The 57461-nt window shown below is 60.8% G+C and carries 52 protein-coding genes and 1 pseudogene (1 of these 53 cut by a window edge); 18 read left to right on the forward strand and 35 right to left on the reverse strand.

Annotated features, from left to right (window positions below; genetic code table 11):
- Positions 1–285 carry the 3' end of an SOS response-associated peptidase gene (locus IP76_RS19010; RefSeq protein ID WP_054159810.1) on the forward strand. Its footprint begins 477 nt before the window's first position, so the window shows 285 of its 762 coding nt (coding positions 478–762); its start codon lies off the left edge, out of view; the stop codon is at positions 283–285.
- 19 nt (positions 286–304) lie between these two features.
- Here the strand turns inward: IP76_RS19010 and IP76_RS23375 are convergent, their stop codons facing one another.
- From IP76_RS23375 to IP76_RS19030, 5 genes and pseudogenes are all read right to left on the reverse strand, one after another.
- Positions 305–463, reverse strand: coding sequence for a hypothetical protein (locus tag IP76_RS23375; RefSeq protein WP_197278387.1), 159 nt, complete (start codon positions 461–463; stop codon positions 305–307).
- Between the two features lie 174 nt (positions 464–637).
- The gene (gene pssA, locus IP76_RS19015) at positions 638–1498 is read right to left on the reverse strand and encodes a CDP-diacylglycerol--serine O-phosphatidyltransferase (protein WP_054159811.1); all 861 of its coding nucleotides are present in this window, start codon (positions 1496–1498) and stop codon (positions 638–640) included.
- Between the two features lie 14 nt (positions 1499–1512).
- Positions 1513–2214, reverse strand: a pseudogene (locus IP76_RS19020) (phosphatidylserine decarboxylase); the annotation flags it as partial.
- Positions 2215–2405: 191 nt separating this feature from the next.
- Positions 2406–4295, reverse strand: coding sequence for an ABC transporter ATP-binding protein/permease (locus IP76_RS19025; RefSeq protein WP_054159813.1), 1890 nt, complete (start codon positions 4293–4295; stop codon positions 2406–2408).
- Between the two features lie 107 nt (positions 4296–4402).
- Positions 4403–6454: a LysM peptidoglycan-binding domain-containing protein gene (locus IP76_RS19030; RefSeq protein WP_054159814.1), complete on the reverse strand. Its 2052-nt coding sequence runs from the start codon at positions 6452–6454 to the stop codon at positions 4403–4405.
- 159 nt (positions 6455–6613) lie between these two features.
- Between IP76_RS19030 and IP76_RS19035 the strand changes: the two genes are divergently transcribed.
- A complete protein-coding gene (locus IP76_RS19035) occupies positions 6614–7234 on the forward strand; it encodes a TIGR00730 family Rossman fold protein (protein ID WP_054159815.1) in 621 nt (206 codons plus the stop codon).
- Positions 7235–7249: 15 nt separating this feature from the next.
- Here IP76_RS19035 and rarD read toward each other — a convergent pair whose 3' ends face one another.
- The 7 genes from rarD to cysS all read right to left on the reverse strand — a co-directional run bounded on the left by rarD (position 7250) and on the right by cysS (position 14353).
- A complete protein-coding gene (gene rarD / locus IP76_RS19040; protein WP_054159816.1) occupies positions 7250–8146 on the reverse strand; it encodes an EamA family transporter RarD in 897 nt (298 codons plus the stop codon).
- Between the two features lie 116 nt (positions 8147–8262).
- Complete coding sequence (gene cimA, locus IP76_RS19045; RefSeq protein ID WP_054159817.1) at positions 8263–9879, reverse strand: citramalate synthase; 1617 nt, start codon at positions 9877–9879, stop codon at positions 8263–8265.
- Between the two features lie 82 nt (positions 9880–9961).
- Positions 9962–10921: a prolyl aminopeptidase gene (gene pip / locus IP76_RS19050; RefSeq protein ID WP_054159818.1), complete on the reverse strand. Its 960-nt coding sequence runs from the start codon at positions 10919–10921 to the stop codon at positions 9962–9964.
- 1 nt (position 10922) lies between these two features.
- Positions 10923–11411, reverse strand: a complete 489-nt coding sequence (locus tag IP76_RS19055; protein WP_054159819.1) for a GFA family protein — start codon at positions 11409–11411, stop codon at positions 10923–10925.
- Positions 11408–11875 (reverse strand): GFA family protein, encoded by a 468-nt coding sequence (locus IP76_RS19060; RefSeq protein ID WP_054159820.1) that lies wholly within the window; start codon positions 11873–11875, stop codon positions 11408–11410. Before IP76_RS19060 ends, IP76_RS19055 begins: the two co-directional genes overlap by 4 nt.
- 347 nt (positions 11876–12222) lie before the next feature.
- A complete protein-coding gene (locus IP76_RS19070; RefSeq protein WP_054159902.1) occupies positions 12223–12591 on the reverse strand; it encodes an endonuclease domain-containing protein in 369 nt (122 codons plus the stop codon).
- 277 nt (positions 12592–12868) lie between these two features.
- A complete protein-coding gene (gene cysS / locus IP76_RS19075) occupies positions 12869–14353 on the reverse strand; it encodes a cysteine--tRNA ligase (protein WP_054159822.1) in 1485 nt (494 codons plus the stop codon).
- Between the two features lie 300 nt (positions 14354–14653).
- On the opposite strand from cysS, the gene IP76_RS19080 reads away from it, so the two are divergent.
- Positions 14654–15907 carry a diguanylate cyclase gene (locus tag IP76_RS19080; protein ID WP_197278384.1) on the forward strand — a complete coding sequence of 418 codons (1254 nt, stop codon included), beginning with the start codon at positions 14654–14656 and terminating at the stop codon, positions 15905–15907.
- Here the strand turns inward: IP76_RS19080 and IP76_RS19085 are convergent, their stop codons facing one another.
- The 9 genes from IP76_RS19085 to IP76_RS19120 all read right to left on the reverse strand — a co-directional run bounded on the left by IP76_RS19085 (position 15908) and on the right by IP76_RS19120 (position 24774).
- A complete protein-coding gene (locus IP76_RS19085) occupies positions 15908–16786 on the reverse strand; it encodes a DMT family transporter (protein WP_054159824.1) in 879 nt (292 codons plus the stop codon). It lies immediately after the preceding gene.
- A 63-nt stretch (positions 16787–16849) separates the two neighbouring features.
- Positions 16850–17590, reverse strand: coding sequence for an SDR family NAD(P)-dependent oxidoreductase (locus IP76_RS19090; protein ID WP_054159825.1), 741 nt, complete (start codon positions 17588–17590; stop codon positions 16850–16852).
- Positions 17591–17611: 21 nt separating this feature from the next.
- Positions 17612–19102, reverse strand: coding sequence for an amidophosphoribosyltransferase (gene purF, locus IP76_RS19095; RefSeq protein ID WP_054159826.1), 1491 nt, complete (start codon positions 19100–19102; stop codon positions 17612–17614).
- Positions 19103–19227: 125 nt separating this feature from the next.
- Positions 19228–19806, reverse strand: a complete 579-nt coding sequence (locus tag IP76_RS19100) for a CvpA family protein (RefSeq protein WP_054159827.1) — start codon at positions 19804–19806, stop codon at positions 19228–19230.
- 89 nt (positions 19807–19895) lie between these two features.
- A complete protein-coding gene (gene radA, locus IP76_RS19105) occupies positions 19896–21299 on the reverse strand; it encodes a DNA repair protein RadA (RefSeq protein ID WP_054159828.1) in 1404 nt (467 codons plus the stop codon).
- Between the two features lie 3 nt (positions 21300–21302).
- A complete protein-coding gene (locus IP76_RS22915) occupies positions 21303–21611 on the reverse strand; it encodes a type II toxin-antitoxin system RelE/ParE family toxin (RefSeq protein WP_245281511.1) in 309 nt (102 codons plus the stop codon).
- Positions 21550–21864, reverse strand: coding sequence for a type II toxin-antitoxin system ParD family antitoxin (locus IP76_RS22920; protein ID WP_082352620.1), 315 nt, complete (start codon positions 21862–21864; stop codon positions 21550–21552). Before IP76_RS22920 ends, IP76_RS22915 begins: the two co-directional genes overlap by 62 nt.
- A gap of 65 nt (positions 21865–21929) precedes the next feature.
- The gene (gene alr / locus IP76_RS19115; RefSeq protein ID WP_054159903.1) at positions 21930–23096 is read right to left on the reverse strand and encodes an alanine racemase; all 1167 of its coding nucleotides are present in this window, start codon (positions 23094–23096) and stop codon (positions 21930–21932) included.
- 181 nt (positions 23097–23277) lie between these two features.
- On the reverse strand, positions 23278–24774 hold the full coding sequence (locus IP76_RS19120; RefSeq protein ID WP_054159830.1) for a replicative DNA helicase: 1497 nt from the start codon (positions 24772–24774) through the stop codon (positions 23278–23280).
- Between the two features lie 275 nt (positions 24775–25049).
- Between IP76_RS19120 and IP76_RS19125 the strand changes: the two genes are divergently transcribed.
- The 3 genes from IP76_RS19125 to IP76_RS19135 all read left to right on the forward strand — a co-directional run bounded on the left by IP76_RS19125 (position 25050) and on the right by IP76_RS19135 (position 28245).
- Complete coding sequence (locus IP76_RS19125; protein ID WP_054159831.1) at positions 25050–25505, forward strand: MarR family winged helix-turn-helix transcriptional regulator; 456 nt, start codon at positions 25050–25052, stop codon at positions 25503–25505.
- A 62-nt stretch (positions 25506–25567) separates the two neighbouring features.
- Positions 25568–27178, forward strand: a complete 1611-nt coding sequence (locus IP76_RS19130) for an MFS transporter (RefSeq protein WP_082352627.1) — start codon at positions 25568–25570, stop codon at positions 27176–27178.
- Between the two features lie 20 nt (positions 27179–27198).
- Complete coding sequence (locus IP76_RS19135; RefSeq protein ID WP_054159833.1) at positions 27199–28245, forward strand: HlyD family secretion protein; 1047 nt, start codon at positions 27199–27201, stop codon at positions 28243–28245.
- Positions 28246–28316: 71 nt separating this feature from the next.
- Here IP76_RS19135 and rplI read toward each other — a convergent pair whose 3' ends face one another.
- The 5 genes from rplI to IP76_RS19160 form a co-directional block, all read right to left on the reverse strand.
- On the reverse strand, positions 28317–28892 hold the full coding sequence (gene rplI, locus IP76_RS19140) for a 50S ribosomal protein L9 (protein WP_054159834.1): 576 nt from the start codon (positions 28890–28892) through the stop codon (positions 28317–28319).
- A gap of 20 nt (positions 28893–28912) precedes the next feature.
- Positions 28913–29890: a DUF2232 domain-containing protein gene (locus IP76_RS19145; protein WP_054159835.1), complete on the reverse strand. Its 978-nt coding sequence runs from the start codon at positions 29888–29890 to the stop codon at positions 28913–28915.
- A gap of 179 nt (positions 29891–30069) precedes the next feature.
- A complete protein-coding gene (rpsR, locus tag IP76_RS19150; protein ID WP_003502063.1) occupies positions 30070–30318 on the reverse strand; it encodes a 30S ribosomal protein S18 in 249 nt (82 codons plus the stop codon).
- A 23-nt stretch (positions 30319–30341) separates the two neighbouring features.
- Positions 30342–30797, reverse strand: coding sequence for a 30S ribosomal protein S6 (gene rpsF, locus IP76_RS19155; RefSeq protein ID WP_054159836.1), 456 nt, complete (start codon positions 30795–30797; stop codon positions 30342–30344).
- A gap of 317 nt (positions 30798–31114) precedes the next feature.
- Positions 31115–32158 (reverse strand): aldo/keto reductase, encoded by a 1044-nt coding sequence (locus IP76_RS19160; RefSeq protein WP_054159837.1) that lies wholly within the window; start codon positions 32156–32158, stop codon positions 31115–31117.
- Between the two features lie 212 nt (positions 32159–32370).
- On the opposite strand from IP76_RS19160, the gene IP76_RS19165 reads away from it, so the two are divergent.
- The 9 genes from IP76_RS19165 (at position 32371) to IP76_RS19205 (ending at position 41873) form a co-directional block, all read left to right on the forward strand.
- Positions 32371–32883: a DUF3592 domain-containing protein gene (locus IP76_RS19165; RefSeq protein ID WP_197278385.1), complete on the forward strand. Its 513-nt coding sequence runs from the start codon at positions 32371–32373 to the stop codon at positions 32881–32883.
- Positions 32884–33006: 123 nt separating this feature from the next.
- Positions 33007–33951 carry an ACP S-malonyltransferase gene (gene fabD / locus IP76_RS19170; protein WP_054159839.1) on the forward strand — a complete coding sequence of 315 codons (945 nt, stop codon included), beginning with the start codon at positions 33007–33009 and terminating at the stop codon, positions 33949–33951.
- A gap of 31 nt (positions 33952–33982) precedes the next feature.
- The gene (gene fabG / locus IP76_RS19175; protein ID WP_054159840.1) at positions 33983–34720 is read left to right on the forward strand and encodes a 3-oxoacyl-[acyl-carrier-protein] reductase; all 738 of its coding nucleotides are present in this window, start codon (positions 33983–33985) and stop codon (positions 34718–34720) included.
- 278 nt (positions 34721–34998) lie between these two features.
- Positions 34999–35235 carry an acyl carrier protein gene (locus IP76_RS19180; RefSeq protein WP_006727438.1) on the forward strand — a complete coding sequence of 79 codons (237 nt, stop codon included), beginning with the start codon at positions 34999–35001 and terminating at the stop codon, positions 35233–35235.
- Positions 35236–35367: 132 nt separating this feature from the next.
- Entirely contained in the window at positions 35368–36624 is a 1257-nt protein-coding gene (gene fabF, locus IP76_RS19185; RefSeq protein WP_054159841.1) for a beta-ketoacyl-ACP synthase II, read from the forward strand.
- 191 nt (positions 36625–36815) lie between these two features.
- The gene (gene mltG / locus IP76_RS19190) at positions 36816–38015 is read left to right on the forward strand and encodes an endolytic transglycosylase MltG (RefSeq protein ID WP_082352628.1); all 1200 of its coding nucleotides are present in this window, start codon (positions 36816–36818) and stop codon (positions 38013–38015) included.
- 23 nt (positions 38016–38038) lie between these two features.
- Positions 38039–38929 (forward strand): YicC/YloC family endoribonuclease, encoded by an 891-nt coding sequence (locus IP76_RS19195; protein ID WP_054159842.1) that lies wholly within the window; start codon positions 38039–38041, stop codon positions 38927–38929.
- Between the two features lie 3 nt (positions 38930–38932).
- Complete coding sequence (gene gmk / locus IP76_RS19200) at positions 38933–39580, forward strand: guanylate kinase (protein WP_054159843.1); 648 nt, start codon at positions 38933–38935, stop codon at positions 39578–39580.
- Positions 39581–39695: 115 nt separating this feature from the next.
- Positions 39696–41873 carry a methyl-accepting chemotaxis protein gene (locus IP76_RS19205; RefSeq protein ID WP_082352622.1) on the forward strand — a complete coding sequence of 726 codons (2178 nt, stop codon included), beginning with the start codon at positions 39696–39698 and terminating at the stop codon, positions 41871–41873.
- A 69-nt stretch (positions 41874–41942) separates the two neighbouring features.
- Here IP76_RS19205 and betC read toward each other — a convergent pair whose 3' ends face one another.
- Both betC and IP76_RS19215 read right to left on the reverse strand, forming a co-directional pair.
- The gene (gene betC / locus IP76_RS19210; protein ID WP_054159845.1) at positions 41943–43457 is read right to left on the reverse strand and encodes a choline-sulfatase; all 1515 of its coding nucleotides are present in this window, start codon (positions 43455–43457) and stop codon (positions 41943–41945) included.
- Between the two features lie 13 nt (positions 43458–43470).
- Positions 43471–44433, reverse strand: coding sequence for a choline ABC transporter substrate-binding protein (locus IP76_RS19215; protein ID WP_054159846.1), 963 nt, complete (start codon positions 44431–44433; stop codon positions 43471–43473).
- A 99-nt stretch (positions 44434–44532) separates the two neighbouring features.
- On the opposite strand from IP76_RS19215, the gene IP76_RS19220 reads away from it, so the two are divergent.
- Entirely contained in the window at positions 44533–45465 is a 933-nt protein-coding gene (locus IP76_RS19220; RefSeq protein WP_054159847.1) for a LysR family transcriptional regulator, read from the forward strand.
- On the opposite strand, the gene rsmA is transcribed toward IP76_RS19220, so the two are convergent.
- The 6 genes from rsmA to IP76_RS19250 all read right to left on the reverse strand — a co-directional run bounded on the left by rsmA (position 45458) and on the right by IP76_RS19250 (position 52935).
- Positions 45458–46285: a 16S rRNA (adenine(1518)-N(6)/adenine(1519)-N(6))-dimethyltransferase RsmA gene (gene rsmA, locus IP76_RS19225; RefSeq protein ID WP_054159848.1), complete on the reverse strand. Its 828-nt coding sequence runs from the start codon at positions 46283–46285 to the stop codon at positions 45458–45460. The two genes, IP76_RS19220 and rsmA, sit on opposite strands and share 8 nt — an antisense overlap.
- A complete protein-coding gene (pdxA, locus tag IP76_RS19230) occupies positions 46285–47301 on the reverse strand; it encodes a 4-hydroxythreonine-4-phosphate dehydrogenase PdxA (protein WP_054159849.1) in 1017 nt (338 codons plus the stop codon). Before pdxA ends, rsmA begins: the two co-directional genes overlap by 1 nt.
- Before the next feature lie 19 nt (positions 47302–47320).
- On the reverse strand, positions 47321–48268 hold the full coding sequence (locus IP76_RS19235) for a peptidylprolyl isomerase (RefSeq protein ID WP_054159850.1): 948 nt from the start codon (positions 48266–48268) through the stop codon (positions 47321–47323).
- Positions 48269–48389: 121 nt separating this feature from the next.
- Positions 48390–50690 (reverse strand): LPS-assembly protein LptD, encoded by a 2301-nt coding sequence (locus IP76_RS19240; RefSeq protein ID WP_054159851.1) that lies wholly within the window; start codon positions 50688–50690, stop codon positions 48390–48392.
- On the reverse strand, positions 50690–51772 hold the full coding sequence (gene lptG, locus IP76_RS19245; protein ID WP_054159852.1) for an LPS export ABC transporter permease LptG: 1083 nt from the start codon (positions 51770–51772) through the stop codon (positions 50690–50692). Before lptG ends, IP76_RS19240 begins: the two co-directional genes overlap by 1 nt.
- Positions 51769–52935 carry an LptF/LptG family permease gene (locus IP76_RS19250; RefSeq protein WP_054159853.1) on the reverse strand — a complete coding sequence of 389 codons (1167 nt, stop codon included), beginning with the start codon at positions 52933–52935 and terminating at the stop codon, positions 51769–51771. The genes lptG and IP76_RS19250 overlap by 4 nt, the downstream gene beginning before the upstream one ends.
- A gap of 350 nt (positions 52936–53285) precedes the next feature.
- Here IP76_RS19250 and IP76_RS19255 point away from each other — a divergent pair, with 350 nt between their 5' ends.
- Positions 53286–54782 (forward strand): leucyl aminopeptidase, encoded by a 1497-nt coding sequence (locus tag IP76_RS19255; RefSeq protein WP_054159854.1) that lies wholly within the window; start codon positions 53286–53288, stop codon positions 54780–54782.
- A 20-nt stretch (positions 54783–54802) separates the two neighbouring features.
- Complete coding sequence (locus IP76_RS19260; protein ID WP_054159855.1) at positions 54803–55252, forward strand: DNA polymerase III subunit chi; 450 nt, start codon at positions 54803–54805, stop codon at positions 55250–55252.
- Between the two features lie 54 nt (positions 55253–55306).
- Here the strand turns inward: IP76_RS19260 and IP76_RS19265 are convergent, their stop codons facing one another.
- Positions 55307–57265: a methyl-accepting chemotaxis protein gene (locus tag IP76_RS19265; RefSeq protein ID WP_082352623.1), complete on the reverse strand. Its 1959-nt coding sequence runs from the start codon at positions 57263–57265 to the stop codon at positions 55307–55309.
- Positions 57266–57461 lie beyond the last annotated feature (196 nt).

Raw genomic sequence — 57461 nt, forward strand, 5'->3', positions numbered from 1 at the left:
ACAGTCGCAGCGAATGAGACTGTCGGCGCCGTGCATGACCGCATGCCGGTTGTCATCGCTCCGGAAGATTTTACCCGCTGGCTGGACTGCCGCGCAGGCGAACCTCGCGATGTCGCGGATCTGCTGCGTCCGGCTCAGGAAGACCTATTCGAGGTGATTCCCGTCTCCGACCTCGTCAACAAGGTCGCCAATGTCGGGCCGGAGCTGCAGACACCTGTCGTCCCGTCACGCCAGCTCAAGTCGCCCGGAAAGCCACCGGGCGACGGGCAGATGAGCCTGTTTTGAGCTCTTTGCGGCCAGGACTTCAGGCGATCTTGGCTGCTGGCTTGCGCTTCAGCATCAAGGCGGCCGCAACGACGGCCTTGAGCCCGATCGGGCGGTAGTGCGCGGCCAGGGTCTGAACTGCCGGCTGCTGCTGTTGTTGTGGCTGCTGCTCGGTCTTGATCTCGGTCGTCATCGTCATGTCCCTCGGAAGTGTCCTTACCCGTTTTATCGTTGGCGGCTCTCTCTGCGGAGATCATGACAAAAGCGTGGCGGAAACTTTTGATCAAATCAAATTAGAAGAAAATACTAACATAAAGCGAGAGCGCCGTCCCAGGGGACGGCGCTCTTGATGGTGCCCGGCAGTGACGAAAGGTCAGACGCCGCGGTCGATTTCTGAAAATCCGTGTTCGGCACTCTCTTCGCCAATCGTCAGTGTGCCATAGCGGTTATGCCAGTTCCGCGCGCCGAGCGGCAATGAGCAGAGATAAAGCACGACCGACACGATCAGAACCTGCCACGTGTAGCTCATCAGAAGAGCGACGTAGAGCACCACGCCGAGGATCATCGGGAACACGAGGTCGCGGCGAATGCGCGTGGTTTCTGACTTGCCCGACCAGACGGGGAGGCGGCTGACCAGCAATCCGGCAATCAGCATCGTATAGCCGGCGCTCACATAGGCAAAGATATCGACGGGCGCAAAGCCGATGAAACCGATATAGACCGGCAGCAGCACGAGTGCGGCGCCAGCCGGGGCCGGGACCCCGACGAAGAATTCCGACTGCCAGGGAGCCTTTGTTTCGCGCTCGGCCATGACGTTGAACCGGGCGAGGCGGAGGCCAGCGGCAATCACATAGATCAGCGCGGCGATCCAGCCGAAGGAGCGGGCCTGGTCGAGGACATAAACATAGAGGACAAGCGCTGGTGCCACGCCGAAATTGATGATGTCGGCAAGCGAATCCATCTGTGCGCCGAATTTCGACGTCGCCTTCATCATGCGGGCAACACGGCCGTCGATGCCGTCGAGGAAGGCGGCGGCCAGAACCATGGCGACCGCAAGCTCGTAGCGACCTTCGAAGGCCAGGCGGATGCCGGTAAGCCCGGCGCAGATCGCCAGCACTGTGATCAGGTTGGGAACGACCAGCCTGAGCGGAATTTCCCGAAGGCGCGGCCCTCGGGCGTTGTCGTCCTTCTGGCCGTTCGGGCGGTTATCAATGCTCAGTTTGGTCGGTTCCATCGTGTGCGTTCTCCTCAGCTGCGGCGGCTGATGACCGGCCCCTTGCTCGAGCCGAACTCTGCCAGCACGGTTTCACCCGCGATTGCGGTCTGGCCAAGCGCGACGCGCGGTTCAGCACCGGCAGGCAGGAAGACGTCGAGACGCGAGCCGAAGCGAATAAGGCCGAAGCGCTCACCGGCATCGAGCGGCTCGTTCGGATTGGTCCAGCAAACGATGCGACGGGCAACAAGCCCGGCAATCTGCACCACGCCGACGTTACCATGGCGCGATTCGATGACGAGACCATTGCGCTCGTTGTCGGTCGAAGCCTTGTCCAGCTCGGCATTGAGGAACTGGCCTTCCTTATAGGCGATGGTTGTCACGCGGCCACGCACGGGGGCGCGGTTCACATGGCAGTTGAATACGTTCATGAACACGGTGATGCGCAGCATCGGCTCCGAGCCGAGGTTGAGCTCTTCCGGCGGAACAGACATCTGCACGGACGACACGCGGCCGTCGGCCGGGCTGATCACCAGATCGTCGTCCTGCGGCGTGACGCGTTCCGGATCACGGAAGAAATAGGCGCACCACAGCGTCAGCACCATCCCGATCCAGAAGAGCGGATCCCAGATCCAGCCGAGGATAAGGGAGGCGACGAAGAAGGCCGCAATGAAGGGATAGCCTTCCTTGTGGATGGGGACGATCGTCTTGCGGATGGTTTCCAACAGATCCATCGGTACCTCTGTCTGAAGTCGTTGATTTGTCCGTGACTACCCCGAATGCGACCAAGGGGCAATGGCGGGGCGCACATGAGCCACGATGCAGGGCTTTTCAAACAGCGCGACAGACCCGAAAAGCAGGCCAATAATCGCGGCGGCTCCGCGGAAAGGCGGCAGGGCGCGAAACGCCCTGCCAAAAGGTCGCAAGGTCAGATGGCCGGCGGGCGGCGCACAACAACGCCGAGTTCGTCGTTTTCCTGAACCTGACGAAGGCGTTCTTCCGCCTGTGTCGCTTCGCGCTGGCGGTTCCACATCGACGCATAGAGACCATTCTGGTCCAGCAAGGCCGCATGGCTCCCGCGCTCCGCGATCTCGCCACCCTTCAAGACGATGATCTCATCGGCGTCGACGACGGTCGAGAGCCGGTGGGCGATGACCAGTGTCGTGCGGTTCTGCGACACGATGTCGAGAGCCGACTGGATCTCGTGTTCGGTCGTCGTATCCAGCGCGGACGTCGCTTCGTCGAGGATCAGGATCGGTGGTGCCTTGAGCACGGTGCGGGCAATCGCCACGCGCTGTTTTTCACCGCCCGAGAGCTTCAATCCGCGTTCGCCCACCTTGGTGTTGAAACCCTCAGGCAGTTCCTGGATGAAATGGCCAATCTGCGCCACCTCGGCCGCCTGCAGGATCTCGGCATCGGATGCGCCCGGGCGACCGTAGCGGATGTTGTAGGCGATGGTATCGTTGAACAGGACGGTATCCTGCGGCACCATGCCGATCGCCGAGCGCAGCGATTTTTGCGTTACGGCGCGCACATCCTGGCCATCGATTGTGATCGATCCCTGCTGCACGTCGTAGAATCGATAGAGCAGACGCGAAATGGTCGACTTGCCGGCACCCGATGGGCCGACAACCGCGACCGTCTTGCCGGCCGGGACCTCGAAGGAGACGCCCTTCAGGATGGGGCGGTCGGGGTCATAGTGGAAATGCACGTCCTTGAAGGCGATCGCGCCCTGGCCGATGACCAGTGGCACCGCGTCAGGACAGTCGACGACTTCCGCCTGGACTTCGAGAAGATCGAACATCTGTTCGATATCGGTTAGACCCTGGCGGATTTCGCGATAGACGAAACCGATGAAATTGAGCGGGATCGACAACTGCATCAGCATCGCATTGACGAAAACGAAGTCGCCGATCGTCTGCTCGCCACGCTGAACGGCCATGGCCGACATCACCATGATGATCGCGGTGCCAACACCGAAGATGACACCCTGGCCGAAGTTCAGCCAGCCGAGCGAGGTCCAGACCTGGGTCGCAGACTTTTCGTACTTCGCCATTGAAGCATCGAAGCGCTTGGCTTCCATCTCCTCATTGCCGAAATATTTGACCGTCTCGAAGTTGAGCAGCGAGTCGATCGCCTTTGTATTGGCGTCGGTGTCGCTGTCGTTCATCGCCCGGCGAATGCCGATGCGCCAGTCGGATGCGCGGATTGTGAACCAGATATAGGCCCAGACGGTAAAGGCGGTGACGCCGAGATAGGAAAAGCCGTAGGTCCACCAGAAGATCGCGGCGGTCAGCACGAATTCGATCAGCGTCGGGATGGAGTTGAGGATCGTGAAGCGCACGATCGTCTCGATGCCCTTCGTGCCGCGCTCGATGATCCGCGACAACCCGCCGGTCTTGCGCTCGAGATGGAAGCGCAAGGACAGCTGGTGCATATGCACGAAGGTTCTGTAGGCGAGTTGTCGAACGGCATGCTGGCCGACGCTGGCAAACAGCGCATCACGCAGCTGGTTGAGACCGACTTGGGCGATCCGGGTGACGTTGTAGAAGATCACCAGCGCCACGGCACCAAGCAGGAAGGTCGGCAGAAGGCCGCCCATGTCCAGCTGGCCATCCAGCGCATCGGTCGCCCATTTGAAGAAATAGGGCACAAGGATCAGGATGAATTTCGAGATGATCAGAAAGACCGATGCCCAGACGACCCGCATCTTCAGGTCCATGCGATCCGCCGGCCACATATAGGGCCAGAGGTTCACGAGTGTGCGCATCGGATTGCCGTCGTCGGCCGATACCGTTTTCTTCTTGATGTCCGCCATCCCCGGCCCCTGATCGTTCATAGAAAAAGGCGGCGATCCGTATGGACCGCCGCCCGTGTTCACTTAGGGTCTCGGTTTCGTGAATACAATGACCGAATACCGAAAGGTCAGTTCACTGCCTTGTCCTGCAAACGCTTGCGATGGATTTCCTCGGCATTCGGCAGGGCATCTTTCGGAACCGTGAAGATCTGGCCCGGCTCGATGAAGTCCGGGTTGGTGATCTCCTTCGAATTGGCGAGATAGATCGTCGTGTAGCGGACGCCCTGCCCATAGACGCGGCGGGAGATCTGCCAAAGCGTGTCGCCGCGTCGGATGATGACGCTGTTGTCGCTCTGTGCCAGCGGTGCCTGCTGGATGGTGCGTGGCTCGGTGGAGCCGGCATCGGCCGATGCACCACTTGCCGCAGCATTAGCCGCAGGGGCCTGGGACGCGGTGTCCGGGGCATCCGGCTGCATGAGATCGGCAAGCATGGAAGCAAGCTTCGGCAGTGCCTCGCCCATCGCTTTGACGTCACCGGCCGGAACGGACTGCAACAGCTTCAACGCATCCTTGGCCTTTGCAGTGTGGGTCGCTGCCGTCAGGACAAACTGGTCCGTGGCATCGGCCGGGACGCGCAATCCGGCGATGGACTGGAGCGCGATCTCGACCGAGGAACGCGCTGCCGCGACCTGATCCATGGCAGGGGATTGCCCACCGGCATAAAGGTTCTGCAGGATGGCCATCGACTTGGAGAGTGCGATCCGAAGCCGCTCGAAGCCTGCCTCTTCCGGCGTGCCTTTGCTTGCATCGGCTGCAGCTGTCCCCGGAGCAACGACGGATACCTGTTCGCCGGCCGGACGATCGAAGGGAACAGCCGCGCGCACCAGAACACGGCCATTCGCATCGAGAAGTTCGACCTCGATCAGGTGATTGCCGACAGAAAGCTCGATGTCGCCCTCGATGACGAAATTGCCCGTCGTATCGCTGCGCGTCTCGCCGATCGCGGCCTTGTCAGCATAACCCCGGACCATGGCACCGGCAGGCGCACGGCCCGCAACGAAGATCTTGCGACCCTCGATCTCGACAGCCGTCACCTGAACCTCCGCAAGGGTCGTCGGTTGGCTTGTGCTGGAGGCCTCTGCGGGCTTCGCGGCGGCCACTGTCTGGCCGTCAGTCGTGCCCGGCATGGCTGGCGGGGCAGAGGCCAGTGTGCTGGACGCGGCCGGAAGGTCCGGCATGGCGGGCATGGTGTTGGCAGCGGCCTCGGTCGTTGCTGCGGCCCCGGCGGGATTGGCAGCGGCGTCGGCCGCCGGCGCCGTCGGTGCGGCTTCCTGGCCGGGAAGTGTGATCAGCCGACTGGCTTCGCCCGGCTTGGAGACCATGGCGAGCAGCTCACCCTTGCCCTTGTCGGGAACCGAGATCGTCGCGATCTCTTCCGATGTCACGACCTTGCCGTCTGTGCCTGTCGCCCGGATCTGTAGCGAGTGGTCGCCGGGTGCGAGCGGATTATCGAGGACGGCTGCAAAATCGCCGGTGCCATCGACGGTTTGTGAGGAAATGACCTTATCGCCGCTGATGATCTCGACCTTGGCGCCAGCCGGGGCATTGCCGGCAATCACCGTCGAGCCATCGGGCTCGACCCGCAGGATATCGAAGCGTGGCGCAAACGAAACCTCTGGTGGGGCGACGGCCTCGACGGGAGCACCGAGCAAGGCGTTTTTCACGGCCACAATCATCGCTGTCGCACGGGCAGGGTCGGCGGGCAGCTGCTCGATCATGGCAAGTGCCTTTGCTGCATCGGCACGGACTTTGCGCATGGCGTCTGCGAGCTTCGCGTCAAGGTCCGTCGGAATGTCGAGAGAGGCAAGGGCTGCAACAGCGCCCTGCGCGAGGGTGCGGGCGGCCGAATAGGCCTCGATCCCAGGCGTGCGTCCCTCGTCGAAGAGGGCGGTCATCCGGTCTACCGCTGCGACAGCCTCCGTCTTAAGCCGGTCCATCTTCTGGTTCGCGGTTTCCGTGGAGGGCGTTGCTGGCGGCTGGGTTGCGGCGGGCGTCGTCTCCGCCGTCACAGTTGGCGCATCGCTGTCGGACAGATGAAGGCGCGGCATGATGACAAACACCATCAACAGGCTGACGATGGCAAGCACGAACAGGACCACCCAGAGGGCACGGTTCTTCATTTCTCAAGTCTCCCGGCAGACGATCCGCCACTGTATCTTCAAATTGCTAGCGTCTAGCTTTGGCAACGACAAGCGTCGCAGCACACTTCAAGCCGGCAAGAGACGTGTTTTCTGCCAATTTTGTTGACGTTGCCATCGGCAGCCTGTTTTTTGACCCGCATGAGCAAGCAAAATTCCCCGATTCGATCCGTCTGCGTCTATTGTGGTTCCCAGCCCGGCCGTGATCCGGCCTTCATGGAAGCCGGACGTCAGTTCGGCCGCGCCCTTGCCGAAAACAACCTCCGCCTCGTCTATGGCGGCGGCACCAAGGGTATCATGGGTGCGGTGGCGTCAGGCGTCTTGTCGGCCGGTGGCCACGTGACCGGCATCATCCCGGACTTCCTTGTCGACATGGAAGCGACCCGCCACTCGCTCGGTCAGCTCAACGAGTTGATCATCACCAAGGACATGCATGAGCGCAAGCACGCGATGTTCGAGCGCTCGGATGCCTTCGTGACACTGCCCGGTGGTATCGGCACGCTGGAGGAGATCGTCGAGATCATGACATGGGGTCAGCTCGGTCGCCACACCAAGCCGATGGTCTTTGCCAATATCAACCAGTTCTGGAAGCCGATGCTGGAACTCATTGATCACATGTCGGAATCGGGCTTCATTCACACGGCACACAAGGTCCGCCCGTTGGTCATAGACCGGATCGAGGACATTGTTCCCGCCATCGCTAGCCGTTGGGCCGAGGCAGAAATGCCGGAAGGCGACCCGGAGACGATCGCCAAGCTCTAAGGGCCATGCGGAGCGTCAGCGGCGTCGAAGCATCGGCAGTGTGTAGATCACCAGCGCCACCCAGATCAGCGGGAATGCGACGGCCTTGGCCGGGCTGAACGGTTCGTGGAACACGAAGACGGCGGTGATGAAGATCATCGACGGTGCGATATACTGCATGATCCCGATCGTCGACAGGCGCAAGAGTTTGGCACCATTGGCATAGAGGATCAGCGGCACGGCCGTCACCAGGCCTGCGGATGCAAGCAGGACCGTGTCCGTCATGTTGCCCATCAGGAAGTGCCCCTCGCCAAAGAGGTTGAGGTAGACGAGATAGCCGAGCGCAATCGGCGACAGCAGCAGGACTTCGAGGAGAAAGCCCTGGTTCGGCCCGATCGGCAGCGTCTTGCGGAAAAAGGCGTAGAAACCCCAGGAAAAGGTCAGCGCCAACGCCACGATCGGCAGGCGGCCTGCTTCAACGGTCAGGATGACCACGGCAATGACCACCAGGGCCAGTGCCGCAATCTGGGTCCGCTGCAGTCTTTCCTTCAGCATCACTGCGCCGAGCAGGATGGAGAATAGCGGATTGATGAAATAGCCGAGCGCCGTGTCGAGCGCGTGTCCTGCCCCGATCGCCCAGACATAGATGCCCCAGTTGACGCTGATCAGCGTTGCGGTGACAGCGGCCATGCCGAGCATTCTCGGATTGCGGATCGCTTTCTTGAGATCCTCAGTGCGCTTGAGCACGATCAGCAGAAGCCCTGCGACCGGGATCGACCACAGGATACGATGTGCGATCACTTCTGCTGGCGAAATATGCGACAGCGCCTTCATGTAGAGCGGCAGGAAGCCCCAGAGCAGGTAGGCCGAGAGTGCAAACAGGAAGCCGTTTAGGCTGTCCTTGTTCTCGGCGGGGGCAGAGACGTCGGCCATGGTGTTTCCTGACATTTGTTATGCTTTTGAAACGGGATTACGCCCGCAAGATTGCAGGCGCAAACGCATTTCAGTGATGGATCGTTCACGTCAGGCGATCATTGGCGCGCAATGGATCACTCAGCGGCGATCTTCCCCGCCAGTTCGCGGTTCTTCATCAGCTTGTAGATGATCGAGTCCATCAGCGCCTGGAAGGAGGCGTCGATGATGTTTTCCGACACACCGACCGTCCACCATCGGGCCCCGGTGGCGTCAGTGGATTCGATCAATACGCGGGTGATGGCTTCCGTGCCGCCGTTCAGGATGCGCACCTTGTAGTCTGCCAGTTCAAGGTCGAGGATTTCCGACTGGTACTTGCCGAGATCCTTGCGCAGCGCAATGTCGAGTGCATTGACCGGCCCATCGCCTTCGGCCACCGACATCATCATTTCGCCATCGACCTGCACCCTCACCACGGCTTCCGACACCGTTTTCAACCGGCCATGGCTGTCGAAACGGCGTTCGACCATGACGCGGAAACTGTCGACCGCAAAGAAGTCCGGCACGGTGCCGAGCGTCTTCAGCGCCAGAAGCTCGAAGCTCGCATCCGCACCCTCATAGGCATAGCCCGAGGCCTCGCGCTCCTTGACGACGGAGATCAGCGTGTCGAGCTTTGGATCATCCTTGGCAACCGTGATGCCGCGGCGCTTGAGTTCGTTGAGGAAATTCGCCTTGCCGCCTTGGTCCGAAACCATGACCTTGCGGAAATTGCCGACGCTTTCCGGTTCGACATGTTCGTAGGTCTTCGGATCCTTCAACAGCGCCGAGGCGTGGATGCCGGCTTTGGTGGCGAAAGCCGAGCCGCCGACATAAGGGCTCTGGTGATTGGGCGAGCGGTTGAGCATCTCGTCGAAGGCGCGCGACAGGCGGGTGAGGCCAACAAGCTTTTCCCGGTCGATCGACGTCTCGAAGCGCGACGCATAGGTCTCCTTCAGACAGAGCGTCGGGATGATCGTGACAAGATCGGCATTGCCGCAGCGCTCGCCGATGCCGTTCAGCGTGCCCTGGATCTGCCGAACGCCCGCCTCGACGGCCGCGAGCGAATTGGCGACCGCCTGGCCGGTGTCGTTATGCGCGTGGATGCCGAGCGAGGCGCCGGGGATGCCGGATGCGATCACGGCTGAAACGATCTCGCGGATCTCGGGCGGCTGCGTGCCGCCATTGGTGTCGCAAAGCACGACCCAACGGGCGCCGGCATCATAGGCTTCCTTCGCGCAGGCTATGGCATACTCGGGATTCGCCTTGTAGCCATCGAAGAAATGCTCGCAATCGACCATGGCAAGCTTTTGCGCGGCGACCACGGCATGCACGCTGTCTCGGATGCTTTCGAGATTTTCTGCATTGGTGCAGCCGAGCGCGACCTTGACGTGATAGTCCCAGCTCTTCGCCACCAGACAGACGGCGTCCGCTTTCGACTGGATCAGCTGGCTGAGGCCCGGATCATTGGAGGCGGAGATGCCGGCACGCTTGGTCATGCCAAAGGCGACGAAACCGGCCTTGTGCGTGCGCTTCCTGGAGAAGAATGCCGTATCGGTCGGGTTGGCACCCGGATATCCGCCCTCGACGTAATCGATGCCGAAATCGTCCAGCATGGTCGCAATCGCGATCTTGTCCTCGACCGAAAAATCAACGCCCGGCGTCTGCTGGCCGTCGCGCAGTGTCGTGTCGAACAGGGTGATCTTTTCAAGCGTCATACTGTTGTCCTCAGGCAACTTGGTGATCTCACGTCCTCTCCCCGCTTGCGGGGAGAGAGTAGGGTGAGGGGCAAAGTCTAGTTCAGCTCTTCCCCGCAAACCGATCCGTCGCGCGGATCAGCTGGTCGAGAATGCCAGGCTCAAGATAGGCGTGGCCTGCCCCCTCGATCAGGTGGAAATCCGCCTTCGGCCAGGCCTTGTGCAGCTGCCATGCATATTTGGCCGGGCAGGGCATGTCGTAGCGGCCGTGGATGATCACGCCCGGGATGTCCTTCAGCTTGTAGGCATCGCGCAACAGCTGACCCTCTTCCATCCAGCCGGCATGGACGAAGAAGTGGTTTTCGATGCGCGCAAAGGCGAGCGCAAATTCCGGGTCGTAGAAATGATCGGAATAATCAGGGTTCGGCAGAAGGGTGATCGTTTCGCCTTCCCAGGTGCTCCAGGCCACCGCGCAGCGCAGTTGCTCCTCGCGGTCGGTGCCGACCAGCCGGCGGCGATAGGCGGCCATCATCTCATGGCGTTCGTCCTCCGGGATCGGCGCGCAGAAGCGCTCGAACTTGTCCGGAAACATTTCGGAGACACCGAACTGGTAGTACCAGTCAAGCTCGGCCTTTGTCAGCGTGTAGATGCCGCGCAGCACGAGTTCGGAAACGTGCTCTGGATGGGTTTCCGCATAGGCGAGCGCAAGCGTTGAGCCCCATGAGCCACCGAAGACCAGCCATTTCTCCGCGCCGATCATTGTGCGCAAGCGCTCGATGTCGGCGACCAGATGCCAGGTGGTGTTGGCCTCAATCGAGGCATACGGGGTCGACTTGCCGCAGCCGCGCTGGTCGAACAGGATGACGTCATAGAGAGCCGGATCGAAGAGACGACGATGCGATGGGCTGGTGGCACCACCCGGGCCGCCATGCAGGAAGACTGCCGGCTTGGCGCCTTTCGTGCCAAAGCGCTCCCAATAGATCTGATGTCCGTCACCGACATCCAGCATCCCGGTCTCAAAAGGTTCGATCTCCGGATAAAAACCGCGCAATTCCGTCGTCATCTTATGTCCTCTTGGCTGGCCAGAGCACCGTGTCATGATCCGGATGCTGTCGGCTGGTGGCGGCAATGCCGGCAGCCCCCTCCGCCAGGTCTGATCGGTCCGTGGTGTTCTCAGGCAGGGAAAATAACTTTGTGAAACAGGGCAGACGGCTTTCCACACCGTCCTGTGACACGGGCTCGGCCAGTTCCGGCTTGTCGAGGCTGCCGATCGTGACGCTGATATAGGGCGAGCCCTTGGTGCGGAAGAAAAGCGGCGTTCCGCAGTCTTTGCAGAAACCGCGCCCGCATGGGTCTGATGATTGAAACCAGCTCGGTTCGCCCCGCATCAGGAGAAAATCCTCCTGCCGCGAACCGGCAAGCGCCATGAACAGATTGCCGCTGGCCTTCTGGCACATGCGGCAATGACAGATATGCGGATAGCCGAGTTCGCCGGCGACCTTGTAACGGATCGCGCCACATTGGCAGCCACCGGAATGCACTTGACGGGTCATTGATCATCCTCCGGCGGCCAGGCGGCCGTGTCATGGTCGGGATGCTGAAAACTTTCGATCGAGGCAAAGAAGGCCTCCATCTCGGGGCTGGAATAGGCGGGCTTTCCGAACAGCTGATCGATCCACGGGAGGCGCTTGTGGTGGTTGACCTGCACCTGCGGCTCGAAATCTTCGGGATGGTCGAAAGCGCCGATGGCGAGTTCCACGCCGGCCGGATGGTGATAGGAAAGCGGCGTGCCGCATTTGCTGCAAAAGCCACGCTTCACCTTGGCCGAGGAGCGATAGAGCATCGGCTGACCGCGCGTCCAGGTCAGATGCGCCTGATCGGCGGTGACGAAGGCACCGAAAAACGAGCCGAACTGCTTCTGGCACATCCGGCAATGGCAGATCGACGACCGCCCAAGCCTGGACGCCTGAAACCGGATTGCGCCACATTGGCAGCCGCCGGAATGAACTTCGCTCACGCCTCTCTCCTTATCGCAGCGTCATGAAAATCGTGACGCCGATGATGACAACGGCAATCAGAGCGCCCTTGGCGATCAGCCCGTAAAGCAGCCATTTCGGCATCTTGGTATTGGGATTGGGTTGGGTCATGGGGTGGACCGGTCGAGGGCGCGGTCGCCCCCCTCTGTCACTTCGTGACATCTCCCCCACAAGGGGGGAGAGTGGAGACGCTGGCCTCCTGCCACTATCACATTGATGCTTCGGCCAAAGAACGCGAGGGACGCGGCAATCCGCTCTCCCCCCTTGTGGGGGAGATGCCCGGCAGGGCAGAGGGGGGGAAACTGCGCCGCAGACAACACCGCAATCATCACGCCCGCTCCTTACCCGCAACGATCACTATATGCTGGCAGACATTGTCGATATCCCGCAAAACGTCGTCGTTCCAGAACCGCAGCACTGTCCAGCCGTCCTGCTCAAGCCGCCGCGTCCTCGCCGCATCATAGGCAAGGTCAACATCGTTTCCATGCTGAGACCCATCCACCTCGACGATCAGCTTGTGATCCGAGCAGGCGAAGTCAACGATGAATTCCGCGACAGGAACCTGGCGGCGAAAGCCGAGCCCCATCAAGCGGTGTGCCCGAAGGCAGCCCCAGAGCTTTCGCTCGGCATCGGTCATCTCTTTGCGCATGCGTTTCGCATTCGCGCGACGCTGCGGCGGGACGGGTGCGTGCGGCATGACGGCTTCCATCACCGGTTTTATCCGATCGGAAGACTGTCTTTGGTTGTGTGTTCTGGCAAGGGGCGTGTTTGGCGTTGTCTGTGTGGCACCCCCCTCTGTCCTGCCGGACATCTCCCCCACAAGGGGGGAGAGCGGGACCCCGCTGGCGTTGCCCATGACGTCAAACAGCTGAGAGTTTGACCGCCGCAGCGCATGCGTCCCCACTCTCCCCCCTTGTGGGGGAGATGTCACGAAGTGACAGAGGGGGGTAACCCGCGCCGCAGCCGTAACCATCCTACCGCTTGACCTCCCAGGTCGTCACCCGCTCGCCCGTCTCCTTGTCCTTGCCATCCTTGAGCTGGATGCCCTTGGCCGCAAGGTCGTCACGAATCTTGTCAGCCTCGGCGAAGTTCTTCGCCTTGAGCATTTCGAGCCGCATGTCGACGAGGGCCTGGACGGCGGCGGTGAGATCGTCGCTGACCTGGGCTTTTTTCGGCGCAACACCAAGCAGAGCAGCGGAGGCGGCGAAAAGCGGAAGCTTCGATGGATCGCCATTCGCAGCCTGGGCCAGCGCATGCAGAGCCTGAACGGCGGCAACCGTGTTCAGATCGTCTGCAAGTGCGTCGAGGACCGAGGCATCCGGTGCCACTTCGCCGGCGTCGCCTGCCGGCCACTTTGCCAGCAGCCGCTCTGCCTCCTCCAGCCGCTTGACCGAAAAGTCGATCGGCTCGCGATAATGCGTCATGAGCATTGCAAGCCGCAGCACTTCGCCCGGCCACTTCCGCCCGCCGAACTTCTCACTGTCCAGCAGCTCATTGATCGTGACGAAATTGCCCTCCGACTTCGACATCTTGCGGCCCTCGACCTGCAGGAAGCCGTTATGCATCCACACCGTCGCCATCAGGTCGTTGTCGAAGGCGCAGCAGGACTGGGCGATCTCGTTTTCGTGGTGCGGGAAGATCAGATCCAGCCCGCCGCCATGGATGTCGAACTGGTGCGGCTTCGCCTTGGCCTTCGGCGAGAGACGATCCTTGATCTCTTCCCAGAGATAGCGGTCGGACATGGCAGAGCATTCGATATGCCAGCCGGGGCGGCCGAAGATCGCATGCGCCTTGTCTTCGAAGGTAAAATGCGCCGGCCAGCCGGGCTCGGAATCGGCCGACTGCTTCCACAGGACGAAGTCTGCCGGGTTCATCTTGTGGCTTTCGACAGCGACGCGGGCACCCGCCTGCTGGTCTTCCAGCTTTCGCTTCGACAGCATGCCGTAATCCGCCATCGAGGCGGTGGAGAACAGCACTTCGTGACCTTCCGAACCGGTCGCCACATAGGCATGGCCCATGTCGAGCAGTCGCTGGATGATCGTGATCATCTGGGGAATGTTGTCGGTCGCGCGAGGCTCGACCGTTGGCTTCAGGCAGCCGAGTGCAGCCACGTCGGCGTGGAACTGGGTTTCGGTCTTGCCGGTCACGGCCCGGATCGCCTCATTGAGGCTCATCGAGCCATCGGCGATTTGGCTGCCGAAGTCGCGCAAGGCGCGTGCGTTGATCTTGTCGTCCACGTCGGTGATGTTGCGAACATAGGTGACCTTGTCGGCACCATAAGTGTGGCGCAGCAACCGGTAGAGCACGTCGAAGACGATGACGGGCCGCGCATTGCCGATATGGGCGAAGTCATAGACGGTCGGGCCGCAGACATACAGGCGCACATTGTCGGGGTCGATCGGTTCGAAGTCGACCTTGTCGCGTGTGAGCGTGTTGTAAAGCTTGAGGCCGGCGGCCATGTCAGTCTCCCAGAACGAATGTACCCGGCTGGACCGGGTCGTTTGTCATCTGGGTCTATGCAGGAGACGAAAACGGCCAGGCCAGCGAAGCGCTAGCGAATAATGGTCCCGCAAATGATGCAGAGGCTCGTTTTCATGGGCGATGTTATGGCGCGGCTTCCAGCATTGGTCAAGGGTGGTTTCCGTGCTGACGGCCCCTTTCAGTTGTCCATAAAGTCATCTCATCACCTTAAGTGTTTATCAAGATAAATACACCATTTCTGGGGTGACGCTCTTACATCCTCGGAGATGATCTTCGGCATGGACCACGCCCTGCATTTGCCCACCATCATGGTCGTCCATGCGCTGGTCACACTGATATCGACACTGCTTTTGGTCTACATGTGGTGGCGCTATCGTGGCGGGCCCGTCCTGTCGATGTTGGCGATCGCGGGGTTTTGCGCCTGCGCTTCCCTGATCCTGCATGCCTTTCGCGCCGAACTGCCCTTGCCGCTCGTGGGTGGCCTTGGGCTCTTCTTCGGAGCCTGCTCGGTCGGCTTTTATTGGCAGGCGGTGGTGGCCTTTGAGGGCGGCAAAACCTCACTGCCAGGCGCTGTTGCGGGTGGGGTCATCTGGGGCCTTCTCTGGATTTTGCCTGTATTTCGGGAGAGCGTGGACGCCAGAAGCATGGGGTTCGGCGTCCTGATTGGCGCCTATTGCTTCCTCACGGCCCGTGAGATCCTGGTCGCTGGGCACACTGAGCCGCTCCCATCGCGCATGCTGGCCGTTCTGGCCAATACGATGCGCGGTCTTATCTGGCTTTCCTTTGTGCCGCTGACACTGCTTTTCGGGGCGCCCTACGATCTTGACGGAAATGCCGCTTCCTGGTTCGGCGCAGTGACGCTCGGCAACCTCGTCCTGATCGTTTTGTCACTGGTCTCATTGTTGATCATGGCCAAGGAACGAGATGAACTTCGCTACCGTCTTGCCTCGGAACGCGATCCGCTGACGAACCTGTCAAATCGGCGAACGTTTGTGGCAGAGGCCGAGAGGCACCTTCGAAAAGAGGAGCGGGGGGCGACGCTGTTGCTCTTCGATATCGATCACTTCAAGGCGATCAACGATACTTACGGCCACGCCATGGGTGACGAGGTGCTTCTCGCATTCTCGCGCGCGATCGAGCAACGCTTGCCAAAGGAATGGCCGTTTGCCCGGATCGGCGGAGAAGAATTCGCCTGCCTCATGCCCTCGGTGAGTGCAGAGCATGGCATGGACGTGGCTGAAAGCCTGCGGGCTGCCATTGCCGATCTCCGCATCGGGGCGGCAGTCAACGCGAAGATTACCGTCAGCATCGGCGTTTCGGAAGTGTTGGAAAAGCCGATGCGGCTCGACCACTTGCTGGCCTCAGCCGATGCGGCTCTGTACCGCGCCAAGGCGGATGGCCGCAATTGCGTGCGGCTGTACCAGCCGGCCGAACTCCTGTTGATTACAGGTGAGCGCCTGGCGGGCGCTGCGGACGAGGTTGCGGAGGTTCAGCGGCATCCGACCGCCCGTTCATTCCGCGGGCGTGGGTGATCAGCGCGCCGTGCGTGGCACCCGAACAATCCCGAGAACCAGGGCGCAACCCAGCATGATCACGCCGCCGCCCAGCAACTGCAGGGGCGTCAGGGGTTCATCGAGAAGAAGCGCACCGACCAGAACGGCAACGACCGTGACTGCGAATTCGACACTGATTGCAGCCGTGGCGCCGATGCTTTTGACCAGGCCAAAATACAGCACATAGGTCAGCGCACTCATCAGGCCGGCCAAGGCGACGAGATAGAGATAGTCGATTGGCGCCGGAGTTCCCGGTACCGGTACAAACCAGAGCAGCGGGAATGTGAGTACACCGCCGGCGAGGAACGAGCCGATGGTGACTTCCCAGGAGCCCGTGCCTTCGAGATGGCGGCTGGCATAGTTGCTGCCGTAGGCGGCCGAGAAGGTCGAGCCAACCATGGCAAGACAGCCGACCAGAAAGGCGCTGGTTACGGGTACGGCCGGAAAACCGACCAGCATGACGATCCCGACCGTGCCGAGCACGAGCCCCAGCACGCGTGCCGGCGTGATGCGCTCGAGGCCCCAGAGCTGAGCGATAACCATGGAGAACAGGGGGATGGACGCGACGAAGATCGCCGCCATCGCCGTTCCGATCAGTGGGGTGGCGTAGGAAAGACCGATCAGCTGGCCTGCGACCGTCGTCGCACCGACCATGGTGAAGTGCAGCCAGCCGGCGCTGAAATCCAGTTTCCGCCTGAACACTTTCGCTAGGGCGACCAGCAGGAAACCCGCGATGAAGCAGCGAAAGGTGACGGCGCCGATCCAGCCGAAAGCGTCGACCACATGCAGCAGCAGCAGGAAGGACAGGCCCCAGGCGAAGGCGAGGTACGTGTAGACGGCGATGTCTCTGGGGCGCATGGGGAATCCGGGACGGTGGGGATCAGGCCTGGGCCGAACCCTGAGAGGAAAGAGCGTGCCCGATTACTCCGGCATGTGATAGTCGACGATCTTGTCGTCCCTCAGGACATACAGCTTGCCGGTTTCCGTCTGATCCGGGCCAAGAAGCGGCAGCAGCTTGGCGGCGATTTCTGACGGATGCGGCAGGGTTTCCGGATCTTCACCTGGCATGGCCTGGGCGCGCATGGCCGTACGCGTCGCACCCGGATCGACCGAGAGGATCCGCAGCGGCAGACGTTGCGTTTCTCCGGCCCATGTGCGGGCAAGCGCTTCGACCGCGGCCTTGGAGGCGGAGTAGGGGCCCCAGAATGGCCGGCACTTGTGGGCGGCACCTGAAGACAGGATCAGCGCGCGGCCCTGGTCGGACTTGACCAGCAACGGTTCCAGAGAGCGGATCAGGCGCCAGGTGGCGGTGACGTTGATTGTCATCACCTTGTCGAAGACCTTGGCCTCGACATGGCCAATCGGCGCGATGACACCGAGAATGCCGGCATTGAACACGGCGATGTCGAGCTTGCCCCAACGGTCGAAGATATGGCCACCGAGCTGGTCGATCATCGCCATGTCGTTGAGATCGAAAGGAACGAGCGTTGCCGTGCCGCCGACGGCCTTGATCGCGTCATCAAGCTCTTCGAGGCCGCCCACAGTGCGCGCACAGGCAATGACGTGCGCACCGGCCTTGGCCAGTTCAAGCGCGGTGAAGTAGCCGATGCCGCGAGAGGCGCCGGTGACCAGCGCGAGCCGGCCCTTGAGATCGGTGGTCATGGTCAGTCCTGTCTCTTGCGCTCAGCCGTTGGCAGCGAGCATCGATTCCTTACGGCCCGGCTTTTCGCTTTCCTTGTCGAGAAGGCGGGTCGGATAGTCACCGGTAAAATAGTGATCGGTGAACTGCGGATTGGCCGGATCACGCGGTTTGCCGCCGACTGCCTTGTAGAGGCCGTCGATCGACAGAAAGGCCAGCGAGTCTGCGCCGATATACTTCGCCATCGCCTCGATGCCGAGATACTGGTTGGCGAGCAGCTTTTCGGCATCCGGCGTGTCAATGCCATAGAAGTCGGGATGGAAGATCATCGGGCTCGCCACGCGGATATGGACTTCCTTGGCGCCGGCATCGCGGATCATCTGGACGATCTTCAGCGAGGTCGTGCCACGCACGATCGAATCGTCGACCAGCACGACGCGCTTGCCCTCGATCATCGCCCGGTTGGCCGAATGCTTGAGCTTCACGCCGAAGGCACGGATCTGCTGGGTCGGCTCAATGAAGGTGCGGCCAACGTAATGGTTGCGGATGATGCCGTATTCGAACGGAATTCCGCTCTGCTGGGCATAGCCAAGGGCTGCCGGCGTACCGCCATCGGGAACCGGCACGACTACGTCGGCTTCAAGCGGTGCTTCGAGCGCCAGGTTCATGCCGGCATTCTTGCGGGTGGTGTAGACGTTGCGGCCGGCGACGACGGAATCGGGGCGGGCGAAGTATACATATTCGAACAGGCAGACGCGTTCTGGCTGCGGACGCGCCGGCATGCGGGATTCGATCGTCACGGAGCCATCGGCCTGGGTTTCACAGATGATCACTTCGCCGTTCTTCACGTCGCGCACGAACTTCGCACCGATGATGTCAAGCGCACAGGTTTCCGAACAGAAGATCGGCTTGCCGTCGAGATCGCCCATGACGAGCGGCCGAATGCCGATCGGATCGCGGGCAGCGATCAGCTTGGTGCGGGTCAGCGCGATCATCGCATAGCCGCCCTCCATCTGGCGAATGGCGTCGATGAAGCGGTCCGTGGTCGAGGCGTGGCGCGAGCGGGCGATGAGATGGAGAACCACCTCGGTGTCCGATGTCGACTGGCAGATGGCGCCGGTGGCAATGATCTGCCGACGCAGTGTCAAGCCATTGGTGAAGTTGCCGTTATGGGCAATCGCAATACCGCCTTCTTCGAGTTCGGCAAACAGCGGCTGCACGTTGCGAAGCGCCACTTCTCCCGTTGTCGAATAGCGCGTGTGGCCGATGGCCTGCGGACCCGGAAGCTTCGCCAGCGTCACAGGGTTGGTATAGTGGTCCCCGACCAGGCCCATGTGCTTTTCAGTGTAGAACTGGCGTCCGTCGAACGAGACGATACCGGCCGCTTCCTGGCCGCGATGTTGGAGCGCATGCAGGCCGAGCGCCGTCAGCGTCGAGGCGTCCGGATGGCCGAGGATCCCGAAGACCCCGCATTCCTCGTGGAACTTGTCGTCATGACCACCGTAGACGACATGGGGATGGCTGAACTGCTTCATGGCGATTTGCCTTTGCTCCGGGGACAGATGCGGGGGTGTAGGCTTTTAACACGGAAGCCGCCGGTCTGTCCTGATCCGGCGGCGTCTTGGCTCGTTCGTTGCGTCGCGAAGTGTCCGCGTCGCTATCAGTTGTTCTCCGCCGGTGCCTGTTCCGCCGGGGCTTGCTCGGCGGGGGCCGCACCTTCTTCCTCGCGTCCGAGGATGCGTTCGCGGATCTGCGGCTCGATGTCCTGCGGCAGGACGGCTTCAAGCTTCAGCACAAGACCGTCCAGGAAGGGCTTGGTCTTGGCTTCATTGACCCAGTCTGGGCGCTGGCGCACATCGATCAGCCAGTTCCAGAAGGCAACGGCGACGACCAGCAGAAGGAGGCCGCGTGCTGCACCAAACAGGAAACCGAGCGTCCGGTCGAGGGCACCAATGCGGCTGTCGATGATGAAATCCGCGATCCGTGACGTGATGAAGGAGATCACGATCAAGGACACGAAGAAGATGATGCCGGCCGAACCAGCCAGCGCAATGCGGTCATCTGCCGTGTAGTTTTTCGCCAGCGGCAGCAGCAGCGGATAGAGATAATAGGCTGCAGCGACCGAACCGGCCCAGCTGGCGATCGACAGCACTTCGCGAGAAAAGCCGCGCACCATGGCGAGTACGGCCGAAAAGAGAACGACGCCGATGACAATACCGTCGAAAATAGTGATGGGCATTTAATACCAACTCCAAGCGTCGCCGGCATAAGCCGACATGATTGTCACCGTACACCGTTGAAACGCATCGGATGATGCGCTGCAACGGATCAAGCATCCTCCTGATCCGCTGGGGCCTTCAGCCGGGAACCGGCGATGCGCGCCACCAGATCGGGCAGGCTGTCGACTTCCGTCCATTTGCCCGCCGAACCCTTGGGCAGGTCCGAAGAGGCAGCCGGGAAAACCGCAGCGGAAAAACCGAGTTTTTCCGCTTCTTTGAGCCTTTGGCCGGTATAGGCCACAGGCCTTACAGCCCCCGACAGGCTGACCTCGCCGAAATAGACGCAATCGGCCGGAAGGGCAAGACCGGCAAGTGACGAAACCAGAGCCGCGGCAATCGCCATGTCCGCTGCCGGCTCCCGGATCCTGTAACCGCCGGCAACATTCAGATAGACGTCATGTTGCCCCAACCGCACACCGCAATGCGCTTCCAAAACCGCCAAAATCATGGCGAGCCGTGAGGAATCCCAGCCGACAACCGCCCGACGGGGTGTACCCAGTGATGTTGCCGCCACAAGCGCTTGCACCTCGACCAGCACGGGCCGCGTGCCTTCGATCCCGGCAAAGACCGCGGCTCCCGGTGCCTTCTCGTTGCGCTCGCCAAGAAAGAGCTCCGACGGATTGGAGACTTCCCTCAGACCACGGTCCGACATTTCGAACACGCCGATCTCGTCGGTTGGTCCGAAGCGGTTCTTCACGGTTCTGAGGATCCGGTAGTGATGACCGCGGTCACCCTCGAAATAGAGGACGGCGTCGACCATGTGCTCGACCACGCGAGGACCGGCAATCTGTCCTTCCTTGGTGACGTGGCCGACAAGCACCATGGTTGCGCCCGTTTGTTTGGCGAAGCGGATCATCGCCTGCACACCGGTCCTGACCTGGGTCACCGTGCCGGGCGCGCTGTCGGCCGTATCGCTCCACAAGGTCTGGATCGAATCGATAATGACAAGATCCGGCCGCTTTCCTTCCGAGATCGTCGCCAGAATATCCTCGACATTGGTTTCGGCGGCGAGCAGCACGTCGGTATCGGCGGCCCCCAGTCTCTGGGCACGAAGCCGGACCTGTGCCACGGCCTCTTCGCCGGAGACATAGACGATCCGATGGCCGCGCCGGGACAAGGCGGCTGCCGCCTGCATCAGGAGTGTTGATTTGCCGATGCCGGGATCGCCGCCGATCAACACGGCAGAGCCACGCACGAAACCGCCGCCCGTGGCGCGATCAAGTTCCGCCATGCCGGTCGGAATGCGGGGGGCTTCTTCGATTTCGCCGGAGAGCGAGGTCAGCGTGACTGCACGCCCCTTCTTCGGCGTCTTGCCCGGACCACCGCCAATGCCACCCATCGGATCTTCTTCGACGATGGTGTTCCACTCGCCGCATCCCTCGCATTTGCCGGCCCAGCGGGTGTGTACGGTGCCGCAGTTCTGGCAGATGAATTGGGTCTTCGCTTTGGCCATAAGTCAGGGTTCGCTTTCGGGGAAGTCGTCGGGTGTTGTGTTCTGGCGTCCGTGCATCACGCGCAGCACGGTGACCGTGTCATCGGTGATCGTGAAATAGATGCATCTGTTTCTAAAGGGAAATGCCCTTAATCCAGGGCTAAATGTACGCGGTACACCGCTCACGCCGAGTTCCGCGATAGACCTAATCTTCCTGTTGATTTCGTGTAGAAGGCGTTCTGCAGCGCCGGGGTCGAATGCGCAGACATAGTCATAATGCGCGCGGAGATCTCGAAGGGCGCTTTTGGTCAGCACCAGTTGGCGTCGTCGCATCCTCGCTGTCCTCCGGCATCCTCAATATGTATGCCGTCAATTCGGCTTCACTCTCGAAGCTCATCACGCGTCCTGCCTCGACATCGTCGATTCCTTCCTGAATGAACGCCCGCAGCTCTTGGAGCTTGCCTTCTTTGCTGCCGAGCAGGCGCAGGCCAGCGGCAACGGCTTCATCGGCATTCCGATAAATGCCGGCTTCAACCTGCTCTTCGATGAAACGTCTATCTTCCGCAGCCAATTGGATCTCGGGCATTTCGATCTCCTTTTGTTCTCAAATAGCACGGACTGAAATCTGATTCCAGTCCCGGCTAGATGATGTCAGATTTCACCTTCGAGATAGAGCCGCTCATAACGCAATCCAAGCCCCGTCAGCAGTTCGTAACCGATGCTGCCGGCAGCACGCGCGACGTCGTCGATGGGCATGGCCGCGCCAAACAGCTCGATGTAATCGCCGCTGCGGACTGCCTTTTCCGGCAGATCGGTCACATCGAACACCGTGAGGTCCATGGTCACGCGACCGATAACGGGAACGCGATGCCCTGATATTACGCCTTCGGCACCGGCAAGCCCCTGACCACGCAAGGCAATGCCGGATCCGGAGAGGTTGCGCAGATAGCCGTCCGCATAGCCGATACTTGCGACCGCCAACCGGCTGTCGCGTTGCAGCACATGGCTTGCGCCATAGCTCACAGTCTCGCCGGCCTTGGCCTCGCGGATCTGCAGGATACGCGCTTCCGCCTTGACCACGGGACGCATGGGGTTTTCGACACCTGAAAGCGCTTCGCCGCCGTATAGGGCGATGCCGGGCCGCGTCAGATCGAAGTGATAATCGGGGCCAAGAAGGATCCCGGCTGACGCCGAAAGACTGCAATCGATGCCTTCGAAAGCCGCGCTAAGCTGTTGGAATTTCTCCAGTTGCTGGCGGTTCATCGTCGAGGTGGGATCATCGCCGCAGGCGAGGTGGCTCATCACCAGCACCGGGTCGAGGCTGGATGGCCGCGATACGTCGTCCGCCAGAGCCAGCGCGTCGGCAAGCGGCAGGCCAAGGCGATTGAAGCCCGTGTCGACATGGAGCGCGCACGGATAGGGTCCGCGTTCCGAAAGCAGAGCCATCCAGAAGGCAAGCTGCTCTTCCGAGGCGATGACGGGTACCAGGTCGTTGTCGAAGAAAGTGTCTTCCTGCCCCGGCCAGATGCCGGAGAGAACGAAGATCCGCGCTTCCGGCGCATAGGGCCGAAGCGTTGCCCCCTCGGCCGGCACTGCCACGAAGAAATCCCGGGCGCCGGCATGGTAGAGTGTCTGTCCCACATCCTCGATGCCGAGCCCATAAGCATCGGCTTTCACCACCGCCGCAGCCCGGGCCTTGCCCGACCGTCGTGCCATGTCACGCCAGTTGTCGGCGATAGCGCCGAGATCGATGGTCAGGCGGAGCGGGGCGGAGAGAAATTCCGCCGGTGCGTCGGTGATCGAGAATCTGTCTGTCATGGATGCCGTTGGCTGGAACTGTGAGGGTTGAGGAACCCTAGCATCTTTGCAGATGCCGGTAAGAGACACGGCAAAATTTATGCTGCTATGCACAGTGTTTCGCGGTCTGCTCACTTCGCCATCGGAAAAGAAAATGGCCGGCACAAGGCCGGCCATGATCGGGATAAGCTTCAGATGCGTCTCACGGTTCTTCATACTGGATGAAGGTCGGGTCGGCGAGATCCGCAAAGCGGGTGAACTCCGACTGGAAGGCGAGCTTGACGGTACCGGTCGGTCCGTGACGCTGCTTGGCGATGATCACGTCGGCCGTGCCCTTGACCTTTTCCATATGGGCTTCCCATTCCGGATACTTCGGATCGGCAAGATCGCGCGGCTCGAGGTTCTTCACGTAGTATTCCTCACGGAACACGAAGAGCACCACGTCGGCGTCCTGCTCGATCGAGCCTGATTCACGAAGGTCGGAGAGCTGCGGGCGCTTGTCTTCGCGGCTTTCGACCTGACGCGAGAGCTGGGAAAGAGCGACGATCGGCACAGCCAGTTCCTTGCCGAGCGATTTGAGGCCCGTGGTGATCTGGGTGATTTCCTGAACGCGGTTTTCCCCCGACTTGCCCGAGCCGGTCATCAGCTGGATATAGTCCACCACGAGGAAGTCGAGGCCACGCTGGCGCTTGAGGCGGCGGGCGCGGGCCGCGAGCTGGGCAATCGAGATACCACCGGTCTGGTCGATAAAGAGCGGCACCTTCTGCATCGTCTGGGAAAAACCAACGAGCTTTTCGAACTCGTGCTCGGTAATGTCGCCGCGACGGATCTTGGAGGAGGAGACTTCCGTCTGCTCGGACATGATACGGGTGGCGAGCTGTTCGGCCGACATTTCGAGCGAGTAAAAGCCGACGACGCCGCCGTTCTTCGCCTTCAACGATCCGTCCGGCATCACTTCCGGCTCGTAAGCCGCCGCGATGTTCCAGGCGATGTTGGTCGCAAGCGAGGTTTTACCCATACCCGGACGTCCGGCGAGAACGATCAAGTCAGACCGCTGCAGGCCACCCATCTTGGAATCGAGCGAGCTGATGCCGGTGGAAATACCCGAGAGGTTGCCATCGCGCTCGAAGGCAGCGCCTGCCATGTCAACGGCCTGGGCTACAGCGTCAGAGAAGGACTGGAAGCCACCGTCATTGCGGCCATTTTCGGCCAGCGCAAACAGGCGGCGCTCGGTATCCTCGATCTGTGTCTGCGGCGGCATGTCGAGCGGCGCATCATAGGCGATGTTGACGACATCTTCGCCGATCTGGATCAGTGCGCGGCGCAGCGCCAGATCATAGATCGCGCGGCCATAGTCTTCCGCATTGATGATGGTGACGGCTTCAGACGCGAGACGCGCGAGATATTGCGCGACCGTCAGATCGCCGACCCGCTGGTCTGCCGGCAGGAAGGTCTTGATGGTGACCGGGTTTGCCGTCTTGCCCATGCGGATGATCTCGGAGGCAACCTCGAAGATCTTCCGGTGCAGCGGCTCATAGAGGTGATCCGGCTTCAGGAAGTCGGAAACGCGGTAATAGGCGTCATTGTTGACGAGAATGGCGCCGAGCAGAGCCTGTTCCGCCTCGATATTGTTCGGTGCTTCCCGATACAGCGGTTCGGCAGCTTGCTGCGGCGCGATGTTACGAACGGCTTCGATCATGGTGTCACAGCTTCTTCACGGTTGGGGCTTCGCCTTGGGTTTGGCCACCCAGGCCTGCACAGTCAACCGGCGTCTCGAATGCGCTGGACTTTTTCGTCTTGTCCCCAGCAATCAACAGGCGCGGAAATTTGCGCTTGACGTCTTTTCCGGCGAATCGTGTGCAAGCTCTCAATTTAGCGCATGGCAGCCATCCTGACAAAGATCATTGAAATTACCGATATGAGGTATAACTAGTGTGAATACAAATAGGCTGCTAATTATGTGGAGCGCAATGAATGACCAGGGCGACCGAAAACGAACAGCTGTTCGACGAGATGTCTGGATTTAACCGCAAGCTCCGGGCCTTTTTCGATGCGGTAGTGCGGGAGGAGGGGCTGACGCTGGCGCGGGCGCGGGCGCTCTTCGCGCTGTCTCGTCGCGGACCGCTCACCCAGAAGGAACTGGCGGACGAATTGGAGATCGAAACACCGACTTTGGTGCGTGTGCTTGACGGTATGGAGCGACAGGACCTGATCCAGCGTCGTGAGGATGCTGCTGACCGCCGTGCCAAGCGGATCGACATGACGCCGGCCGGGCATGTCGCGTACCAATCCGTGCACACGCTGGCGACCGGTCTTCGAGCGCAGATCGCTGCCGACATTCCGTTAGAGGATATCCTTGTTGCCCTTTCGGTGGTTCGCCGCCTGACGGCCAATCTTCAGGGCCTCGACCTGTCGAAAGTGCGGTCATGAGCCGTGACGTGTCAACGATAGCGGCAGCCGGTCAGGATGCATCCCCAGAGCCAGCGCGGGTGATGCCACCCTCCGCAACGCCCACCCCGGCACCGGCGGCAAAGCCCTTGTGGCTCGGTGTCATCTATGTGGCAGCCGGCCTTCTGATGTTTATCACCCAGGGGCTGGGCATGAATATCGTCAATGCCAATCTCTACCAGTTGCAGGGCGAGTTCTCGGTGACGGTCGTTGAAGCCGCCTGGCTTTCGGCCGCCTACATGGCGCCCTATGCGACGCTGTCGATCGCGCTCTTCAAGATCCGCACGCAGTACGGTCTACGCCCCTTTGCCGAGTGGAGCATTCTGGCCTTCGTCGCTGCCTCGATCCTCAATCTTTTTGTCAGCGATCTGCATTCGGCGCTGGTCGTCCGCTTCATCAGCGGCTGTGCTGCCGCCCCGATCTCCTCGCTCGGTTTCCTCTACGTGCTGGAAGCCTTCCCGCTGCACCGGAAACTCAATCAGGGTCTGAGCATGGCGCTGATGGGCACATTGCTGTCCGCCCCGCTGGCGCGCTTGATCTCGCCCACTTTGCTGCAGATCGATGGCTGGCATGCGCTCTACACGCTCGAACTTGGGCTGTCCCTGGTCGCCATGGCGATCACCTATGCGCTGCCACTGACACCGCCGCCGCGTGCCAACGTCATCGAGAGGCTGGATATCCTGTCCTATCTCCTGATGGCGGTCGGCATCGGTTGCCTCGCGGTCTTCCTGACGCTCGGACGCTTCTACTGGTGGTTCGAAACCTGGTGGCTCGGTGTTCTGCTGGCGGGCGCGATTGTCTTCATCGTGTTGACGGCCATGATCGAGATCCATCGGAAGAATCCCATGCTGGATTTTGCCTGGATCTTCTCGCGGGACAATCTCCATCTGGCTGCCGTCCTTCTGGTCTTCCGCGCGGTGTCGTCAGAACAGTCCTCGACCGCTGTCGGCTTCTTCCAGCAAATGGGGCTGCTCAACGATCAGCAATTCGTGCTCTGGTGGGTGGTGCTTGCAGCGTCGATTGCCGGTGGACTGTTTTGCATGCTGCTGATGAGCTCGCGCTATCTTGAGACTGCGCATGTCATTTCGCTTCTGCTGATTGCCACGGGCGCCTATCTCGACAGCATGGCAAGCAATCTGACACGGCCGGAGCAAATGTATCTGAGCCAGGGCATGATCGCCTTTGGCGCGGCCATGTTCCTGCCGCCCGTGATGGCAAAGGGCTTCACGGCTGCGATCCAGAAGGGGCCTCCCTACCTGGTGAACTTCATCGCGATTTTCCTGTTCACCCAGATCACCGGCTCAATGTTGATGACCGGGTTGCTCGGGAGCTTCGTTACGCTACGGGAGAAATTCCACTCGAATGCGCTCGTGCAGAACATCCTTCTGACGGATCCCGATGTCGCCCAACGCGTGAGCCAGCTTTCGGCTGCCTACCGGAAAGTCATCACCGATCCGTCCATCCTCAACGCGGAAGGTTTGGCGTTGCTGTCCCAGCAGGTCACCCGTGAAGCCTACGTACTGGCCTACAACGACACCTTCCTCCTGATTTCCATCGTCACGACGATGGCGCTCGCCGCTCTGCTCTTCCACCTCGCGTGGCAGAGACTGCAGACCCGCCGGCCAGCCGTCGTCGAGACATCTAACCCATCTTGAGCCGAACAGAGACCACCGCTATGTCAAACACATCAATCAAGCCCGCCGCCATCCTGACACTACTTGCCGGCCTCGTCGGCATCTCGCTGGTCCTGTATGCCTGGCGGCTCCCGCCCTTCACCAGTTCCATCGAGACGACCGACAACGCCTATGTGCGGGGTGCGGTCACCATGATGAGCCCGCAGGTCAGTGGCTATGTCGTGGATGTCCCGGTCAAGGACTATCAGGCCGTGGAGGAAGGGCAGGTTCTCGCCCGCATCGATGACCGCATTTTCCGCCAGAAACAGGCTCAGGCCGAGGCGGCACTGGCAACGCAAAAGGCAGCACTCGACAATTCGCGGCAACAGGAGACCGCGGCCAAGGCGCGTATTGCATCCAGCGAAGCCGCAGTCGACGCCGCCGATGCGGACCTGGAACAGGCCGTGCTCCAGTCGAGTCGCCAGGACAGCCTGATCCGCAGTGGCGTGGCGACGACCAGTGCGCAGGAACAGGCCCATGCGACCCTTGACCGGGCCCGAGCCGCCATGGCCCAGGCAAAGGCGGCCGTTGAAGTATCCCGGCAGGATCTGCAGACCATCATTGTCAATCGCGGCTCCCTCGAAGCGGCCGTCGCCAACGCCGAAGCAGCTGTGGAACTGGCCAGGATCGACCTTGCCAACACGGAGATCCGCGCGCCGCGCAAAGGCACCCTCGGCGAGGTGGGCGTGCGCGTCGGCCAGTATGTTGCGACTGGTACCCAAATGATGGCGGTGGTGCCGCAGGAGGTCTGGATCATCGCGAATTTCAAGGAAACCCAGCTTTCCGGAATGGCCGTGGGGCAGCCGGTCGACATCGTCGTCGATGCGCTGGATCGCCGCGTCCTCAAGGGTAAGCTGGAGCGCTTCTCGCCGGCCACCGGCTCGGAGTTCGCAGTGATCAAGGCCGACAACGCCACTGGTAACTTTGTCAAGATCGCGCAACGGGTGGGCGTGCGTATTTCGGTCGACCGAAGCGACGAAGCAGCCGCCCGTCTGGCGCCCGGCATGTCGGTGGTCGTGCGGATCGACAAGGGTGCAGATCCGGCCTGATGGTGTCAGGCTAAAACAAAAAAAACGCCCAGAAAATCCGGGCGTTTCGTTGCTGCACGAAGCGGCAAATCTTAGTCGTCGTCGCCGTCCATGTCGGCTTCCGGATCGAAGAAGTCTTCCGGACGAAGCGCATCTTCGTCGATGCCGTAGATGGCGTCGGCGGAGGTCAGGCTTTCGCCCTTGGCCTGGCGCTCAGCTTCTTCAGCCGAACGAGCAACGTTGAGCTCAACGGTCAGCTCGACTTCTGCATGCAGGTGCAGAGTGACTTCGTGCAGGCCGATTGCCTTGATCGGGGTGTTCAGTTCGACCTGGTTGCGGCCGATGTTGAAGCCTTCGGCAGCCAGGATGTCGACGACGTCGCGAGCAGCAACCGAACCGTAGAGCTGGCCGGTTTCGCCAGCCGAACGAACGACGATGAAGCTCTTGCCGGCAAGCGCGTCAGCAACCGTCTGGGCTTCCGACTTGCGCTCGAGGTTACGGGCTTCGAGCGTTGCACGCTCAGCTTCGAAGCGCTTCTTGTTCGCTTCGTTGGCGCGCAGCGCCTTGCCGAGCGGCAGCAGGTAGTTGCGAGCGAAGCCGTCGCGAACCTTTACGGTTTCGCCCATCTGGCCGAGCTTGGCGATGCGTTCCAGGAGAATGACTTGCATGATTCTCTTCCTTTCGTTGTTCAATCAGTGTTGTCGGTATGATCGGTCTCGGCCTTGCGGGCCGGGGTCAGTGCAACGGTCCGCCGTGTGTCGGCGAGACCGATGATCAGGGGTATGACGAGCGGCAGGAGCATGATCGTCGAGAGATAGGCGAGCACCAGGGCCGGCAGGCGCCAGTCCTTGCCACGGGTGCGAAAATGCAGTGCTGCAAATCCCGAGACGAGAAAGCCAGCGCCAAAGGTTCCGCAGACAGTTGCCCCGATCATCGCCGGGACACCGCCGATGAAGCAGGCGACGATGCCGGCCAGAAAGATGAACGGCGCGTTGCGGCTCATCCGCAGCGTCGAGGGGAAATCGTCACGCGGACGACGGCCGCGCGCTGACGCTGTCACGACGCGCATGGCGATGTAGAACATGGCCAGAAGCAGCATGACCCAGGTTCCGCCCTGGATGATCGGCAGGAGCAGAACCATGGTCCGCTTCAACTGCTCAAGGGCGGTTGCCTCAGGCACCATCGTCGGGTCCTGATTGACCATCGCCTGCATCATGGCGTCGATCAGCTGGTTGGTGAATTCGGGGCCGAAGCCGATGATCCAGCCGAGCAGGATAACAGCTGCGCTAACGAAAATGCAGAGCTGCAGCAGGATGTCGGACAGGGGGTACCAGGCGATCAGATTGTCCGGACCGCCGATTTCGGAGGCCGGGCGGGCAAGGCTTGCAAGATGCGCGATCCAGCCAGCCGGTGCCAGCGTGAAGAGGGCCATCCCGAAGGCGAACATCGGCGAGACACCAATGGTGCCGAGCAGGGCGGCCGTGGCAATCGCGGTGACCGAGGCGGTGTTGCCCCAGCCGAGGCCGACGATCAGAATGGGAAGGGCGGAAGCCGCATAGAGAATGGAGGCGAGCGTTGGCTGCGCCGCAGCGCCCAGCACGAGCAGGGCGGCGGTAATACCGGCCAGAAAGCCGGTCGTCAGCAATTTCACATCCAGTTTCTGCAACGTCGCTGTCCTGCTGGTTCTAGCAGTTAGGGGAGGGGCTCAAGCGATCTCGCATCAGCATCCCCAACATGGGATTTCGCCGGACGTCGCGTTGAGCGCCATCTGGCAGTCGGTTCCGATCCGCGCCCAACGCGGAAGGGATGAAGCCCGCCGACGATGTCGGCAGGCTTCGGATCAGTTTACGCTACGACGTAAGGCAGCAGGCCGAGGAAGCGGGCGCGCTTGATGGCCTGGGCCAGTTCGCGCTGCTTCTTCTGGGAAACTGCGGTGATACGCGAAGGAACGATCTTGCCGCGCTCGGAAATGTAGCGCTGCAGGAGGCGTACGTCCTTGTAGTCGATCTTCGGTGCATTCGCGCCCGAGAAGGGGCAGGTCTTGCGACGACGATGGAAGGGACGACGTGCCTGAGAAGAGGATGCATCAGCCATTGTAATTTCTCCTGTTCTACAGATTACGCGCGGTCTTCGCGGGGACGGCGCTCGAAGCCGCCTTCACGCGGGCCACGGTCCGGACGCGGACCACGGTCGCCGAAATCTCGGCGCGGGCCACGGTCGTCGCCGTCACGACGCGGACGGTCGTCACGGTCGCGCTTCTGCATCATCGCAGACGGGCCTTCTTCGTGGGCTTCAACAGCGATGGTCATGTAACGAAGAATGTCTTCGTTGATGCGCATCTGGCGCTCCATTTCATGGACGGCGGCTGCCGGAGCATCGATGTCCATGAGGGCGTAGTGAGCCTTGCGGTTCTTCTTGATGCGGTAGGTCAGGGACTTGAGGCCCCAGTTTTCTACGCGCCCGACCTTGCCGCCGTTAGCTTCGAGGACACCCTTGTACTGTTCGACGAGGGCATCAACCTGCTGAGCGGACATATCCTGCCGGGCAAGGAATACGTGTTCGTAAAGAGCCATGTAAGCTTTGCCTTTTCTTGCGGTTGTCGTCACCCGGAACCGGCGCTAAGCCTCACAGACTGCTCCTGTGCGGCAAAGCCGCGGCAAGAAAAGTTTTGTGTTCGAGACGGTCGAGAGCGGAGACACGGGAGGCCGGAAACCCTTAATAGTTCCTGCTGCAAGCCAAGCGACCTGCCAGCCCTCCGTTCAGCCACCAGCCGGAAGACCGGGTGTTGTGAACGGCGCGCTTATACGCGGATTCCCAGATTAAGCAAGGGCCGCAAGGATTATTCTCCCCGCGGCCCCGCTATGATTTTGAAATCGGTGACGCTGCTGGTTCAGATCGGCATCGGATAGTCGCGGTGAATGCGCGCAATCTCCTTGAGGATCTCGTCCGACAGGACGATGTTGGCAGCGCCGATGTTGACCTTCAGCTGCTCCATTGTCGTGGCGCCGATGATGGCGGCTGCCATGAACGGCCGGGTCAGACAAAATGCGATGGCGAGCGCGGAAGGATCGATGCCGTGAGCATGGGCAAGATCGACATAGGCCTGGGTCGGCGCCTGCTGCTGTGGCGCAAGCCGTCCTCCGATATCGCCATTGATGCTGCCGCGCGAGCCGGCAGGCTTCAGGCCGTCGAGATATTTACCTGACAGGATGCCGCCGGCGAGTGGTGAATAGGCGAGGAGGCCGACATCTTCGTGATATGAAAGTTCTGCCATGTCGAGGTCGTGCGTGCGGTAAAGCAGATTGTATTCGTTCTGGACGGTGGCAACACGCGGCAATCCGCGCTCCTCCGCGAGGGAGAGGAACTTCTGGGTGCCCCAGGTCGTCTCGTTCGACAGGCCGATGGCGCGGATCTTGCCGGCCTTCACGCATTCGCCCAGTGCTTCGAGCTTTTCCGCCATGTCGCTGACGGCTGTGCTGCGATCCTGCCTGGATGGGTCGTAATTCCAGGCCTGGCGGAAGTGATAGTGTCCCCGGTTAGGCCAGTGGATCTGGAAGAGGTCGATGTAATCGGTCTTCAGTCGGGCAAGGCTCGCGTCAACGGCCTGATGAACGGCCTTGGCCGTAATTGGCTGCCCCTCGCGGATATAGGGGCGCCCGGAACCGGCGATCTTGGTGGCAAGCACAATCTTGTCACGCTTGCCGCTTTTCGCGATCCAGTTGCCAATAATGGATTCCGTCAGGGTGTAGGTTTCGGCCGAAAGCGGGGTGGTGGGGTAAAGCTCGGCCGTGTCGAAGAAGTTCACGCCATGGTCCAGCGCATAGTCCATCTGCGCGAAGGCTTCGTCCTGCGTGTTCTGCGAGCCCCATGTCATGGTGCCGAGGCAGATCTGCGACACGGCAATATCCGTGCGCCCGAGTTTCGTGTGTCTCATGAAAATGTCCTTGGTGGGGGAGGCGATGGAAACTTAGGCAAGTCTCGGTGAGGCGCAAGTCGCGAAGAAGACATTTTTGGCGATGCCCGCCCCGAAGGCGACGGTGGAGCCGTCACCGACTGTGACGGATGTCCTTTAATTGCCAAGCCGATGGACTAAAGCGCCTCCGTGATGCTGTGGGCAAATCCGCTTGCCGAAGGAGTAAGGACCTCATGAAGACGTCAACCATGTTAAAGCTTGGCATTTCTGCCGTCGCGGCGCTGGCAGGGGCCGCGTTCATGTGTCAAGGCGAACTCAAGACCGCAGGGCATGCGCGAAAGCTCGTTGCCGAAGGGGTGACTGTGACTGCGGAAGTGACGGGGGCAACCACCGAGTCGCGGAAGAAATATGGGTTCACCACATCTAAGTCGGCCGAAGTCGACTACAGCTTCGAAACGGCTGATGGCCAGATCCAGAATGGTCACGACTCGATCGAGGTCGCAGCGCTTGAGGCAATGACGGACCCTCAGGATAGCTCCCTGCTGCTCGACGATGCGGCGGTCGAGATCCTCTATATGCCGAGCGATCCTAGCGACAACGGAGTAAAGTCGGCACTGGTCTCGCATCAGGCGCCGGACCTTCTGATGGTCGCGCTGATCGCGGTCTTTGGCGGTGCGATTGCTTACGGCATACTTGCACGCCTCAGTGGTTTCCTGGCCGTTGCTCGTTCCCGTTTGGCGGCCTGATCCGCGACAGGGCCCGGCTCATTTTGGTGTTGAAAGGGGTGGCGCTTCATCGCTCGCAACCCTTGACTCCCGCGGCAGATCGTGAACTTGAAGACGAAAAAGCTAGGGAAGGACGATGATCCCATGACAGTTGCATTCACTTTTCCCGGCCAGGGCAGTCAGGCCGTCGGCATGGGCAAGGATCTTGCCGACAGTTTCGCTGAGGCCCGCGCCGTGTTCGAAGAGGTCGACGCAGCCCTCGGCCAGAAGCTTTCCGACATCATGTGGAATGGCCCCGAGGAAACGCTGACACTGACCGCGAACGCCCAGCCGGCCTTGATGGCTGTCTCGATGGCCGTGATCCGCGTTCTCGAATCCAAGGGCCTCGACCTCAAATCGAAGGTTTCCTTCGTTGCGGGACATTCGCTCGGCGAATACTCGGCACTCTGCGCCGCCGGCACTTTCTCGATTGCTGACACCGCACGTCTCCTGCGCATCCGTGGCAATGCCATGCAGGCGGCCGTTCCGGTCGGTGAAGGCGCGATGGCGGCGATCATCGGTCTGGAGCACGGCGACGTCCAGGCAATCTGCCTTAAAGCATCCGCCGTCGGTCCCTGCCAGATCGCCAACGACAATGGCGGTGGCCAGCTGGTGATTTCGGGCGGCAAGGCAGCCGTCGAAAAGGCAGCGGCACTCGCCACCGAAAAGGGCGCCAAGCGCGCCATCATGCTGCCAGTCTCTGCGCCGTTCCATTCGGCGCTGATGGGCCCTGCCGCTGACGCGATGCGCGAGGCTCTCTCCACGGTCGAGAAGCGCGATCCGACCGTGCCGTTGATCGCCAATGTGCGGGCCGAGCCCGTAACCTCCGCCAGCGAAATCGCCGATCTGCTCGTCGAGCAGGTGACCGGCCAGGTGCGCTGGCGCGAAACGGTCGAGTGGTTCGGTGCCAATGGTGTCACGACCCTCTACGAGATCGGCGCCGGCAAGGTGCTGACGGGGCTTGCCCGCCGCATCGACAAGAACATCTCCGGCATTGCCGTCAACGGCCCTGCCGATATCGACGCGGCAATTGCCGCTCTGAACGGCTGAACGCCGCCAACGTTGAACAAGGAAAACCATCATGTTTGACCTGACCGGCCGCAAGGCCCTCGTGACCGGTGCCACTGGCGGCCTCGGTGAAGAGATCGCCCGCCTGCTGCACAAGCAGGGTGCCATCGTCGGCCTGCACGGCACGCGCGTCGAAAAACTTGAAGCACTGGCCGCCGAACTTGGCGACCGCGTCCACATCTTCCCGGCCAACCTCTCTGACCGCGCCGAAGTCAAGGCGCTTGGCGAGAAGGCGGAAGCCGAACTCGGTGGCGTCGATATTCTCGTCAACAACGCCGGCATCACCAAGGACGGCCTGTTCGTCCGTATGTCGGACGAGGACTGGGATGCGGTTCTCGAGGTGAACCTGACGTCGGTTTTCCGCCTGACGCGTGAACTGACCCATCCGATGATGCGTCGCCGTCATGGCCGCATCATCAACATCACCTCGATCGTCGGCGTCACCGGCAATCCGGGTCAGACCAATTACTGCGCCTCCAAGGCCGGCATGATCGGTCTTTCCAAGTCGCTCGCCCAGGAAATCGCCACCCGCAACGTGACGGTCAACTGCGTGGCGCCGGGCTTTATCGAAAGCGCCATGACCGGCAAGCTGAACGACAAGCAGAAAGATGCAATCATGGGTGCAATTCCGATGAAGCGCATGGGCGCGGGATCGGATATTGCGGCCGCCGTCCTCTATCTCGCCTCCGACGAAGCGGGTTATGTCACTGGCCAGACGCTGCATGTGAATGGCGGCATGGCGATGATCTGATCACAAGGCCGGAAAGACGCCTGTCACAGAAGGATGTTGACCAATGGGACAGGTTGAATTTCTGGCTTTGCGGCGCGCTTAAACCGTGTTAAGCGGGCCATGACTGTGAGCAGTCGCTCCATCGCATGAGCCGAAGTTTATGCTTTTGTTTGCATAAACCGCTCTGAGGTTGAGCTGAACGGGTTTGCTGGTGGGGACGCTTGACGTTCGCCGGTTGAATGCAGGGTAGGGCAGCCATTATGGCTCCCTCTGAGATTAAGAAGGTCGAGGTTACCGACATGAGCGATATCGCAGAACGCGTGAAGAAAATTGTAGTTGATCATCTCGGCGTTGACGCTGAAAAGGTTGTCGAAGGCGCGAGCTTCATCGACGATCTGGGCGCGGATTCGCTCGACACGGTCGAACTGGTCATGGCCTTCGAAGAAGAGTTCGGCGTTGAAATCCCGGACGACGCTGCTGACTCGATCCTGACCGTCGGCGACGCTGTAAAGTTCATCGAGAAGGCTCAGGCCTGATCGATCGAGAGTTTGCGGAAGGCGGGCTTTGCCCGTCCTGTCCGCTTGGGCCCGCTTCATGCGGGCCTTCTTGTATAATGACCATATGAACCGGCCGAGCGAGGCCGACAACTGCAGGGTGGGCCACGAACGATGAGACGTGTCGTTATCACCGGTACCGGCATGGTATCTCCTCTCGGCTGTGGCACGGAACTGACCTGGCAGCGTTTGCTGGCTGGTCAGAGCGGCGCCCGCCTCGTCACCGAGTTCGAGGTGGACGACCTGCCTGCAAAGATCGCCTGCCGCATCCCCACCCAAGGCGAAGGCGCTTATAGCGCCGACGACTGGATGGAGTTGAAGGAGCAGCGCAAGGTCGATGCCTTCATCATCTACGCGATCGCGGCTGCCGACATGGCTCTCAAGGATGCTGGCTGGGAGCCGAAGACCGATGACGACCAGTGCGCCACCGGCGTTCTGATCGGCTCGGGCATCGGCGGCCTCGAAGGCATTGTCGAAGCCGGCCATATCCTGCGCGACAAGGGGCCGCGCCGCCTGTCGCCCTTCTTCATTCCAGGCCGCCTGATCAATCTTGCCTCCGGCCAGGTGTCGATCCGCCACAAGCTGCGCGGTCCGAACCATTCCGTCGTCACCGCCTGCTCGACCGGCGCGCATGCCATTGGTGACGCTGCCCGCCTGATCGGACTCGGCGATGCCGATGTCATGGTCGCAGGCGGCACGGAATCCCCGATCAGCCGCATCTCGCTTGCCGGTTTTGCCGCTTGCCGCGCGCTGTCGACTGCCCGCAACGACGATCCGACCGCTGCATCGCGCCCCTATGACAAGGATCGCGACGGCTTCGTCATGGGCGAGGGTGCCGGTATTGTCGTTCTGGAAGAACTCGAGCATGCCAAGGCGCGCGGCGCCAAGATCTATGCCGAAATCGTCGGCTACGGCCTCTCGGGCGACGCCTTCCACATCACCGCCCCCTCGGAAGATGGCGACGGTGCGTTCCGCTGCATGACCATGGCGCTGAAGCGCGCAGGTCTGACGGCAGGCGATATCGACTACATCAACGCGCATGGCACCTCGACCATGGCCGACACGATCGAACTCGGTGCGGTCGAACGGCTGGTGGGTGAGCACGCGTCGAAGATTTCGATGTCGTCCACCAAGTCGGCCATCGGCCACCTTCTCGGGGCTGCCGGAGCCGTGGAAGCGATCTTCTCCGCCCTCGCGATCCGCGACGGCGTTGCACCGCCGACGCTGAACCTCGATAATCCGGATGTCGAAACCAAGATCGACCTCGTGCCGCATACGGCGCGCAAGCGTGACATCCGTGTTGCCCTGTCCAATTCCTTCGGATTTGGCGGCACGAATGCCTCGCTGGTCCTGAAGCGCTACGAGGATTGACGGATAGGCCGGGGCGGGGTGCTGAGCTTTGGATGCTTGGCACCGCGCACTTGCCCGGCCCCCGTTGTTACGGCTAGAAAAACAGTCTCCGTCCGGCGTTTGTGTGAACGTGCCGGCCCGGATTTTTGCCGCATTGCTGACCGAAACAGCCGCGACAGCCAAATCAAGTAGGATTGCCGGTGACCGACAATATCCCGAATGGCAGCAGCCAGAACCAAGGTATCCCCTTCGGCCGAGACGGCGAGGCCGCAAAAGGGCCTCTTATCCCGAAATCGCCGGCCGACGTTCTGCGTCCGGAGCGGGTGCCGCAGCCACCGCGCCGTTCCCGCAAGGCGCGGAGCCAGCTGGTGATCTTCCTGAACTTCCTGATGACGATTGTCGTCTTCGTCTTCGTGGTCGCCGTGGCCGTGTTCTATTACGCCATGGATGCCTATCAGCGCCCAGGTCCGACAACGGCCAATAGCAGCTTTGTCGTGCGCACCGGTGCCGGTCTCGCCGAGATTGCCAACAATCTTGAGCGCAACGGCATCGTCTCCGACGCCCGCGTCTATCGATACGTCACGGCAACCTATCTTCAGGAAGGCCAGACGCTGAAGGCCGGTGAATATGAGATCAAAGCCGGGGCCTCGATGAAGGATATCACCGAGCTGCTCGAATCCGGCAAGTCCATCCTCTACACCGTGTCATTCCCGGAAGGCCTGACCGTCAACCAGATGTTCCAGCGCTTGAGCCAGGATCCTGTTCTGGAGGGCGAAATGCCGGCGACCATGCCGCCGGAAGGCAGCCTTCGTCCCGACACCTACAAGTTCAGCCGTGGCACCAAGCGCGCCGAGATCGTCGCCCAGATGCAGGCAGCGCAACAGAAGCTGATTGATCAGATCTGGGAGAAGCGCGATCCGGACCTGCCGGTGAAGACAAAGGAGGAGTTTGTTACGCTCGCCTCCATCGTCGAGAAGGAGACCGGCAAGGATGACGAACGTGCCCATGTCGCTTCCGTCTTCATTAATCGCCTGAACAAGAAGATGCGCCTGCAATCCGATCCGACGATCATCTACGGGCTGTTCGGCGGCGAAGGCAAACCGGCAGATCGCCCGATCTACCAGTCCGACATCAAGAAGGAAACGCCGTACAACACCTATGTGATCCGCGGCCTGCCGCCTGGTCCGATCGCCAATCCCGGCCGCGCCGCCCTTGAAGCCGTCGCTCACCCGTGGAAGACCGACGACATCTATTTTGTCGCCGATGGCAGCGGTGGACATGCTTTCGCGTCGACATTGGAAGAGCACAATGCCAATGTTCGTCGCTGGCGCAAGCTGGAGGCCGAGCGTGCGCAGACGCCGCCAGCCACGCTCGATGTCGCACCCGAGGTCGATCCCGGCACAAGCAACTAAAAGTCCGGGGAAGGGACTGGGGCATGACATTGCAATCCATGACGGGCTTTGCCCGCGTAGAAGGCTCGTCGGGTCGCTACCGCTGGGCCTGGGAGCTGCGTTCGGTCAACGGCAAGGGACTTGATATCCGGTCCCGTCTGCCGCAGGGCCATGAGCATCTCGAGGCTGATCTTCGCCGTCTTCTGGGCGCGGGGTTGAGCCGTGGCAATCTGCAGGTCGGCCTGACCGTGACTGTCAGCGAGAACCGCGTGGAAGCGGTTCTGAACCGCGATGCGCTTGATGCCGTCCTCGCCCTGCGCAAGACGCTCGGTCCCGAGCTTGTCGATCCGGCGCCCATGCGCCTCGACTCGCTCCTCTCCATTCGTGGACTGGTGGATCTGCGAGAGGCAACAGATGATGCCGAGGCAATTGCCGCCCGTGACGCAGACATTCTGGGCGGACTTTCGGCCGCTGCTGATGCCATGGTGGCTATGCGCCAGAGCGAGGGTGTTGCCCTTGGTCATATCCTGTCAGATCACATCAGCCGGATCGAGGAATTGGCCTCGCAGATCGAGGCCGATCCGGCTCGACGGCCAGAAGAGATCGGACGCCGGCTTGAAGCGCAGGTCGCCAGCCTGATGGATGGCGCGACCGGCCTTGACCGTGATCGCCTGCATCAGGAAATCGCTCTACTGGCGACCAAGGCCGATCTACGCGAGGAAATCGACCGGCTGAAGGCGCATGTCACGGCCGCTCGCGATTTGATCGCGGCAGGCGGGCCGATCGGGCGCAAACTCGATTTCTTGGCGCAGGAATTTAACCGCGAAGCAAACACTATCTGTTCCAAATCGACTTCGGTTGCGGTAACGGCCGCCGGGATCGAGTTGAAGGTCGTCATCGATCAGTTCCGCGAACAGGTTCAGAATCTGGAGTAGTCCATGGCCCCTTCGACTTCCTCGCGCGTCACCATCGCCAGACGCGGCCTGATGCTGGTCATCTCCTCGCCCTCCGGTGCGGGCAAGTCGACGATTGCCAGGACCCTGATGGACAGAGATCCGGAGATCAGCCTTTCGGTCAGCGTTACCACGCGCCAGCGGCGCCAGAGCGAGATCGAGGGTGTGCACTATCATTTCGTTTCGCAGCGCGAGTTCGAACGCCTGCGGGACAGCGACTCGCTGCTGGAATGGGCTGAGGTTCACGGCAATTTCTATGGCACACCTCGGGAAGCGGTTGAAACCGCGATGGGTGAGGGCCGCGACATGCTTTTCGACATTGATTGGCAGGGTGCCCAGCAATTGCAGGAAAAGATGTCGGCCGACGTCGTTTCGATTTTCATCCTGCCGCCGACCATGGCTGAACTCCAGTCGCGCCTGCACCGGCGCGCCGAGGATACCGAGGAGGTCATCCAGACCCGCCTCAATAACTCGCGCTCTGAGATCCAGCACTGGCGGGAATATGATTACGTCATCGTCAACGACGACCTGAACTCTGCCTTCGATGCGGTACAGTCGATTGTGAAGGCCGAGCGCCTGAGGCGGGACCGCCGCCACGGCATGTTCGACTTCGTCGACGGGCTCATTGCCTGAATGGTTGAAGCGTGCTTCGCTGCACCAATAAGATGACTAAGTTTTAGCTAAAATTAATCGCCTCCTTGTAGCGTTGGCTCTCTTGTAACTCAAGATTGCTGCGGGTGGGGGTGAAATGCGGATCACAGATATCTCGGTAAAGTGGAGGTTGATGGCTGCGCTGATGGCGCCGCTGGCGGCCGTGGCCGTTTTCGCAACCACTCAGATTAGTGCCACCCATGATCGATATGTGTCCGCCCACCAATTGGTGCAGGTCGCAAGCGACATCGGTGTATTGGGTGATTTGATCCACGCTTTGCAGGTGGAGCGGGGACTTTCTGCTGGTTTCCTCGGCTCAAAGGGCCAGCGGGGCGCCGAGCCTCTCCGCGCGGCGCGTATGAAGGTGGACGAGATGGGTGCCAAGCTCCCGGAAGCATTGGCAGGTGTCTCAACTCGGGGAGCAGTGGAACAGACCTCCATTGCACAGACCAAGGATGCGCTTGGCAAAATCACGCTGATCCGAGCGGATATTGACGGCTTGAAAATTGAGGGTCCGGCTTCCTTTTCCTATTTCACGGGTGTGGTCTCGGGCCTGATCGACGTATCCCGTACGCACTCACTGAGCAGTGCCTCCGAAGGTGATGCCGGTCGGCTGGTTGCTTACAATCTTTTTCTCAACGCCAAGGAATTGGCCGGGCAGGAGCGGGGCACAGGAAATGGTTTCATAAGCGCTGGTAAAAGTGACCCAAAGCGATTCCTGGCTTTTAGCGGCATGCATGGAGCTCAGTCCTCGCTCATGTCGCAAGCCTTGAAGCTCGTTCGGGAGGACGATCGCATTCTGCTCAGCGGCATTTTGAACGACGATGACCCCGCCGTCATTGAACAGATGCGCAACGGTTTGATTTCAGGCGGTGCAGGTGCAGACCTTACTTCGTTGAGCGCACCGGACTGGTTTGCTGCAACGACGAAACGCATCGACCGGCTCAAGCGCGTTGAAGATGTATTGCTGGCCGAAATTGTCAGCTCTGCAACAGAGGCCGCACGGACGCAGCTAAACAGTTTGATCGTGATCTCATCTTCGATCCTGGCCGGCCTCGTCGTCGTTGCCCTTCTCGCCAGCTCAATGTCCTACACCATCGCCCGCCCACTGAAGATCCTCACTGATACTGTGGAACGCCTTGCTGCCAACGATATGAATGTTCGTCTCGATCAATCTGGGGGGCGCGACGAGATTGGCCGCATGGGCCGCGCGATCTACCAATGCATCGTCAATACGCAGGAAAAAGCTGAGTTCGACCGCCAGCAGGAACTGAGCAAGCAGGCGGCGGCCCGCGAGGCGGAGATCGAGGGGGAGCGCGAACAGGCCCGGCGTGCGGCCGAGATTGCCGCCGCGGTGCAAGCCTTGGGGCAGGGCCTGTCGGCTCTGGCTGGTGGTGAGACGACATACCGGATCGAACAGATCTTTGCCGGGGATCTCGACCGTCTCCGTTCAGATTTCAATGACTCTATGGAAAAACTTCACGCAGCCATGGCTGAGATCAGCGCCAGCTCGGAAGCCATTCACAGCGGCTCGAATGAGCTTGGTCAGGCTGCAGACGATCTGGCTCAGCGAACTGAGCGCCAGGCTGCAGCGCTGGAGGAAGCGTCTGCATCACTCGCCGGCGTCTCGGCGACGCTCAAGGATTCAGTTGTCCGGGCAGAGACGGTCGGCAATCTCGTCGACACTGCAATGTCCGATGCAAAGCGAACCGAAGCAGTTGTCAGCAATGCGGTCGAGGCCATAACGCAGATCGAGCGTTCGTCTGATCAGGTAGGTCAGATTATCGGCGTTATCGACGAGATCGCTTTCCAGACGAACTTGCTGGCCCTCAACGCAGGTGTTGAAGCGGCCCGCGCTGGCGAGGCTGGAAAGGGCTTCGCGGTTGTTGCCCAGGAAGTGCGCGAATTGGCTCAGCGCTCCGCGACTGCAGCACGCGAGATCAAGGCGTTGATCCAACGCTCTGCACAGGAGGTGCAGGTCGGCGTGGCACTGGTCGGCCAGACAGGTCAGGCTATTCAATCCATCGGTGCGAACGTTTCGACTATCAAGGATCAGGTTAGCGCCATCGTGTCCTCGTCCCGTGATCAGGCGACCTCGATTACCGAGATCAGTACCGCGATAGATCAGATGGATCAGATGACACAGCTGAATGCGGCCATGGTTGAGGAGGCCAATGCTGCAACGCATTCACTGGGCGTCGAGGTCAATCGCCTGAACCAACAGGTCGATATGTTCCGCGCAAGCCCAGCGCGGCGCATCCGGTCTGCTGCGTAAAATCCCCAGCGCCTCTTCGCATGCTAATATCCCGCCGATCGAGGATCGGCGGGATTGTTTTTTCACGAACTATTCCCCCCGCGGGAAGCGCTGGTTCTCTTCGAGCACGTTGAGATCCATGTGGTTGCGCATATAGCGTTCCGACGCCTTTTGCAGGGGTTGGTAGTCCCAGGGGAAGTAGGCGCCATTTCTGAGCGCCTTGTAGACCACATGACGCCGCGCCTGGCTTTCCCGCACGGCAGCATCGAACTGGGCGAGGTTCCAGCGTTCGGCGGCAAGATCGGACAGGCGTTCGAAGATCGGCAATGCGGCCGGATCGGTTGCAAGATTGGTCGTCTCATAGGGATCGGCTTCGAGATCGACCAGGATCGGTGGATCGGCTTCGCAAAGCGTCAGCTTGTAACGCTGGTCCCGCAAGCCCACCATCGGGCTGACCGTGCCTTCCGCCGCATATTCCATCGGCACGATTCCGCGCCCGCCGGTGCCCGTGGCGAGCGGCATGAGGTCCTCGCCATCGGTCCATGGTGCAAGTGTGGTGATGTCGATACCGGCAAGACCAGCGACCGTCGGCGTGATGTCGAGCGTTGATACCGGCGTGGTCACCAACCGGCCTTCGAGCCCCGGCACACAAAGCAACAATGGCACGCGGGCCGAGCCTTCGAGGAAGTTCATCTTGAACCACAGTCCGCGCTCACCCAGCATGTCACCATGATCGGAGACGAACAGGATCACCGTGTTGTCGGCCATTCTTGTGCGTTCGAGAACGTCGAGGATCTCGCCGATCTTGTCGTCGACATAGGAAACATTGGCGAAATAGCCCTGCCGGGCCCGGCGAATGTTCTCGTCGGTAATGTTGAATGCCGTGTGGTCACAGGCGTCCATCAGGCGCTTCGAATGGGGATCCTGCTCATCATAGGGGATGGCGGGAACAGAGGGTTCAAGCGCCGGGCAGTCCTCGTAGAGATCCCAATATCTGCGCCGCGCGACATAAGGGTCGTGCGGATGGGTGAAACTCACCGTCATGCACCACGGACGCTCGTCCTGGCCGCGTGACAGGTCGTAGAGCCGACGGGTGGCGTTGTAGGCGACCTCGTCATCATACTCCATCTGGTTGGTGATCTCGGCTACCCCGGCGCCGGTGACGGAGCCCAGATTGTGATACCACCAGTCGATGCGCTCGCCGGGCTTGCGATAGTCCGGCGTCCAGCCGAAATCGGCCGGATAGATGTCGGTGGTCAACCGCTCCTCGAAACCGTGCAGTTGGTCCGGGCCGACGAAATGCATCTTGCCGGACAGGCTGGTCTGGTAACCGGCGGCTCTCAGATGGTGCGCAAAGGTTGGAATGTCGGAGGCGAACTCCGCCGCGTTGTCATAGACGCGCGTGCGACTCGGCAACTGCCCCGACATGAAGGATGCGCGTGCAGGAGCGCAGAGCGGGCTTGCCGTATAGGTATTGGCAAAGCGCACGGAACGCTTCGCCAGGGCCTTCAGATGCGGCGCATGCAGAAAGTCTGCCGGACCATCCGGGAAGAGGGTGCCGTTGAACTGGTCCACCATCAGGATCAGGATATTGGGACGTGTCATGGGAGATTACCTTTCACAGCCCGAGGGCGGTCTTGACCGCTGCCTCGCCGGGCTGGCCGTCAAGCGTCTTCACGCCGCTCAGCCAGCCGTCGAGCACGGCGGGATTGGCCTTCAGCCAGGTGGACGCAGCCTCCTTGGCATCCTTGCCGCCGAGGATCTCGCCCATCAGCACATTTTCCATGCTGACATCGAAGGTCAAGTGTTTGAACAGGCTCGCGGCATTCGGGCAGCTTTCGCTCCAGCCCGTGCGCGCCAATGTATAGACTTCAGCACCGCCGAAGTTGGCGCCGAAATAGGCGTCGCCGCCCGAAAGATAGGTGAGCTTGAAGCGCTCGTTCATCGGATGCGGTGCCCAGGCGAGAAAGACGACGCCCTTGCCCTCCTTGGAAGCCCGTTCCACCTGGGCCAACATGGCCTGTTCACCCGACTCCACCAGCTCCCAGCCCTTGAGCCCAAATTCGCCGGCATCGATCATCTTCTGTATATTTGCATTGGCCGGAGCACCGGGCTCGATGCCGTAGATCTTGGAATCAAATTCGTCTGCATGGGCCGCGAGATCGGCAAAGTCCTTGATGCCCTTGTCGGCCGTCACGGTTGGAACCGCGAGCGTGAACTTTGCGCCGACAAGGTTCTTCGTCACCACCTCGACGGCCTTGGCGGCGTTGAGATCGTCGATAAAGGCCTGCTGGGCCGGCATCCAGTTGCCGAGGAACACATCGATCTCACCGTTTTTCATCGACTGGTAGCCGATTGGCACTGAGAGCGTCTTGACCTCCGGCTCGTAGCCGAGCGCTTCAAGCAGAACTGCAGCAACGGCATTGGTGGCGGTGATATCGGTCCAGCCGGGATCGGAGAGGCGGATCGCCTTGCAGCTCGCAGCATCGTCAGCCAGCGCGACGGAGCTGCTCAGTGCCGTCATGGTGATGGCGACAATGCCCGTCAGCCAGGTGGCTGGCTTTGTTGTTGTCCTGGTCATGCTGTTCCCCTCTCTAATGCTATTGGTTATGCTTATTGAAATTCGCAAGGTATCACCTGTGAAGTCGGAGAATTTTGATGCTTGGTATAAGTCAGCCTTATGTCTGATGCGCCTGTCGATCTCGGCTGGATGCGGTTGCTGGTTGAAGTGGACCGGCGTGGATCCTTGTCGGCCGCAGCCGAGGCCATGGGCCTCAGTCAGCCTGCTGTGAGTTACCAGATCAGGACGCTGGAGCAGCGTTTCGGTTGCGCCCTTTTGTTGCGTCTGCATCGGGGTGTCCGCTTCACAGAAGATGGCCGCCGCTTGCTGGCTGTCGCCATACGGACGGTTGAAGAGGTCGACGGGTTGGAGCGGGCGATCAAAGCGGCCCGCCGCCGTCCGGCAGTTCGCCTGACCACCGACTATGCCTTCTCGGGATTGTGGCTCATTCCGCGCATGCAGGCGTTCCGGCTGCAGAATCCGGATGTTGACCTCCAGATCGTCGCGTCGCAACGGCTGGGTAGCCACTGGCGCGACACGGCGGATGTGGCCGTTGCCTTCGGCCACAGATCCACTTTCGAGGAAGGCGCCAAGCTGCTGATGCCGGAAAAGGTCGTGCCGGTCTGCGCCCCGTCGATAAGGGCACGTCTGCAGCAAGGTGTTTCCGATGGCCTGGATATGGTCCCGCGCATACACCTTGACGCCGATCCGTCGTCGCCCTGGCTCGACTGGCCAGCCTATGTGGCTGAAAGCGGGATTGGTGGAAACCTTGGGCATGCCGCCGGCGACCTGCGGTTCAATACTTATTCCATGGTGATCCAGGCAGCCCTCGGCGGCCAGGGCGTGGCGCTTGGCTGGCTGGGTGTCGTCGACCAACTGCTCGAGGCCGGTCTGCTGGTCGTGGCCGGTGCTGAGGTCGAGGTTCCCGATCGTGGCTACTGGTTGATTGCCGCGAACGAATCGTCCCCAACCGCGCAGCTTGCGCGCTGGTTGGAGGCCGAAAGTGGGGTCGGCTGGCGCCGGGATGAGCGTTCGGAGACTGCCGTCAGATGAGGTTGGCGAGCCGAACGAATTCCTCGACGCTGAGCGTCTCGGCCCGTCGCTGCGGGTCAATCTCGGCCTTGGCCAGGAGCGCCTCGCCGCCAACCGGTTTCAGGCTTTGCCTGAGCATCTTTCGCCTCTGCCCGAAGGCGGCATGGGTGATGCGCTCCAGCTTGTCCTGATCGCAGGGCATTGGCGTCGCCCGCGGCACGAGATGGACCACCGTTGAGGTCACCTTCGGCGGCGGGGTGAAGGCCTGCGGTGGGATGTCGAAGGCCATATAGGCTTCGGTGCGCCAGCCGCAGAGCACGCCCAGGCGGCCATAATGGTTGTCATCCTCGCCAGCCACGATCCTCTGGCCTACTTCCTTCTGGAACATCAGCGTCAGCGATTGCCAGAAGGGTGGCCATTGCCGGGGCGAGAGCCAGTTCACCAGCAGTTGCGTACCGACATTGTATGGCAGGTTGGCGATGATCTTGACAGGTCGACCCTCGGCAAGCGTTTCGAAGTCGGTCTTCAGCGCGTCGCCCTCGATGACTTCGAGGCGGCCGGGATAATGTGCTTCGATCTCGGCCAGTGCCGGCAGGCAGCGCGGATCGCGCTCGACGGCGATGACCTTCTTTGCGCCAAGTGCGAGAATTGCGCGGGTCAGACCGCCAGGGCCGGGACCGACCTCGAAGACAACGGTGTCCTCAAGCGATCCGGCGGTGCGGGCGACCTTCTGCGTCAGGTTGAGGTCGAGCAGGAAGTTCTGGCCGAGCGCCTTTTTGGCATCCAGACCATGACGCGCGATCACGTCTCTGAGCGGCGGCAGTCCATCAAGAGCGGCCATCAGGTCTCCACCGCCTGCGTTGTCATCTGGTCGGCCATGCGCAGCGCCGCAACGAGGCTGTCTTCTTTGGCAAGCCCGCTCCCGGCGATGCCGAAGGCGGTGCCGTGGTCTGGCGATGTCCTGACGAAGGGCAGGCCGAGCGTGACATTGACGCTATCGTCGAAACCCAGCGCCTTGGCAGGGATCAGGGCCTGATCGTGATACATGCAGATGGCCACATCGTATCGGCTGCGGGCGTCGTCGTGGAACATGGTGTCGGCCGGCAGCGGGCCAAACGCATCGATGCCCTCGTCGCGGACGCGTCGGATGGCAGGATGGATGATGGACGCGTCTTCGGAGCCGATCGCCCCGCCTTCGCCGGCATGCGGATTGAGCCCGGCAACTGCCAGCCTGGGTGTAGCAAGGCCAAAGCGGTTTTTCAGGTCCCTGGCGACGATCCGGCATGTCTGGGCAATCAGATCGGCCGACAGGGCAGCCGATACGTCCCGGATCGGAATATGGATGGTCACGGGCACGGCACGCAACTTCGGACCCGCCAACATCATCACGGGCACCACGGGTTTCCCTGTTCTGCGAGCCGCGAGGTCTGCGAGAAACTCCGTATGTCCGGGGAACTGGAAACCGGCCTCGTAGAGGACCGACTTGGCAATCGGATTGGTCACCACTGCGCGCACATCGCCATCGAAGCAGGCAGAAACGGCCTTCTCGATGGATGCGATCGTCCCCCGCGCATAAGCGACATGCGGCTCTCCTGCGAGAACCGCGACACCGGCCGGAACCGGCAACACGGGAAGCGCTGACTGAAAGACTTCAGATGCATGGGCGAAATCCGTCTCGCTGACGGGTACGACCATATCCAGCATGCGGGCGCGCACGCGAAGCACTTCAGGATCACCAATCACGATGAAGGGCGGAAGCGAAAGCTCCTTACGCCTCTGCCACGCACGAAGCGTTACATCAGGCCCTATGCCTGCGGGGTCACCCTGGGTGAGGGCGAGGGGAAGGGCGTTGCTCATTCGGAGGACATTCCCCCGATCACTGCAGGACGATCTGGGCTTTGGCGCGCAGTTCTTCGAGATATTTCTTGGAGTTCGGGTTCTCGCCGCCCTGTTCCTCCTTGCCGAGGTCTTCGGCACGGAACACCATTTCAGCCGCCACGTCGTCAGAAACCTGGCGCTGGTTGCAGATGGCGAGATATTCGACGCCACGGTCAGTGACGCGCGTGCCGGTCGTGCCACCATTCGCCTTTTCGATCAGCGGCTTCCATTCCGGCGGCAGTTCCGGCTCCATTACGCGGCCGAGATTGCGGATCGAGACATCGCGGTAGTTCTTGGCAAATTCCATCGCCTGATCGCAGCCGGGGAAAGACGCGCGGGACTTTTCCGCCTCCGACTTGCGCTTGCCGGCAATGCCCTTCTTGGAGGCCGGTACCACGAAGATGACCTGCTTCAGGAAGTATTCTGTCGTCACCGGCTTCTGCTTGTTCTCCAGAAGGCGCGTCACGAGATCCTGGTTCGACATCTTGCCGCGCGAGCCGGCGCCATAACGGGCACTGACCAGCCTTGGCCAGCTCATGGAAATGGCGATGAAGGACTTGAAGTGGGCAGCGCCGACGCCCGCCTGGTCGAGAATGCCGTTCAGCTGCTTGGCCGTCATCTTGTTCGACGAGGCGAAGCGCTCGAAGGACTGATCCACTTCGGCAGTCGAAACGGACATGCCGATACGGGCGATCTCTTCGCGCTTCAGCGCCTCCTCAACGAGCTGCTCCTTTGCAAGCTTCTGCAGGTTGCCATTGCGGCGCTGGAGCTTGAGGAAGGCCACACGGCGGGACACATCGCCACTGGTGATGGCCGTCTTGTTGACAACGGCGACAACGGAGGTGGCGGCCATGGCAGGCGCTTCAACCGCAATCGGTGCGCTCAGCAAGGCCAATGCGATCAGTCCAGCGAGTGCGGAACGCGAGCCATTTTTTGCTTCAGCCATCTGAAATCCTCCCTTCGACCGGCTGTGGCGCCGGCGGACGTCGTCATGTCGTAGTATTAAAACCGCCGCACGGATTGCACAATCCGTGCGGCGAAACAATGGCCCGACGATGCGGACGAGGTCATTCGAACGATGTATCGCTCAAATTGATTTCGCCGAGCGTCCGGAATACCAGCTTGCCGCCGATGGTCCAGTCGTTGGCGGTTTCGGCATTCGGATCGTACTTGTCGGTGTAACCGATCGAGAATGTCGTACACTCGTCTTCGTAGGAAATGCCGACGCTGCGGCGGTTGAAGCTGTTGGCGTCGATATCGTAATTGACCGAGCCGAACACCGACCAGGTTTCGTTCAGCTTGACGGTAGACTTGCTGCTGACGGTCTGGTTGTCCTCATCGAAGCCATAGTCAGGCTGGGCCGCAACCTGGGTAAAGGTCAGGCTCGTCGTCATGCGGTTCGTCGAATAGGACGCGCCGATATCTGTGCGCTGGACTTCGAGTGTCTTTTCGTCCAGCCGGACACTTGCGCTGGCAGAAATTCCCATCGGAAGGTCGATCCCGGCCATGGCGACATAGTCGGAGACATCTGTTTCCAGACCCGAATAGGCGCCTGCATAAACCAGGTCGTCCGTCGCATACGAGTTCTGACCCGCCAGATGATAGGACTGACCGACAATGGCACGCAGGCCGACGCCGTTGTCGAAGCTGCCGGTGTAGCGCATGCCGACATTGGCACGCGTACCACCTTCGACGCGGTCGAAGCCCGAGAACTTGTCGCGATCGAAGAGATTAGTCGCATCAAAGACCATGCTTTGTGCGTCTTCGTTCGGCAGGCCGCCGGCCAGAACCTCGTCATTGCGCATGTAGATCTGCGCAATCGGTTCGATGATATGGGTGCTGTTGCCGGCTGTGATCAGCCAGGGATAGCGTGCTTCAACACCGGCCGTCAGCATGTGCCGGGTCGGGGCGTCGTTCGAGGTGAAGTCACCGGAGTAGCTGCCCGGCGCATCCATCGAAAGCCCGTAGGCATCGCCGCGCGCGGCGAGCAGCGGCGTGATCTGCAAGCCGCCCGGCGCATCATAGGTCCGCTGCCATTCAACTTCGCCCGTCAGGCGGTTCATATTGCCCTTGAGGCCGGAAAGCCCTGCGGACGAGAAGCGCGACAGCGACGTGAAGTTGAGCGTGCCGGAGAGCTGGCCGCCGGCAACCAGTTCAGGCGCGTAGTAGCTGTAGTCGATCGTCGGCAGGACCGTTGCCTGCTTCTTTTCGGCTTCGCTATTCAGATCGGCATCCTGGATGTCGAAATAGTAGCCGCGCATGTCGAAGAAATTCCGCTCGCCGACACCGGTCAGATAGACGACGTTGGTATTGGTCGAACTGCTGTGATCTTCGATGCCATATGTACGTGCGAAATTGTTGTCCGACTGGAACATCACGTCCCAGCCAAACGCCCAGCGCGAATTGATCTTGAAGTCGCCCTTGGTGGCGATCATGCCGCGGAAATCCTGGTCGGCATCGCTGGTGCCAGCGGTAAAGCCTTCCGTATCCATCTGGCTGATGCCGGCGACACGAATATTGGCATCGCCCTTCTCAAAGCGCTGACGGACCTCGCCTTCGAGCAAAACGCCCTGGCTGGTGTAACCGGTCGCCGTGATCGTCGCATCCCGGTCGGGCGCAATGGCAACATAGTAGGGAACCGCAATGCCGAAACCGAGTTTCTCGGCGGAGCGGAATTCAGGAAACAGGAAGCCGGACTTCCGCTTCACCGTATTATCCGGCACCACGATGAAAGGCAGCGTTGCGATCGAATGGCCGAAGAGTTCGAAACGTGCCTTTTCCAGGCGGATCGTTTTTTTCTCGCCATCCTGGATGACGCGCTCTGCCTTGACCTGCCAGATTGGCGGCTTCGACGGATTTTCCGCGCAGGGCAGGCAGGCTGTGTAGACGCCCTTGTGCAGGATCATCTGGGTGCCGCCGACGCGCTCGGCCGATTCCGCCACGAGGCGGGTATTGTCATTGGTTTCGATGCGCAGGGCGCGCAGGAATCCGTCCGAGAAGTTGTCGGTAACATCGAGGGAATCCGCATAGACGCGGTTACCCGTCGGCTCGACAAGTTCGATATTCCCGGCCGCGGTCACTCGGCCGGTCTTCTGGTCGTAAACGACCTGGCGCGCCACCATCTGGTAACCGCCGTAATTGATTTGCACTGCGCCATTGGCGATCACACGCTCGGCGTCGCGATCGTAGACGAGTTCATTGGCTGCCAGAAGCAGCTTTGCATCTTCAGAAACATCAGCACTTACAGGGGACTGCTGAGCGGTCTGGGCAAATGCTGCAGGGGCAGTGAGCGACAAGGCGCACACCGCAACACTGGTCAGCAAGGCTACCGAGAGCCGCCTGATATTCCTGCGGTCACTTACCGCCACTAACCGTCCTCCTTGTGAAGCAGAATCGTTGCCCCCAATGCCATGGCTACGACAACTGGTACCCATGCTGCAATATAGGGCGGCATCACACCGCTGCTTCCGAATGCCCTGACCAGCACCGTGACAACATAAAGCACGAAGCCAGACAGGATTCCACCGAGAATAACCGACCGGGATTGGTTGATACGGCTAAATTTCAGCGAAACGGTTGCAGCGATGAGTGTCATTGCCACCATCAGAAATGGCAGTGACAAAAGGGAATGAAACTGCGTTTCGAGTGCATAAGTGGACACGCCAAAGGAGCGAGCCACTTCGATTTTGTTAAAAAGATCATAAAAAGCAACGCTCTCTGGCTGCACCAGTCGCTGCTGTACGAACTCGGCATTGAGGTTGGTCGGAACCTTCGCCTCGGGAAGTCGCGTCTGGATCTCGCCAGGCCGCGTTTCGAGAACGTCGGTAAGGTTCCAGTAACCATCTTCCAACTTTGCCGACCGCGCGTCCTGTCGGAGCGCAATCCGGCCGTCCGGATCGAAGTGCAGGAGCACCGGTTCAACGAGGAGCGCGCCATCTTCAAGCACGGACCGGGCGCCAATGGCGACATCTGTTTTCCCGCTCGTTTGCCGCAGCCACGGAATCGGTGCTGGTTTGGTTCTGCCGGCAGTCTCACGCCAGCTGGCCTCGACTTCCGTGCCCTGGCGTTTGCCCCAGGCCGCAAGCGGATTGATCACCAGTGTGGTCGCAAGACCAACCAGAATGGCGCCGATCAGGAAGGGTGCCATGAACTGCCAGACAGAAATGCCGGCGGCACGCGCCACGACGAGTTCAGACTTGCGGTTCAGCCCGATCAGCGTTGCCATGCCGACAAACAAGCCGATGAAGGGAATGGTTTGCTGCAGGATCAGCGGTAGCCGAAGCGCGGTGAGATAAAGCACGCCTGTGACCGTGTAACCCGGCAGATCGGCATAGCGCGACGACGTCTCGGTAAAATCGATCAGAAACGTGATGCAAACCACACCGACGAGGAACCAGGCCATCATCGTGATGTAGCGACGGAAGAAATAGAGGCCGAGAGTCCGGATCATGTCGCATGCCCCGCATCTGGGTCGATGCGTTTGCGCATCGATGCAAAGGCGCGGGCAACGCCTTCCGTGAGGAAGCGCGGCAGCTGCGGTCTCTTGTTCAGCCGGAGAAAGATGAAGGAGATGATGCCGGCGGAAATCGGGATGGCGTACTGAACCAGAACGAAGCTGGCTGAATCTTCGGCGAGCGACGTCGCATAATTCGACATCCAGAAAACACCCAGCGCGAGCACCAGCGTCAGCGCCATCGGATGCAGTCGGGCTTCCCGATGCGAACGCGCGTCTCCACAGATGACCAGCGAGATCAGGATAAAGACGGCCGGAAACAGGCTGCTGCTCAGGCGTCTGTGCAGTTCCGCCCGATAGTCGCCCGGCTTGCGGCGATATTGTTCGTCCAGCGGGTCCGGATCGAGCAGAAAGCCGAGATCGCGGTCCTTGGCTCCGTAACGGGCCTGGCCACGTTCCTCGGACAGTTCAGACAGATCGAAAGCGTAGGAATCGAACCGAATGACGGTAACATCGCCATTCGGTGCCTTACGCTGCACTTCGCCATCCTGCATCACGAGCGCCTTGCCGTCTTCTTCGACGGCGCCTTCCCGCGCGTAATAAATCAGTTCGGATTCCGGATCGCGAGAATCCGCGATCAACAGACCCTTCAGTCCGCGTCCGGCCTGGCGTTCGGTGATCTGCACGTAGAGCCCGGGCTCCACCTGGCGAAAGCTGCGTTCCTCGATGACGGAGGACAGAAGATCGGCATAGGCGGTCGCGATCATGTCGCGCACGCTGACGCGCATGGCCGGCTCGACGAAACCGACCATGCCGAAGGTGAAGACACTGAGAACCACGCCGAGCGTGATCAGCGGCCTGTTGATGATGCTGCGCGGGGCGCCTGCCGCATCAATCACGGCCAGTTCGGAATCATTGTTCATCGTCGTCAGGGTCTGCGTCACGCCAATAACCAGCGCGAATGGCAGAACCGTCGAGACGAGGGTCGGCAGGATCATCGTCGCGAGGATCATGAACGAGCCAACTGATTGGCCGCTGTCCGTCACGAGGTTGATTCGCTGCAGAACCTGCGTCGTCCAGATGATGGCCAGCACCGGCAGAAGAGCCGTGAGGAACATCAGCAGGACACGCTTCACAATGTATTTTTCGAGTATCTTCATACAGTTTCCCGGGCGGCCTGATCTCCGGTGGGAGGGCTCGAGGTTGGTCCTTCTCTACGATGCTTGCGGCGATTTGGCGACCGGTGGCAGCCTTTTTCTCGTGATTGATCAGCACAGTTTTTGCTTAACGCGATAAATCTGACACGCTCTTTGAATGCTCTTCCCGAATGGCGCCGAGAGGGGCTTTGATCGCGTATGGCGGACGCTTGCCGCAATGCGGCGATCGCGGATCGAAGGGCCCCCAACCAGCCGACGCTACGGTGGAAAACCGGACCGAGCCTTGCTATCGCCACTGAAAAGGCCATGATCGCGCCACGTTCCGCACGATCTGCAGTTTCATTGGAGAGCTTATGTCTGTCAAACTCGCCCTGTCCTTCGCAAAGTCTCACGCCGTATCCGGTGGGCTTGCCGTTCTTCTGAAGTGCTCGGGTGAAGACAAGCCCTCCGGCCTTGCCGAGATTGACCCTGCCGATGTCTACGACCGCGCAGCCGGGATCGCAAAATTCACGGGAAAGTCGATGGCAGTCCTCGATATCCTCGCCCCGCATGGATCGCCGGCTGATCGCATTCTGGTGCTCGGCCTTGGCAAGGCGGAAGCCTTGTCGGGCCATGACTGGCTGAAAGCTGGCGGCGCCGCGGCAGCTCAGCTGAAACGCGCCGACACCGTCACAGTCTTTGTTGATGTCCCCGGCGCCGAGGTTTCCGCCAAGGCAGTTGCGGATTTTGCCCTTGGAATGATCCTGCGCAGCTACAAGTTCGACCGCTACAAGACCGACAAGAAGGCGGATGAGGACGACAAGAAGGACGCCAAGACCGTCAAGGTCACGATCGTGACGGCAGAAGCGTCGGCGGCCAAGAAGGCCTTTGCCGATGCCCAGGCCGTCGCCGAAGGCGTTGTGATTGCCCGTGACCTCGTCAACGAGCCTGCCAATGTGCTCGGACCGGTCGAGTTCGCCGCGAAGGCCAAGGAATTGGAAAAGCTTGGTGTCGAAATCGAGATCCTGACCGAGAAGGAGATGAAGAAGCTCGGCATGGGGGCGCTTCTCGGTGTCTCGCAAGGATCGGTGCGACCGCCGCGTCTGGTGGTCATGCAGTGGAAAGGCGGTAAGGCCAAGGAAAAGCCGGTGGCGTTCATCGGCAAGGGCGTCGTCTTCGACACTGGCGGCATCTCGATCAAGCCGGCCGGCGGCATGGAAGACATGAAGGGTGATATGGGTGGCGCTGCCGCGGTCACCGGCCTCATGCATGTGCTTGCCGCCCGCAAGGCCAAGGTCAACGCGATTGGCATCATCGGCCTTGTTGAAAACATGCCGGACGGAAACGCCCAACGTCCCGGCGACATCGTGACATCCATGTCCGGTCAGACGATTGAGGTCATCAACACCGATGCCGAGGGTCGCCTCGTGCTCTGCGACGCGCTCTGGTATTGCAACGATCGCTTCGAACCCGCCTTCATGATCGATCTGGCAACGCTGACCGGCGCCATTCTCGTGGCCCTCGGCAATCTCCATGCCGGTCTGTTTTCGAATGACGATGCCCTATCCGAGAAGCTGCTTGCGGCGGGACTTTCGACAAACGAACGTCTTTGGCGCATGCCGCTCGGCAAAGACTACGACAAGATGATCGACTCGAAGTTCGCCGACATGAAGAACACCGGCGGCCGTCATGCCGGCTCGATCACGGCTGCCCAGTTCCTCAAGCGCTTCGTCAAGGATACGCCTTGGGCGCATCTCGACATCGCGGGCACAGCCATGGGCTCGCCAAGCGACGAGATCAACCAGTCCTGGGGCTCAGGCTATGGCGTGCGCCTTCTCGACGAACTCGTGCGTGCGAATTACGAGGCCTGAGACAGGGCGAGGAGTGCTGCATGGCGGAAGTCCTCTTCTACCATTTGACCGAGTCGAAACTCGAAGACGCGCTTCCGCCGCTTTTGGAGAAGAGCGTCGAGCGTGGCTGGAAGGTTGCGGTGCAGACCCGTGAGATCGAGCGGCGCGATGCGCTGGATGCGCATTTGTGGACGTTTCGCGACGACAGCTTCCTGCCGCATGGCACGGAAGAGGGGGCGATGGCAGACCGCCAGCCAGTGTTGCTCACCGTCTCACAGGACAATCCGAACGGTGCCACGGTCCGTTTCCTCGTCGATGGCGCCGAGCCACCCGAGGCGTTGGATTATGAGCGCGTTGTTTTTGTCTTTGACGGATACGATGCGGTTCAGCTGGATGCAGCCCGGGCGCAATGGAAGAAGCTGAAAGGCGAGGGCCACAAGCTCACATACTGGCAGCAGTCGCCCGAAGGGCGGTGGGAGAAAAAAGCCTGACAAAGGAAAGGGGCTGCGCCGGGCGCAGCCCCTTTTGGTTGACGTCTCACAACGTCAGGCGACGGAGGCCATTCGCTGCGCATCGCGTGGGGGCGTCATATTTCGAGAACCAGGCCCTGGTGAGGCCGCCCGCTTGTCGGCCTGATCAAGGTGGAAATGGCTAATCAACCGGGTAAGGTTGACGGCGTCGTCGGCAAGGCGGTTGGTGGCAGCGGTGGTCTCCTCGACCATAGCGGCGTTGCGCTGAGTAACATGATCCATCTGCCCCACCGCCGTGTTGACTTCCTGAAGCTTGTGGGACTGCTCCTTGGCCGCTGCTGCGATCTGGTAGACGGACTCGTTGATGTGCATCACGTGGTCGCGGATGCTGGCCAAAGCCTCGCCTGTGGCCGTAACGAGCCGAACGCCGATCCCGACTTCCTCTCCCGAGCGTGTGACGAGAGACTTGATATCCTTCGCCGCACCCGCCGATCGCTGGGCAAGCTCGCGCACCTCCTGAGCAACGACCGCAAAGCCTTTGCCCGCTTCGCCGGCACGGGCGGCCTCGACGCCTGCATTGAGTGCAAGCAGGTTGGTCTGGAAGGCGATTTCGTCGATAACGTTGATGATCTTGCCGATTTCGCCGGAGGCTTGCTCGATGCGGCCCATGGCGGCAACCGCATCCTGCACCACCGCACTCGATTGCTCGGAGCTGCGTCGTGCCTCGTCCACCATCCTGGTGGCTTCCAGTGCCGTGGACGTTGATTGCTTGACGGCTGCTGTGATTTCTTCGAGTGCCGATGAAGTTTCCTCAAGGGCTGCGGCCTGTTGTTCGGTCCGCTTGGCCAGATCGTCGGATGCAAAACGCAGTTCGCCAGAGCCGGATTGAATTTGTTCGATGGACGTCCGGACTTCAGCGACAACCGTCTTCAGCACCTGCATCGTGCCATTCACGTTCCCTTGCAGCTCGGCAAACGCACCCTGGAAATCACCGCGCATGGCATCGGTCAAATCCCCTTCGGACAGGGAGGCGACGACCCTGCGGGTTTCGGCGAGACCCGACCCAATGGAGCGAACAAGTTCGTTCATCGAGGATGCAAAGGCGTTGAGGTCGGGAAACTCGAAATCACGCTCGATCCGCCGCGAGAAATCACCGGCGATGGCCGCCGCGCAGACTTCGCCAATGCTCTGTTGCAACTCGTCGCAGCGCTGCTTCATACGGTGCTCCTGCGCGTTCATCTCTCGCACCCTGAGCCCGTTCTGTTTGAAGACATCGACGGCCCGCGCCATGTCTCCGATTTCATTCTGTCGGTCGAGATAGGCGATGTCGGTCTCGAACTCACTCCGAGCGAGCTTCGCCATAACCCGGGTAATCCGCTCGATTGGCTTCGTCACATCGCGGGAGACGAACACCATGGCGGCAATGCCTGCCATGACACCGGCAAACAGCAAGGCGACATTGCTGAGCAGCGAGACATGGAAACTCGACGCGCTGGCTTCATACATGGCATCGGCCGCGGCAACATTCGCGTCGCGGAAGGTGTCCGCATGCGCATCCATCTCGTCATAGGCAAGTACCATCTCTCCGGTGAGCAGAGCGGACGCCGCCGCCTTGTCGCCAGAGCGGGAAAGGGCGAGCATTCGATCTCCTGCTGCGATATAGGCTTCGGCGCTGCGCTTGAACCCTTCGAATGCAGGGCGCTCCTCGGGCAGGCTGATCATCGCCTCATAGCGGGCCATGCGTGTTTGCAGCTTCGCAACTTCCTTGGCGACGGCCTCGTCCGCCGCCTTCAGGGCTTCCGGCGTGGTGCTGAGAATATGGCGAGTCTGCAGACCTCTCAGATTGGCAATCGAGATGTTCAGGCGATTGGTGATGTCGATGGCCGGCACCGACGTCTTTGCCAAGCCTTCGACATTGTAGAACACGCCGTTCATTGACCAGATCCCAAACCCGCCCTGGATGACGAGAAGAGAAACGAGAGCAAGATAGGCGCCAAGAAGGGAGGCTTTGATGGACAGGGAGTTCTTCAACATTCCGAGTATTCCGATCAAACGGGCGGCAACCTCATGTTGCTGGCCTCGGTAAGCGAGAGCCGTAGCTCCATTGCCACGGCGGCTTGCATCCTCTTGTCTTCGTCGCTCATTCGCTTGCGCTTCCAGACAGCCAAAACAGGTGTCCGGTCGGGGCTTGCAGCAGTAATGAATGGGATTGTTGGCGTGCATTGTTGCG

Source organism: Rhizobium sp. AAP43 (genome assembly GCF_001296045.1).
Classification (GTDB): domain Bacteria; phylum Pseudomonadota; class Alphaproteobacteria; order Rhizobiales; family Rhizobiaceae; genus Allorhizobium.

Excerpts from the sequence above, each read along its gene's own strand:
- IP76_RS19250 (WP_054159853.1), bottom strand. The coding sequence starts at position 52,935 with ATGAAGATACTCGAAAAATACATTGTGAAGCGTGTCCTGCTGATGTTC.
- IP76_RS22920 (WP_082352620.1), bottom strand. The coding sequence starts at position 21,864 with ATGCCCGAGATCCAATTGGCTGCGGAAGATAGACGTTTCATCGAAGAG.
- fabD (WP_054159839.1), top strand. The coding sequence starts at position 33,007 with ATGACAGTTGCATTCACTTTTCCCGGCCAGGGCAGTCAGGCCGTCGGC.
- gmk (WP_054159843.1), top strand. The coding sequence starts at position 38,933 with ATGGCCCCTTCGACTTCCTCGCGCGTCACCATCGCCAGACGCGGCCTG.
- rsmA (WP_054159848.1), bottom strand. The coding sequence starts at position 46,285 with ATGGCCGCTCTTGATGGACTGCCGCCGCTCAGAGACGTGATCGCGCGT.
- cimA (WP_054159817.1), bottom strand. The coding sequence starts at position 9,879 with ATGACGCTTGAAAAGATCACCCTGTTCGACACGACACTGCGCGACGGC.
- IP76_RS19100 (WP_054159827.1), bottom strand. The coding sequence starts at position 19,806 with ATGCCCATCACTATTTTCGACGGTATTGTCATCGGCGTCGTTCTCTTT.
- IP76_RS19205 (WP_082352622.1), top strand. The coding sequence starts at position 39,696 with ATGCGGATCACAGATATCTCGGTAAAGTGGAGGTTGATGGCTGCGCTG.
- IP76_RS19070 (WP_054159902.1), bottom strand. The coding sequence starts at position 12,591 with ATGCCGCACGCACCCGTCCCGCCGCAGCGTCGCGCGAATGCGAAACGC.
- IP76_RS23375 (WP_197278387.1), bottom strand. The coding sequence starts at position 463 with ATGACGATGACGACCGAGATCAAGACCGAGCAGCAGCCACAACAACAG.
- IP76_RS19085 (WP_054159824.1), bottom strand. The coding sequence starts at position 16,786 with ATGCGCCCCAGAGACATCGCCGTCTACACGTACCTCGCCTTCGCCTGG.
- purF (WP_054159826.1), bottom strand. The coding sequence starts at position 19,102 with ATGAAGCAGTTCAGCCATCCCCATGTCGTCTACGGTGGTCATGACGAC.
- IP76_RS19035 (WP_054159815.1), top strand. The coding sequence starts at position 6,614 with ATGAGCAAGCAAAATTCCCCGATTCGATCCGTCTGCGTCTATTGTGGT.
- IP76_RS19130 (WP_082352627.1), top strand. The coding sequence starts at position 25,568 with ATGCCACCCTCCGCAACGCCCACCCCGGCACCGGCGGCAAAGCCCTTG.
- IP76_RS19260 (WP_054159855.1), top strand. The coding sequence starts at position 54,803 with ATGGCGGAAGTCCTCTTCTACCATTTGACCGAGTCGAAACTCGAAGAC.
- IP76_RS19025 (WP_054159813.1), bottom strand. The coding sequence starts at position 4,295 with ATGGCGGACATCAAGAAGAAAACGGTATCGGCCGACGACGGCAATCCG.
- fabF (WP_054159841.1), top strand. The coding sequence starts at position 35,368 with ATGAGACGTGTCGTTATCACCGGTACCGGCATGGTATCTCCTCTCGGC.
- IP76_RS19165 (WP_197278385.1), top strand. The coding sequence starts at position 32,371 with ATGAAGACGTCAACCATGTTAAAGCTTGGCATTTCTGCCGTCGCGGCG.
- pdxA (WP_054159849.1), bottom strand. The coding sequence starts at position 47,301 with ATGAGCAACGCCCTTCCCCTCGCCCTCACCCAGGGTGACCCCGCAGGC.
- IP76_RS19160 (WP_054159837.1), bottom strand. The coding sequence starts at position 32,158 with ATGAGACACACGAAACTCGGGCGCACGGATATTGCCGTGTCGCAGATC.
- IP76_RS19080 (WP_197278384.1), top strand. The coding sequence starts at position 14,654 with ATGGACCACGCCCTGCATTTGCCCACCATCATGGTCGTCCATGCGCTG.
- rpsF (WP_054159836.1), bottom strand. The coding sequence starts at position 30,797 with ATGGCTCTTTACGAACACGTATTCCTTGCCCGGCAGGATATGTCCGCT.
- IP76_RS19030 (WP_054159814.1), bottom strand. The coding sequence starts at position 6,454 with ATGAAGAACCGTGCCCTCTGGGTGGTCCTGTTCGTGCTTGCCATCGTC.
- rpsR (WP_003502063.1), bottom strand. The coding sequence starts at position 30,318 with ATGGCTGATGCATCCTCTTCTCAGGCACGTCGTCCCTTCCATCGTCGT.
- IP76_RS19090 (WP_054159825.1), bottom strand. The coding sequence starts at position 17,590 with ATGACCACCGATCTCAAGGGCCGGCTCGCGCTGGTCACCGGCGCCTCT.
- pip (WP_054159818.1), bottom strand. The coding sequence starts at position 10,921 with ATGACGACGGAATTGCGCGGTTTTTATCCGGAGATCGAACCTTTTGAG.
- IP76_RS19125 (WP_054159831.1), top strand. The coding sequence starts at position 25,050 with ATGACCAGGGCGACCGAAAACGAACAGCTGTTCGACGAGATGTCTGGA.
- IP76_RS19220 (WP_054159847.1), top strand. The coding sequence starts at position 44,533 with ATGTCTGATGCGCCTGTCGATCTCGGCTGGATGCGGTTGCTGGTTGAA.
- IP76_RS19055 (WP_054159819.1), bottom strand. The coding sequence starts at position 11,411 with ATGACCCGTCAAGTGCATTCCGGTGGCTGCCAATGTGGCGCGATCCGT.
- IP76_RS19265 (WP_082352623.1), bottom strand. The coding sequence starts at position 57,265 with ATGTTGAAGAACTCCCTGTCCATCAAAGCCTCCCTTCTTGGCGCCTAT.
- IP76_RS19215 (WP_054159846.1), bottom strand. The coding sequence starts at position 44,433 with ATGACCAGGACAACAACAAAGCCAGCCACCTGGCTGACGGGCATTGTC.
- IP76_RS19235 (WP_054159850.1), bottom strand. The coding sequence starts at position 48,268 with ATGGCTGAAGCAAAAAATGGCTCGCGTTCCGCACTCGCTGGACTGATC.
- IP76_RS19180 (WP_006727438.1), top strand. The coding sequence starts at position 34,999 with ATGAGCGATATCGCAGAACGCGTGAAGAAAATTGTAGTTGATCATCTC.
- IP76_RS19120 (WP_054159830.1), bottom strand. The coding sequence starts at position 24,774 with ATGATCGAAGCCGTTCGTAACATCGCGCCGCAGCAAGCTGCCGAACCG.
- betC (WP_054159845.1), bottom strand. The coding sequence starts at position 43,457 with ATGACACGTCCCAATATCCTGATCCTGATGGTGGACCAGTTCAACGGC.
- lptG (WP_054159852.1), bottom strand. The coding sequence starts at position 51,772 with ATGATCCGGACTCTCGGCCTCTATTTCTTCCGTCGCTACATCACGATG.
- radA (WP_054159828.1), bottom strand. The coding sequence starts at position 21,299 with ATGGCCAAAGCGAAGACCCAATTCATCTGCCAGAACTGCGGCACCGTA.
- IP76_RS19135 (WP_054159833.1), top strand. The coding sequence starts at position 27,199 with ATGTCAAACACATCAATCAAGCCCGCCGCCATCCTGACACTACTTGCC.
- fabG (WP_054159840.1), top strand. The coding sequence starts at position 33,983 with ATGTTTGACCTGACCGGCCGCAAGGCCCTCGTGACCGGTGCCACTGGC.
- IP76_RS22915 (WP_245281511.1), bottom strand. The coding sequence starts at position 21,611 with ATGCGACGACGCCAACTGGTGCTGACCAAAAGCGCCCTTCGAGATCTC.
- alr (WP_054159903.1), bottom strand. The coding sequence starts at position 23,096 with ATGACAGACAGATTCTCGATCACCGACGCACCGGCGGAATTTCTCTCC.
- rarD (WP_054159816.1), bottom strand. The coding sequence starts at position 8,146 with ATGGCCGACGTCTCTGCCCCCGCCGAGAACAAGGACAGCCTAAACGGC.
- IP76_RS19255 (WP_054159854.1), top strand. The coding sequence starts at position 53,286 with ATGTCTGTCAAACTCGCCCTGTCCTTCGCAAAGTCTCACGCCGTATCC.
- rplI (WP_054159834.1), bottom strand. The coding sequence starts at position 28,892 with ATGCAAGTCATTCTCCTGGAACGCATCGCCAAGCTCGGCCAGATGGGC.
- pssA (WP_054159811.1), bottom strand. The coding sequence starts at position 1,498 with ATGGAACCGACCAAACTGAGCATTGATAACCGCCCGAACGGCCAGAAG.
- IP76_RS19195 (WP_054159842.1), top strand. The coding sequence starts at position 38,039 with ATGACATTGCAATCCATGACGGGCTTTGCCCGCGTAGAAGGCTCGTCG.
- cysS (WP_054159822.1), bottom strand. The coding sequence starts at position 14,353 with ATGGCCGCCGGCCTCAAGCTTTACAACACGCTCACACGCGACAAGGTC.